This window comes from Microbacterium sp., assembly GCF_029263575.1.
Taxonomy (GTDB): domain Bacteria; phylum Actinomycetota; class Actinomycetes; order Actinomycetales; family Microbacteriaceae; genus Microbacterium.
Genome location: NZ_JAJUFV010000008.1, coordinates 1 through 42,338, shown reverse-complemented (window position 1 = coordinate 42,338; position 42,338 = coordinate 1). Strand labels below are relative to the sequence as shown.

General features: G+C 66.3%; 43 protein-coding genes and 2 pseudogenes. 18 read left to right on the top strand and 27 right to left on the bottom strand.

Annotated features, from left to right (window positions below):
• Positions 1-5: 5 nt before the first annotated feature.
• From Q1J95_RS01820 to Q1J95_RS01795, 6 genes are all read right to left on the bottom strand, one after another.
• A complete protein-coding gene (locus tag Q1J95_RS01820; RefSeq protein WP_300265561.1) occupies positions 6-1,064 on the bottom strand; it encodes a DUF998 domain-containing protein in 1,059 nt (352 codons plus the stop codon).
• A gap of 139 nt (positions 1,065-1,203) precedes the next feature.
• Positions 1,204-2,154 carry a siderophore-interacting protein gene (locus tag Q1J95_RS01815; protein WP_300265560.1) on the bottom strand — a complete coding sequence of 317 codons (951 nt, stop codon included), beginning with the start codon at positions 2,152-2,154 and terminating at the stop codon, positions 1,204-1,206.
• On the bottom strand, positions 2,144-2,944 hold the full coding sequence (locus tag Q1J95_RS01810) for an ABC transporter ATP-binding protein (RefSeq protein ID WP_300265559.1): 801 nt from the start codon (positions 2,942-2,944) through the stop codon (positions 2,144-2,146). Before Q1J95_RS01810 ends, Q1J95_RS01815 begins: the two co-directional genes overlap by 11 nt.
• On the bottom strand, positions 2,941-3,966 hold the full coding sequence (locus Q1J95_RS01805) for an iron chelate uptake ABC transporter family permease subunit (protein WP_300265558.1): 1,026 nt from the start codon (positions 3,964-3,966) through the stop codon (positions 2,941-2,943). Before Q1J95_RS01805 ends, Q1J95_RS01810 begins: the two co-directional genes overlap by 4 nt.
• Positions 3,963-5,006 carry an iron ABC transporter permease gene (locus Q1J95_RS01800; RefSeq protein WP_300265557.1) on the bottom strand — a complete coding sequence of 348 codons (1,044 nt, stop codon included), beginning with the start codon at positions 5,004-5,006 and terminating at the stop codon, positions 3,963-3,965. Before Q1J95_RS01800 ends, Q1J95_RS01805 begins: the two co-directional genes overlap by 4 nt.
• The gene (locus Q1J95_RS01795) at positions 5,003-6,037 is read right to left on the bottom strand and encodes an ABC transporter substrate-binding protein (RefSeq protein ID WP_300265556.1); all 1,035 of its coding nucleotides are present in this window, start codon (positions 6,035-6,037) and stop codon (positions 5,003-5,005) included. The genes Q1J95_RS01800 and Q1J95_RS01795 overlap by 4 nt, the downstream gene beginning before the upstream one ends.
• A 145-nt stretch (positions 6,038-6,182) precedes the next feature.
• Between Q1J95_RS01795 and Q1J95_RS01790 the strand changes: the two genes are divergently transcribed.
• The 3 genes from Q1J95_RS01790 to Q1J95_RS01780 are packed head-to-tail and all read left to right on the top strand — an operon-like array spanning position 6,183 to position 11,029.
• Positions 6,183-7,217: an FUSC family protein gene (locus tag Q1J95_RS01790; RefSeq protein WP_300265555.1), complete on the top strand. Its 1,035-nt coding sequence runs from the start codon at positions 6,183-6,185 to the stop codon at positions 7,215-7,217.
• A gap of 34 nt (positions 7,218-7,251) precedes the next feature.
• Positions 7,252-8,460, top strand: a complete 1,209-nt coding sequence (locus Q1J95_RS01785) for an MFS transporter (protein WP_300265554.1) — start codon at positions 7,252-7,254, stop codon at positions 8,458-8,460.
• Positions 8,461-8,482: 22 nt separating this feature from the next.
• Positions 8,483-11,029: an RNA helicase gene (locus Q1J95_RS01780; RefSeq protein ID WP_300265553.1), complete on the top strand. Its 2,547-nt coding sequence runs from the start codon at positions 8,483-8,485 to the stop codon at positions 11,027-11,029.
• A 9-nt stretch (positions 11,030-11,038) separates the two neighbouring features.
• On the opposite strand, the gene Q1J95_RS01775 is transcribed toward Q1J95_RS01780, so the two are convergent.
• The 14 genes from Q1J95_RS01775 to Q1J95_RS01710 all read right to left on the bottom strand — a co-directional run bounded on the left by Q1J95_RS01775 (position 11,039) and on the right by Q1J95_RS01710 (position 23,277).
• Positions 11,039-11,437 carry a nuclear transport factor 2 family protein gene (locus tag Q1J95_RS01775; protein WP_300265552.1) on the bottom strand — a complete coding sequence of 133 codons (399 nt, stop codon included), beginning with the start codon at positions 11,435-11,437 and terminating at the stop codon, positions 11,039-11,041.
• A gap of 49 nt (positions 11,438-11,486) precedes the next feature.
• Positions 11,487-12,164 carry a metalloregulator ArsR/SmtB family transcription factor gene (locus tag Q1J95_RS01770; RefSeq protein WP_300265551.1) on the bottom strand — a complete coding sequence of 226 codons (678 nt, stop codon included), beginning with the start codon at positions 12,162-12,164 and terminating at the stop codon, positions 11,487-11,489.
• Positions 12,161-12,520 (bottom strand): hypothetical protein, encoded by a 360-nt coding sequence (locus Q1J95_RS01765; protein WP_300265550.1) that lies wholly within the window; start codon positions 12,518-12,520, stop codon positions 12,161-12,163. The genes Q1J95_RS01770 and Q1J95_RS01765 overlap by 4 nt, the downstream gene beginning before the upstream one ends.
• The gene (locus Q1J95_RS01760; protein WP_300265549.1) at positions 12,517-12,969 is read right to left on the bottom strand and encodes an OsmC family protein; all 453 of its coding nucleotides are present in this window, start codon (positions 12,967-12,969) and stop codon (positions 12,517-12,519) included. The genes Q1J95_RS01765 and Q1J95_RS01760 overlap by 4 nt, the downstream gene beginning before the upstream one ends.
• A gap of 141 nt (positions 12,970-13,110) precedes the next feature.
• Positions 13,111-14,520: an FGGY-family carbohydrate kinase gene (locus Q1J95_RS01755; protein WP_300265548.1), complete on the bottom strand. Its 1,410-nt coding sequence runs from the start codon at positions 14,518-14,520 to the stop codon at positions 13,111-13,113.
• Positions 14,517-15,980 carry an FAD-binding oxidoreductase gene (locus Q1J95_RS01750; RefSeq protein ID WP_300265547.1) on the bottom strand — a complete coding sequence of 488 codons (1,464 nt, stop codon included), beginning with the start codon at positions 15,978-15,980 and terminating at the stop codon, positions 14,517-14,519. The genes Q1J95_RS01755 and Q1J95_RS01750 overlap by 4 nt, the downstream gene beginning before the upstream one ends.
• 61 nt (positions 15,981-16,041) lie before the next feature.
• The gene (locus Q1J95_RS01745; protein WP_300265546.1) at positions 16,042-16,818 is read right to left on the bottom strand and encodes an SDR family oxidoreductase; all 777 of its coding nucleotides are present in this window, start codon (positions 16,816-16,818) and stop codon (positions 16,042-16,044) included.
• A 4-nt stretch (positions 16,819-16,822) separates the two neighbouring features.
• The gene (locus Q1J95_RS01740; protein ID WP_300265545.1) at positions 16,823-18,322 is read right to left on the bottom strand and encodes an NAD-dependent succinate-semialdehyde dehydrogenase; all 1,500 of its coding nucleotides are present in this window, start codon (positions 18,320-18,322) and stop codon (positions 16,823-16,825) included.
• Positions 18,319-19,263 (bottom strand): NAD(P)-dependent oxidoreductase, encoded by a 945-nt coding sequence (locus tag Q1J95_RS01735; protein ID WP_300265544.1) that lies wholly within the window; start codon positions 19,261-19,263, stop codon positions 18,319-18,321. The genes Q1J95_RS01740 and Q1J95_RS01735 overlap by 4 nt, the downstream gene beginning before the upstream one ends.
• Positions 19,264-19,283: 20 nt before the next feature.
• Positions 19,284-19,796: a formaldehyde-activating enzyme gene (gene fae, locus Q1J95_RS01730; protein ID WP_300265543.1), complete on the bottom strand. Its 513-nt coding sequence runs from the start codon at positions 19,794-19,796 to the stop codon at positions 19,284-19,286.
• On the bottom strand, positions 19,796-20,725 hold the full coding sequence (locus Q1J95_RS01725) for a glycine betaine ABC transporter substrate-binding protein (protein WP_300265542.1): 930 nt from the start codon (positions 20,723-20,725) through the stop codon (positions 19,796-19,798). The genes fae and Q1J95_RS01725 overlap by 1 nt, the downstream gene beginning before the upstream one ends.
• A 57-nt stretch (positions 20,726-20,782) precedes the next feature.
• Complete coding sequence (locus tag Q1J95_RS01720) at positions 20,783-21,559, bottom strand: ABC transporter permease (RefSeq protein WP_300265541.1); 777 nt, start codon at positions 21,557-21,559, stop codon at positions 20,783-20,785.
• A 1-nt stretch (position 21,560) separates the two neighbouring features.
• Positions 21,561-22,568 carry an ABC transporter ATP-binding protein gene (locus Q1J95_RS01715; protein ID WP_300265562.1) on the bottom strand — a complete coding sequence of 336 codons (1,008 nt, stop codon included), beginning with the start codon at positions 22,566-22,568 and terminating at the stop codon, positions 21,561-21,563.
• Between the two features lie 43 nt (positions 22,569-22,611).
• Entirely contained in the window at positions 22,612-23,277 is a 666-nt protein-coding gene (locus tag Q1J95_RS01710; protein WP_300265540.1) for an ABC transporter permease, read from the bottom strand.
• A 123-nt stretch (positions 23,278-23,400) separates the two neighbouring features.
• On the opposite strand from Q1J95_RS01710, the gene Q1J95_RS01705 reads away from it, so the two are divergent.
• Positions 23,401-24,261, top strand: a complete 861-nt coding sequence (locus Q1J95_RS01705) for an IclR family transcriptional regulator (RefSeq protein ID WP_300265539.1) — start codon at positions 23,401-23,403, stop codon at positions 24,259-24,261.
• Here Q1J95_RS01705 and Q1J95_RS01700 read toward each other — a convergent pair whose 3' ends face one another.
• Complete coding sequence (locus Q1J95_RS01700; RefSeq protein WP_300265538.1) at positions 24,262-24,903, bottom strand: M15 family metallopeptidase; 642 nt, start codon at positions 24,901-24,903, stop codon at positions 24,262-24,264.
• 86 nt (positions 24,904-24,989) lie between these two features.
• Between Q1J95_RS01700 and Q1J95_RS01695 the strand changes: the two are divergent.
• Together Q1J95_RS01695 and Q1J95_RS01690 are read left to right on the top strand one after the other, a co-directional pair.
• Positions 24,990-25,452 (top strand): annotated as a pseudogene (locus Q1J95_RS01695) (DNA-binding response regulator).
• A complete protein-coding gene (locus Q1J95_RS01690; protein WP_300265537.1) occupies positions 25,445-26,518 on the top strand; it encodes a HAMP domain-containing sensor histidine kinase in 1,074 nt (357 codons plus the stop codon). Before Q1J95_RS01695 ends, Q1J95_RS01690 begins: the two are co-directional and overlap by 8 nt.
• Positions 26,519-26,669: 151 nt before the next feature.
• Here Q1J95_RS01690 and Q1J95_RS01685 read toward each other — a convergent pair whose 3' ends face one another.
• The gene (locus Q1J95_RS01685) at positions 26,670-28,184 is read right to left on the bottom strand and encodes an SDR family oxidoreductase (RefSeq protein WP_300265536.1); all 1,515 of its coding nucleotides are present in this window, start codon (positions 28,182-28,184) and stop codon (positions 26,670-26,672) included.
• 87 nt (positions 28,185-28,271) lie between these two features.
• Here Q1J95_RS01685 and Q1J95_RS01680 point away from each other — a divergent pair, with 87 nt between their 5' ends.
• Together Q1J95_RS01680 and Q1J95_RS01675 are read left to right on the top strand one after the other, a co-directional pair.
• Entirely contained in the window at positions 28,272-29,330 is a 1,059-nt protein-coding gene (locus Q1J95_RS01680) for a M4 family metallopeptidase (RefSeq protein WP_300265535.1), read from the top strand.
• Positions 29,305-29,628: a protealysin inhibitor emfourin gene (locus tag Q1J95_RS01675; protein WP_300265534.1), complete on the top strand. Its 324-nt coding sequence runs from the start codon at positions 29,305-29,307 to the stop codon at positions 29,626-29,628. Before Q1J95_RS01680 ends, Q1J95_RS01675 begins: the two co-directional genes overlap by 26 nt.
• Here Q1J95_RS01675 and Q1J95_RS01670 read toward each other — a convergent pair.
• Positions 29,619-30,719, bottom strand: coding sequence for a mechanosensitive ion channel domain-containing protein (locus tag Q1J95_RS01670; RefSeq protein ID WP_300265533.1), 1,101 nt, complete (start codon positions 30,717-30,719; stop codon positions 29,619-29,621). The two genes, Q1J95_RS01675 and Q1J95_RS01670, sit on opposite strands and share 10 nt — an antisense overlap.
• Positions 30,720-30,800: 81 nt before the next feature.
• On the opposite strand from Q1J95_RS01670, the gene Q1J95_RS01665 reads away from it, so the two are divergent.
• Genes Q1J95_RS01665 through Q1J95_RS01630 form a run of 8 tightly spaced genes read left to right on the top strand, consistent with a single transcriptional unit; the run spans position 30,801 to position 36,968 of the window.
• Positions 30,801-31,508: a VOC family protein gene (locus tag Q1J95_RS01665; protein WP_300265532.1), complete on the top strand. Its 708-nt coding sequence runs from the start codon at positions 30,801-30,803 to the stop codon at positions 31,506-31,508.
• A 14-nt stretch (positions 31,509-31,522) separates the two neighbouring features.
• Positions 31,523-31,747 carry a hypothetical protein gene (locus Q1J95_RS01660; protein ID WP_300265531.1) on the top strand — a complete coding sequence of 75 codons (225 nt, stop codon included), beginning with the start codon at positions 31,523-31,525 and terminating at the stop codon, positions 31,745-31,747.
• Entirely contained in the window at positions 31,747-32,073 is a 327-nt protein-coding gene (locus tag Q1J95_RS01655) for a hypothetical protein (protein ID WP_300265530.1), read from the top strand. Before Q1J95_RS01660 ends, Q1J95_RS01655 begins: the two co-directional genes overlap by 1 nt.
• 37 nt (positions 32,074-32,110) lie before the next feature.
• Entirely contained in the window at positions 32,111-32,779 is a 669-nt protein-coding gene (locus Q1J95_RS01650; protein WP_300265529.1) for a ribonuclease H, read from the top strand.
• Positions 32,780-32,837: 58 nt separating this feature from the next.
• Positions 32,838-33,944 (top strand): iron ABC transporter permease, encoded by a 1,107-nt coding sequence (locus tag Q1J95_RS01645; RefSeq protein WP_300265528.1) that lies wholly within the window; start codon positions 32,838-32,840, stop codon positions 33,942-33,944.
• The gene (locus Q1J95_RS01640; RefSeq protein WP_300265527.1) at positions 33,941-34,771 is read left to right on the top strand and encodes an ABC transporter ATP-binding protein; all 831 of its coding nucleotides are present in this window, start codon (positions 33,941-33,943) and stop codon (positions 34,769-34,771) included. Before Q1J95_RS01645 ends, Q1J95_RS01640 begins: the two co-directional genes overlap by 4 nt.
• Positions 34,768-35,787 carry an ABC transporter substrate-binding protein gene (locus Q1J95_RS01635; protein ID WP_300265526.1) on the top strand — a complete coding sequence of 340 codons (1,020 nt, stop codon included), beginning with the start codon at positions 34,768-34,770 and terminating at the stop codon, positions 35,785-35,787. Before Q1J95_RS01640 ends, Q1J95_RS01635 begins: the two co-directional genes overlap by 4 nt.
• Before the next feature lie 2 nt (positions 35,788-35,789).
• On the top strand, positions 35,790-36,968 hold the full coding sequence (locus Q1J95_RS01630; protein WP_300265525.1) for an MFS transporter: 1,179 nt from the start codon (positions 35,790-35,792) through the stop codon (positions 36,966-36,968).
• 29 nt (positions 36,969-36,997) lie between these two features.
• On the opposite strand, the gene Q1J95_RS01625 is transcribed toward Q1J95_RS01630, so the two are convergent.
• Complete coding sequence (locus Q1J95_RS01625; RefSeq protein WP_300265524.1) at positions 36,998-37,984, bottom strand: SRPBCC family protein; 987 nt, start codon at positions 37,982-37,984, stop codon at positions 36,998-37,000.
• A gap of 1 nt (position 37,985) precedes the next feature.
• A complete protein-coding gene (locus Q1J95_RS01620) occupies positions 37,986-38,354 on the bottom strand; it encodes a helix-turn-helix domain-containing protein (protein WP_300265523.1) in 369 nt (122 codons plus the stop codon).
• A 279-nt stretch (positions 38,355-38,633) separates the two neighbouring features.
• Between Q1J95_RS01620 and Q1J95_RS01615 the strand changes: the two genes are divergently transcribed.
• Complete coding sequence (locus tag Q1J95_RS01615; protein ID WP_300265522.1) at positions 38,634-38,990, top strand: hypothetical protein; 357 nt, start codon at positions 38,634-38,636, stop codon at positions 38,988-38,990.
• Between the two features lie 49 nt (positions 38,991-39,039).
• Here the strand turns inward: Q1J95_RS01615 and Q1J95_RS01610 are convergent, their stop codons facing one another.
• Positions 39,040-40,995, bottom strand: a complete 1,956-nt coding sequence (locus tag Q1J95_RS01610; RefSeq protein ID WP_300265521.1) for a BCCT family transporter — start codon at positions 40,993-40,995, stop codon at positions 39,040-39,042.
• 113 nt (positions 40,996-41,108) lie between these two features.
• On the opposite strand from Q1J95_RS01610, the gene Q1J95_RS01605 reads away from it, so the two are divergent.
• Entirely contained in the window at positions 41,109-41,582 is a 474-nt protein-coding gene (locus Q1J95_RS01605) for a DUF4383 domain-containing protein (protein WP_300265520.1), read from the top strand.
• 23 nt (positions 41,583-41,605) lie between these two features.
• Here Q1J95_RS01605 and Q1J95_RS01600 read toward each other — a convergent pair.
• Positions 41,606-42,338, bottom strand: a pseudogene (locus Q1J95_RS01600) (AarF/ABC1/UbiB kinase family protein); the annotation flags it as partial.

Genomic DNA, 42,338 nt, shown 5'->3' with positions numbered 1-42,338 from the left:
TCCCCCTATCGAGCGCCGAGCAACCTGCCGCGCAGCGAAGGCCGACTGCGCTCGGGTGTCAGCACGGCCAGCACCCGCACGAGCGTCGTCAACCAGAGCAGTCCGAGGGCGATCACGACCGCCTCGAGCACGGTGAGCGAGAACAGTTCGAACGCGTCAGCGAGCACGAACGCGACCACGAGCAGAAGGGAGATCACGACCGTCGTGGCCGTCAACGCGGGTGGCGGGCCCGGGATGGTCGCCGTGGTGAGCACGCCCGATGCCGCGAACAGCACGAGCGTTGAGACAGCCACGACGTTGTGAACGACGACAGCGCCCTCCTGCGGGAAGATCCCGACCATCGCCAGGGCCACACCGGTCGCCGCCCACAGCACGACGACCCAGCCGATGCGCCCCAGCCTGGCGTCGCCGAGGATGCGGTGCAGGTCGCGCCCGATGTACATGCCGACGGTGGCGGTGAGGATGCCGGCGACAACGAGCGTTCCGTTGAACGCCCACGATCCGGTGCCGATGCCCAGCTGCGAGAAGTTCATCTCCCACCACCGCGGGTCGGCGGCGGTGAGCATCGCGAACAGGGTTCCGATGACGAGGTAGCTGAACAGCAGCGTGGCCAGATCAGAGGTGGTCAGTCCTATCCCCGCGTCGAACGCGAGTCGTCCGCCGACCGCACTGGCGACGCCGATGACGATGCCACCGCCGAGCGCCGGGAGCTCGAGTCCCTGCAGGCCGACCCCGAGCACCTCGCTCGCCAGCAGCACACCCAGCGCGGTGACGCCGGCGAAGGCGATCGTCAGCGCGATGGCGGATGCGGACGAGATGACGATCTGCCAGCGCGGCATGCCCGAGTGCTCGCCTCGACGATGCACGACGGTGCTGACGACGAAAGATGCCGCAGCGATCGCCGCTGCGGTGAACGCCGCGGGCAGGCCCACCGAGCCGTCTCCGGCGATCGGGCGGGGATTGCCCCAGAGCACGAGTGTTCCCACGCCGGTCCCGAGGAGAAAGCACACGACGGTGGCCCAGATCGCTCGGGTCTCGCGTAGCATCCGCAGCTCCTGGTTCATGCATCCATCGAACCACGCCCCGGCGACATCTTCCCGACGCTGCGGGCTGTCCCGATTCGCCGACCATGTCCCGATCTGCGGACGAATTTCGCAATAACCTCAGCAGATCGGGACAACGTCAGCAGATCGGGCGCGAACCTCAGCCGCGCATCGCGACGCCGCGGCGCCAGTACCCCATGAACGCCACCTGCGAGCGGTCGACGCCCAGGTCTTTCACCAGGTGGCGGCGCAGCGTGGTGACGACGCCGCTCTCGCCCGCGATCCAGAAGTAGCGATCGTCATTCGCCCCGGAAGATGCGGTGACCTCTTCGCCTAAGCCCGAGTACACCGGCGTCTCCCAGACGAGGTCTTCACCATCGGCATCCTGCACCGTGATCTCGTCGTGGCCGGTGTCACCCAGATAGTCGAGCACCGTCGGGATGACGCGCAGGCCGTGCAGGGCATCCCCTCGGGGCAGCCAGTGCACTTCGACGTTCTCGGGCGCATCGATCGCCAGCTGATCGGATGCCTCGGGCACCTCGATGAAAGCGATGCCGCGCGTCTCGCGCGGGGCGTCTTCGAGGATGCGCGCGATCGCCGGCGCTGCCGTCTCATCGCCGACGAGCACGACCGACGATGCCTCGGCCGGCGCGTACTCGATGCCGCTGCGCCCTTCACGCCCGCGCCGCGGACCGACCAGGAGCAGCTCATCGCCGATCGCGGCACGGCTGGCCCACAGCGACGCCGGGCCGGTCAGTCCCGGAGCCAGATGCAGCACGAAGTCGATGACGACCTCGGTTCCGGCATCCGATACGAACAGCTCGCGAATCGAGTACGTGCGCATCGAACCGCGCTCGTCTTCGGGAATCGCAAGGTACGCGGCCCACCAGTCATCGGTGTCGCGATCGATCGAGGGGAGCACGCCGGATGCCGGCGGGAAGACGAGCTTGATACGAGCGTCGAAAACGTCACCCGGGGTGCCGAAGTCGTCGAGCTCAGCACCACCGAGCGTGATGCGCACGAAACTCGGCGAGACGCGCTCGACGGCGCGCACCTCTGCGCGGGCGAGAACGTACGGCGGACGCGTGCGTGTGGTGGTGTCAGCGGACATGATGCCTCCCGATTGGCATGACCATAGGCTTTCCGGAAACCGGGTCTGCGGTGATCTCATTCGCCATGCCGAAGACCTCTTCGACAAGCGTATGGGTGAGAATGTCGCCCGGGGCACCCGTCGCATGCACGGCGCCCCGACACATGGCGACGAGTTCGTCGGAGTAACGAGCAGCGAGATTGAGGTCGTGCAGCACCATGACGATCGTGGTGCCGCGCGAGACCGCGAGGTCGGTGAGCAGGTCGAGCACCTCGACCTGGTGTGCGACATCGAGGAAGGTCGTCGGCTCGTCCAGCAGCAGGATGTCGGTCTCTTGAGCGAGAGCCATCGCGATCCACACGCGCTGGCGCTGGCCGCCGGAGAGCTCGTCGACGCTGCGTTCGGCGAGCTCGATCGCACCGGTCGCCTCGAGCGCATCTGTCACGACCGCGTAGTCGTGCGCGCTCCAGCGGGCGAGCATCTTCTGGTGCGGATGCCGTCCCCGACCGACCAGATCAGCCACCGTGATGCCTTCCGGCGCGATAGGCGATTGCGGCAGCAGACCGAGCACGCGGGCGACCTCTTTCGTCGACCGTGCCTGCAGCGACTTTCCATCGAGGATGACCTGACCGGATGACGGAGCCAGCAGCCGTGCCAAGGCACGAAGCAGGGTTGATTTACCGCATCCGTTCGCGCCGACGATCGAGGTGATCTTTCCCGGGGCGAGGGCGAGGTCGAGCCCGTCGATCACGGTGCGGTCACCGTAGCCGAGGGTGATGCCCTCGGCCGACAGCGTGTGTTCCTCGGTCACAGTGAGCTCCCGGAGCGGTTGGTTCGAATGAGGAGATAGATCAAGTACGGCGCGCCGAGCACGCCGGTGATGACGCCCACAGGGTAACGCTCCCCGAAGGCGAACTGCCCGATGAGGTCGCCGCCGAGGACGAGCAGGGCCCCGACGAAAGCCGACGGCAACAGCAGATTCGCGCCGGGTCCGATAATGCGCGCCGCGATGGGCCCCGACATGAACGCGACGAACGCGATCGGGCCCGCCGCGGCCGTGGCGAATGCGAGCAGGGCTACGCCGCCGAGGATGATCAGCAAGCGTGTGGCCGACACCCGTACACCGAGTGCCGATGCGGTGTCGTCACCGAATCGCAGAAGCCCTGCCGAGCGCTCGGCCAGCACGAGGGCGGGCACGAGAATGAGGCTCGCGATACCGAGCGGGGCGATGCTCGACCAGGTCGCGCCGTTGAGGCTGCCGGTCATCCATTGCATCGCCTGCTGGATGTCCCAGCCGCCCGCTCGCGAGAGCACGTAAGACACCACGCTCTGCAGCATCGCCGCGACGCCGATGCCGATGAGGATCAGACGTGTGCCGGCGAAGCCGCCCTTGTTCGACAGCAGATAGATCGCCAGAGCCGTCACGAGCGCGCCGACCAATGCGACCAGAGACACGGCACTGTCATCGAGCGAGAACACGATGATGCCGGTCACGGCAGCGGCGCTCGCTCCGGAGGAGATCCCGATGATGTCGGGAGAGGCCAACGGGTTTCGCAACAGCGTCTGGAACGAGACGCCTGCGATGCCGAAGGCGAAGCCGGCGAGGATGCCGAGTACCGCCCGTGGCAGGCGGTACTCCCCGACTGTGAAGCTTGCGCCCGGCACGGTCTCGCCGAGAATCACACGCAGCACATCGCCCACGGGATAGAACGTGTTGCCGAGCATGAGCATCGCTGAGAAGCCCGCGAGCACGAGAGCGGCGAGCACGAGCGTGATGAGCGTGCGACGCCTGCGGCGCAGCATCCGCCCGCGGATGATCGTGTCGACGCTCATAGCTCACGCACCCGCTGTCTGCGCACGATCCAGATGAAGAAGGGGGCGCCGACCACCGCCGTGACGATACCGACTTGCAGCTCTTCGGCGTGCAGGACGAGACGCCCGATGACATCGGATGCCGTGAGCAGCAGCGCGCCGGCGACCGCTGAGAACGGCAGCAGCCACCGGTAATCGGTGCCGATCAGCAGGCGACAGATGTGCGGGATCACGAGGCCGACGAAACCGATCGGACCGGCGATCGCCGTGGCTGCACCGGCGAGCACTACGGCGCCGATGGCCGAGACGATGCGGGTGCGCATCACGTGCTCGCCCAATCCTGCGGCGAGGTCGTCTCCCAGTGCGAGCGAGTTCATGCCTCGGGCGCTGAGCAGGCAGAGAGCGGCGCCGACCCCGACCACGGGCACGAGGACCGCGATACGGCTCCATTCGGCACCGCCGACGCCGCCGATCTGCCACGACTGGATGCTGGTGAGCATGTTCACGCGCGGCAACATGATGGCGCTGATCAGCGAGCTGAACGCCGCCGAGGTCGCCGCGCCCGCCAGCGCGAGCTTCAGTGGGGTCGCACCGCCCCGGCCGAGCGAGCCGACCGTGTACACGAACACAGCCGCGACCATCGCGCCGACGATGGCGAAGGCCATGTACACCCAGGCGTCGTCGATGCCGAAGAACACGAGGCCCAAGACGACGGCGAGCGAGGCCCCCGTCGTCACCCCGAGGATGCCGGGGTCTGCGATCGGGTTGCGTGTGACCGCCTGCATGCTCGCCCCCGACATCGCCAGCGCCGCACCGACGAGGATCGCCAGCACCGTGCGAGGAACGCGCTTGGCGATCGCCGCCTCCCCGACGGTCTCGGTGGCACCGCCGAGAGCGGCGAGGATATCGTCGACCGAGACCGCCCGCACGCCGAAGCTCACCGAGAGCACGCAGGCGCCCAGCAGCGCCACGACCGCGACGAGCAGCCAGGCGGAGCGGACAGCAGCCGAGCGCCTCAGATGGGCGGCGCTCGGCTGAGTCGGGGCGGTCGTGACAGTCACTCTGCGTCAGCGAGCGCCTCATCGATGGCCGCGAAGTACTGCTCGACCGTACCGGGAATCGACAGCGGGGATGGGTTGGATGCCGTCGCCAGCACACCCGTCGCGCCGAGGAACACCACGCGACCCTCAGCGATGGCCGGGATCTTCGACAGCAGCGCGTCGGCCTGCAGCGTGGGAAGAAGGGACTCTTCGGCGTAGGTCACGATGACATCGACGTCTTGGAAGCTCTCGACCTGCTCGGCGCTGACCGTGCTGTAGAACTCATCGCCTTCGTCACCGGCGTCGGAGACGAGCTCCGGGTACGGCATGCCGTACCGCTCGAGGAAGGCGGGGCGGGTGTCATCGCTGGTGTAGAACCCGATCGAGCTGAGATCGCTGGGGTCGAAAGACGCGAACATGGCCGTCTTGCCCTCGATCGCCGGGTGCGCCTCGGCGGCAGCGATCGCCGCGTCATCAAGCGACGCGATAAGCTCATCGCCCTCGCTCTCGAGTCCCAGCGCCGTGGAGCTGAGTTCGATCATGTCTTCGTAGGAGGCGCCCCAGGCGACCTCGGGGTACGCCACGACAGGTGCGATCTTGGAGAGGGTGTCGTAGTCCTCTTGAGTGAGACCGGAGTACGGCGCGAGGATCACATCGGGCTGCGAGTCGCTGACCGCCTCGAAGTCGATGCCATCGGTCGGATCATAGAGGTTGGGGTCGGAGACGCCGAGCTCGTCGAGTTCGTCTGCCACCCAGGGCAGCAGGCCGTCGCCGTCGTCATCGCCCCAGGTCGCCTTCTCGAAGATCACCGGAACGATGCCGAGCGCGAGAGGAACCTCGTGGTTCGCCCACGCGACCGACGCGACGCGCTCGGGCTTGTCATCGATCGTGGTCTCACCGAAGGCGTGCTCGATCGTGACGGGGAAACCAGCATCAGATGCGGGGTTCGTGTCGTCACCGGAGTCGGCGCTGTTGGCGGGGGCGGCGCAAGCGGCGAGGCTGACGGCGAGAACCGCAGCTGCACCGAGGCCGAGTATGCGGGAAATACGCACAGGCTGTTCCTTCGGATCGGGAGATGGTGGGCGGCGTCAGCCGCGATGCTTTGGTAAGCCTCGCCTAATCTATCAGAGCTTAGGGTCGCCTCAGTTCACAAATGTCCGATCGGGAAAGCCAGCCCGAGACAGCTAACGTGGAGCCATGCGCATGACGTCGGCGGTGACAAGCCCGAAGCGCGCCCCTCTGCTGCAGGTCGTCAAGTCGGCCGTGGCGACGATCGGCGCCTGGCTGATCGCCGGGTGGCTGGTGCCCGGTCCGCTGCCGGTGTTCGCCGCGATCGCGGCGCTCCTGGTCGTGCTGCCGAGCGTGAACCAGTCGTTCACGAAGGCGCTCGAGCGCAGCGCCGGAGTGATCGTGGGCGTGCTGATCGCGACGGCGCTCAGCCTCCTTCTCGGGCAGCAGAGCTGGGTCATCCTGCTCGCGATCGTCGTCGCGATGCTCGTCGCCTGGGCGATGCGCGCGACGCCGGGGATGGGAAACCAGGTCGCGATCTCGGCGATGCTCGTGCTGGCGCTCGGATCGACGAGTCCGGAGTACGCGGTGCACCGAATCGTCGAGACCATCATCGGGGTCGTGATCGGCATCGTCGTCAATACCCTGATCGTGCCGCCGGTGCACACCGCGCCGGCCCGTCGTGACCTCGGCCTGCTCGGCGGAGAGCTCGCCGCGACGCTCGATCGGCTGGCGATGGCACTGCCGTCGACGCAGACACCGGCCCAATTGCAGGAGCTCATCCTCGAAGCGCGCCTGCTGCGTCCGATGCAGGCGGCAGCCGAAGCATCCGTCACCGATGCCGAAGAATCGATCACGTTCAACCCTCGCCGCTCGCACCGCGCAGATATTGCCGAGATGCGCGAGCTTCTCACGACGCTGTCGCCGATCGTCACGCAGGTGATCGGCATGACCCGCGCCTACCTCGACCACTACGACGACACCATCAGCGACGAACCCAGCGTCCACGCCATCGCCGAGCAGCTGCGCCGTGCCGGTCACGACGTACGCCTCGCCGTGCAGGTGGCCGAAGTCGCGTCGGCCACTGCGACCGAGACAGAGGCGATCCAGGCGCTGACCACTCCGCTCGAGGTGTTGCCACCGGCATCCGGGCATTGGATCCTCGTCGGATCGCTCATGGAGGATCTGCGGCGCATCCGCGGTGAGCTCGTCGGCGACGGCTGAGGACGTCCATCGCGCTCGGTAGGCTGAGTCGGATATGACTGGCATGGCTGCGACTCCGGGAAGTGTCATCCGCGTCCCCGGAATCGCCGCGCTGATGGCGATGTCGGCGCTCAGCTTCGCCGGCTTCAGCGCACTGGTGTCGACGGTTCCGCTGTGGGCGGTGCGCGGCGGTGCCGATGAGGTCGGGGCGGGTCTGATCAACGCCGTGATGATGGCCGCGACCGTCGCGGTGCAGACGACCGTGCCCGCGGCGCTGCGTCGCTTCGGCTGGCGCATCACGCTCTCGGCGGGCACCATGCTGCTGGGGGCACCGTCTCTCGTGCTGCTGACGACGGACTCCCTGCCCGCGATTCTCGCGCTGTCGGCGGTGCGCGGCGCCGGCTTCGCCGTGGTGACCGTGTGCGGGTCATCGGCCGTGGCGAGGCTCGTGGATGCTCCGCGCCGTGGCCGTGCGATCGGTCTCTACGGGCTGTCGCTGTCTGCCCCGCAGATCCTGCTGGTGCCGACCTCGGTGTGGATCGCGAACAACCTGGGCTTTTGGGCGGTGTTCGCGGTCGGAGCCGCGCCACTGGTCGCGGCGATCCCCGCGCTCCTGCTCGGGCGACGCCTCGACCATGCCGAACGCGCACCCGAGCCCGAGCTGCCGCACGGCAGCACGACGCGTCTGTGGCTGCCGCTGATCGCACCCAGCGCCGTGCTGCTGACGATCACCGCGCCCGGCGGTGCGCTGCTGACCTTCGTGCCGCAGTTCCCCGAGGTCGGCGGCTACGCAGTCGCCGGGCTTTTCGCGCTCACCGTGTGCTCGGCATCCGCTCGCTGGCTCATCGGCGGCCTCGCGGACCGGTTCGGCTATCTGCCGTTCCAACCGCCGTTGCTCGTGCTCGGTGCGACAGGGCTGGCTTCGTGCGTCTGGGCGATGGCCGGTGGTGGCGGCGCGGCGCTCATCGCCGGGATGGCTGTGACCGGCATCGCCTACGGCAGTCTGCAGAACGTCACGCTGGTGGAGTCGTTCGCGGCCGTGGGGCCACGCCATCGCGACACGGCGAGCGCTGTCTGGAACATCGGATTCGACACCGGCACCGGCGTCGGGTCACTGCTGGTGGGGTTCATCGCGGCACAGACGAGCTTCGGCGTCGGGATGTCGATCACCGCGGCGCTGTGCTTGTTCGTCGCGACCGTCGTCCTGGCGCGCATCCTGCTCGCGCGGCGTCGCCGTGGTGCACCGCAAACGATCATCGACTGAGATAGGGGATGATCGAAGGATCATGACTTCTATCCCACGGCTCGACCATGCAATCTTTCTCGGGCCGAGCAGCGGCGGGGACGTCGACCCGGATGCCGTCTATCTGGCGTTCGTCGAATGGGCAGAGGCCACCGGCATCCGCCTCTACCCGGCCCAGGACGAAGCGGTCATCGAGATCGTCTCGGGACAGAATCTGATCCTTTCCACCCCGACAGGAACCGGTAAGTCGCTGGTTGCCGTCGGCGCGCACTTCACCGCGCTTGCCTCAGGTCGCCGCAGTTTCTACACTGCCCCGATCAAAGCGCTCGTGAGCGAAAAGTTCTTCGCACTCGTCGACATCTTCGGCGCAGAGAACGTCGGCATGATTACGGGCGACTCGTCGGTGAACGCGGATGCACCGATCATCTGCTGCACGGCCGAGATCCTCGCCAACCTCGCGCTGCGCGAAGGGCCCTCAGCCGATGTCGGGCAGGTCGTGATGGACGAGTTCCACTTCTACGCCGATCCCGACCGTGGGTGGGCATGGCAGGTGCCGCTGCTGACACTGCCCCAAGCGCAGTTCGTGCTCATGTCGGCGACCCTCGGGGATGTCACAGATCTGGCCGCCGATCTCACCCGTCGGACAGTGCGCGAAACAGCCGTGGTCACCGGCGTCGAGCGCCCCGTGCCGCTGCATTTCTTCTATGAGCTCACGCCGGTCCACGAGACGATCGACGAGCTGCTGTCCACGAACCAGGCGCCGGTGTACGTCGTGCACTTCTCACAGGCGGCGGCCATGGAACGCGCACAGGCGCTGTCGAGCACGAAGATCGCCTCCCGGGAGCAGCGGGATGAAATCGCCGCTCTGATCGGCGAGTTCCGTTTCACGACGGCGTTCGGTAAGACGCTGTCGCGGTTCCTGCGGGCGGGCATCGGGGTGCATCACGCGGGGATGCTGCCGAAGTACCGGCGTCTGGTGGAACAGCTCGCCCAGCGCGGGATGCTGCGCGTCATCTGCGGCACCGACACCCTCGGCGTCGGCATCAACGTCCCGATCCGCACGGTGCTGCTGACGGCGCTGACGAAGTTCGACGGCACCCGGATGCGGCAGCTCAATGCGCGCGAGTTCCATCAGGTCGCCGGTCGCGCCGGGCGAGCCGGGTACGACACGGCCGGCACCGTCGTGTGCCAGGCGCCCGAGCATGAATCCGAAAACGCCGCCGCGATCAAGAAGGCGGGCGACGATCCGAAGAAGAAGCGCAAGCTGATTCGCAAGAAGGCTCCCGACGGGTTCGTTTCATGGGGCGAGCCGTCGTTCCGCAAGCTCGTGGACGCCGAGCCGGAGACGCTGACCTCGCACATGCAGATCACGAGCGCCATGATGCTGAACGTCATCGCCCGCGGCGGAGACGTGTTCGCGAATATGCGCGCGCTGGTATATGACAACCACGAGCCGCGGACCCGGCAGCGGATGCTGGCGCTGCGCGCGTTGGGGATCTACCGGACGCTTCTCGAATCAGGCGTGGTGGAGCAGTCGTCCGCCGGGGAGATCCGCCTCACGGTCGCTCTGCAGCCGAACTTCGCGCTGAATCAGCCGCTTTCACCGTTCGCGCTTGCCGCGTTCGAACTGCTCGACCCGGATGCCGCGACCTTCGCTCTCGACATGATCTCGATCGTCGAATCCACACTCGACGATCCCCGTGCGGTGCTCAGCCAGCAGGAGTTCCTCGCGCGGGGGGATGCGGTCGCCGAGATGAAGCGTGGGGGCATCGAATACGAGGAGCGCATGGAGCTGCTCGAGCAGATCACCTACCCGAAGCCGCTGGAGGAACTGCTCGACCAGGCGTTCGAGACCTACAGCACCGCGCAGCCGTGGATTCGCGACTTCGAGCTGCATCCGAAGTCCGTCGTGCGCGACATGTACGAACGAGCCATGTCGTTCGGGGAATATGTCGCCTTCTACAAGATCGCGCGCTCAGAGGGTGTCGTGCTGCGCTACCTGTCCGATGCGTATCGCGCCGCATCGCAGACGATCCCCGAGGAGCTGAAGAACGAAGACCTGCGCGATCTCATCGAGTGGCTGGGTGAGCTCGTACGGCAGGTCGACTCCTCGCTGCTGGACGAGTGGGAGGAGCTGCGAGCTGGCACCGACAACGCGCTCCTCGTCCTTCGACAGGCTCAGGCGTCGAAGGACGAGGCACCGATCGTCCCGCCCGCCCCGAAGCGCCTCACGTCGAATGTGCGAGCATTCCGGACCCTCGTGCGCAACGAGCTGTTCCGCCGTGTGCAGCTGGCAGCTCTCGAAGATGTCGACGCACTGGCCGAGCTTGATGTCGAGTTCGGCGGCGGGGCCTGGGATACCGCGCTCGACGGGTACTTCGCCGAGCACGACGAGATCCTCACCGGCCCGGATGCGCGCAGTTCCCAGCTGCTTCTACTGACTGAGGGACCGCGCGAGTGGACCGCACGTCAGATCCTGGACGACCCCGCCGGCGACCACGACTGGGGCATCTCGGCGACGATCGATCTCGCAGCATCCGACGAGGCGGGTGAGGCCGTCGTCACCGTCACCGCAGTGGATCGGCTGTGAGCCACGGCGTCACTCGGAGGCTGTCGCAGGGACGGGCGTCTGCTGGTAGATCGCGAGGCGCCAGCGTCCGTCCTCACGTACGTAGGTGCTCGACATCAGCGCGACGAACGGCGGTTCTCCAGAGCGGAAGCCACGGCCCGTGTAGACGACGGATGCCACGTCTTCGGCGATCGGGATGACACGCGCGTTGTCGATCTCGTATCGTTCCCAGGGCGGCGCATCCGCAAGCGATGCGACGACATCCGCGCGCGTCAAGGCGAATCCGTGCGCCAGGATCATGACGCCACCCGCAGTCATGATGTCGCCGTAGAAGTCGCCACCGGTGCCATCGCAAAGCGATCGCCAGCCGCTGTGCTCCCGCTCGATGAGTTCGACGCCGAACCCGCCGTCCGCTGTAAATACTGCCATGCACCCAGCATCCGCCGATGCCCTACGAATGTCGAGGCCCTCCGCATCGTCAGTATGTGAGGTCGAGCGCGGCGAATCGCTCCTGACCGCGATCGGTCACCCTGAGCGCACGGTCGTGGCGCCGCCGGGCGAGCCAGTCCTCTGAAAGCAGCGCCGAAAGGATGGCGGCGCCGAGGCGACCGGCAAGATGCGGCCGACGTGCCGTCCAGTCAGGGCAGCCCCGGACGAGAGGCCGCGATGATTCGGAGATCTGAAGCCGCAACCTGAGCGCCTGCGAGATATTCTCGATCGAGGCTCTGGCGGAGCCCACATCGGAATCGATCCAGCGACGCGCTACGAAGAGATCTGTCAGCGCGATCCCGAGATCGCCCGCGAGGTGGTCGTAGCACGACCGGGCCCTGCGCATCGCCAGTTGCCGGTCGCTCCCCGACCAGGACGAAACCGGATCCTCCGATGTCATGCGCAGCAGCGTCTCAACCGCGTCTGCGACATCCGGGCCGGCTAAACGTGCGTACCGTGTGCGGCCGCGCTGTTCGATGCGCACCAGTCCGGATTCCTGCAACCGCGCCAGGTGGCCGCTCACCGTCGACGGCGCAACGCCGATCCTGGCTGCGAGCGCCCCGGCGGGCAACGGCACGCCACCGAGCAACTCCTGCAGCATCCTCAGCCGCCGCGGTTCGGCGAGCACCTGTCCGAGTGCCTCCACAGACGGCAGCGGCTCGCTCATCTCAGTGCCTCCCGGGCGCGTTCGCGGTCATCGACCACGAAGACCTTGCGGTTCTCATGGTCGCTGTACTGGGCGGTGACGACGATTCCGGCATCCGCCAGCACGGTCATCATACGACCGAGCTCGCCCGAAACATCAGCCTGCAGCGGAACTAACAGCGCCGGCACGGCCCTGGCCCCTCGAATCCCCGCCGTGTCGAGAGCGGTGATCGCAGCATCCCCGTCGACCACCAGGTAGTGCGCCTGACCCGCCCATACCCCGCCGCCTTCCAGCCCGACGCCGGCCGCACCGAGCACGGCGCCGATTCGGGCGATGTCGACCGCGACATCCCTCACCGGAATCGACAGATCGTTCATGGCAGCACTTCCACGGTCGGCGTGACGACGACATCCGCCGATACGGAGTTCGCGATGTAGCAGCCATCATGCGCCTCCCGCACGAGGCGGAGCACGACATCCGGATCCGCGCGCCTGACACCGATTCGGGGAGCGAGGTCGATGCGTGTGATTCTCGTCGGCGTTGAGGCGGCCGGCATGACCGCGGTCGCATCATCCCGGTAGGAGACGACGTCGACTCCGGCCAGAGACGCGACGGCGAGGAAGGACAGAAGCTGGCACGAACTCGCTGCGGCGACGAGAAGCTGCTCGGGGTTGGGCAGCGAGGCATCACCTCGGAACGCCGCGTCCGCGCTGAGCGTGACGACTTCGTCTGACCATTGAACGTCGTGTTCACGGCTGTACGTCGTATAGCCCGATGCGGTCGATCCGGCCCAGGCGACGGTGGCGGCATACTCATGATCGTTCATGACGCCAGGCTAGGTGCACGACGTTTCGGTGACGGCCGAAGTATCGCTCAGGCGGCGGGCCGGTCGACGATCGCGGCGAGCTCTTCGAGGTCTATCACGCACCCACACGCGCGGGCACGTGAGATGTACGGGCTCGAACGGTTAGTCGACTCGCGGCATGATCCGCTGCCAGGCTGCAAGCAGCGGATCCAGATGCCGGGGAATCAGCGCGTACGCCTCGCGCACAGGCCGATAGGCGCTCGCCCGATCTGGATCCGGCTCGAACTCTTCGGCGGCACGCACAGTCGCTTCGACCGCGGTCGCCCACGACGGATGCACACCGGCTCCGACGAACGCGGCGATGGCTGCCCCCAAGCCCGCGGCATCCGTCAGCCGGTTTCGATGTACAGGTCGTTCCACGACAGCCGCGACGATCCGCATCATCAGGTCGGAGCGCGACCCTCCACCGGAGATGATCACGCTCTCGAATCGTCGTCCCAGCGCCGCTTCCATCGCGTCGATATGCGTGCGCATCGTCAGTGCAATGCCCTCAAGGATCGCGCGATGGACATGGAACCGTCCCTGACGACCATCGAAGCCCAACAGTGCCCCGCGACGATACGGCGCGTCGCTCGGGGCAAGCCAGTCGAGAACAGCGAACAAGCCGTCGCTTCCCGGCGCGATGGCCTCGGCTCCGGTATTGAGGCCATCGTCGGTGACCCCACCGTCGAGAAGGTCACGCCACCAACTCACGGTCCACATGCCGCGGCGAATCCCGCCGCTCTCGTAGAGGTATCGCCCAGGCTCCGCGGCAAAGTTCGTCCAATAGCCCTCGTTTGTGGATATCGGCTCATCGCCTACCGTCATTGCTGCGATGTAGGTGCCCAAAGACAGCAGAACCTGCCGCTCGTCGCGCAAGCCGGATCCCAGCGCTTCGACGGCCTTGTCATTCGCGGTGGCGTAGACAGCCAAGCCCGCCGGCAGTCCGGTCGCCTCCGCCGCCTGTACGGTGATCGCACCGAGCTGCGCGCCAGGCTGCACGAGTTCGAAGAGTTGCTCGCGTCGCATGCCGGTCTGCTCATATGCAGTGGGGTCATCCGACCAGCGCCATTTCTGCTGATCTACGGGCCAGACACCCTGCTGGTTGCCTACGCTGTCGCGCATGTGTCCGGTGAGCCGGTGCGTGATATACCCGGACGAGGTCGTGACGTACCGCACCTTCGGATCCTGCTCGTGCGCACGTGACACCCGCTCGTCCATCCAGCTCAGCACCGGTTCGACGAGACGTCCGTGTTCGTCGAGCAGCACCCGGCAGAAGCGGATCGTGCACAGCCCCACTCCGACGATCTGCCCGATGTCACCATCGAAGGCGGCGAGCGCTTCTCGGCAGGCGTCGGCGAGCGTGTCCCAGAGGTCATCGTCGGGATGTACGACTCGGCCCGGCAACGGCGACTCCGTCGGTCGCAGACGTCGCTGCGCTGAGGCGTGAACCACCCCCGTATCGTCCACGATGAGAACCTTCGTCGACTGAGAACCGCCGTCGATCGCGACGACGTATCGGCGTTCGGTCACGGCTCGAGCGGGATGATGGTGCCCGCGTTCATCACGCCGTTCGGGTCGAACGTTCGCTTGAGCCGTTCGAGGAGCGGGTAGGCCGATCCGTGCTCTTCGCGCGTCCAGGGTGTGCGGTACTTGCCGATGCCGTGGTGGTGGACCATGGAACCTCCCAATCGGAGTGCTTCTTCCACGATGATCGCATTGAGCGGCACGTGGTAGAGGTCGATCTCCTCCCGCGGGTCACAGTCGATGTTGTAGTCGTACACGAAATAGAGGTTCGTGCCCGTCTGGTAGCTGTGCGATGAGTGCGCCCCGAGCATGGTGAGGTGATCGGCGCGCGGATACTCGGTACGGATGCGATCGATGACGGCGTGATAGAGCGCTCCGACGCCGGACCAGTTGATCGAGACCTCGGTTGTGTAGCCGAGGTGCGCGTCCCGGAGCATCGCCTCTTTCTCGGCCTCGATCTTGTCCTGTCCCCAGTTAAGACCCTGGAACCAGCTCTCGATGTGCGCGGAGTCCACGCGCTGATGCGGTCGCGCGCCGAACGCCTCTTCGATGCCGGTCGCGATCGCCGCGGCGAGTGGCTCCGGTCCTTCAGCGGTAAGGATGACGACGTTCTTGCCCTCGTAGAAGTGGGCGAAATGCTGCTTCGCGTCCTCCGGCGAGTAGACACGGCACACCGAAGGGCGGTACCCGGCGGTGACGAGCTCACGCAGCGCTGCAACACCGTCTTCGAAGTCATCGACGAGGAATCCGAAGAAGCGCGTGTTCTCCGGGTGATAAGGGAAGATCTTCACTGTGACCTCGGTGATCACACACAGCGCACCCTCGTTGCCGATGACGATGTGGCGGATGTCAGGACCGGCCGCACGGCGCGGCACGTTCTTGATGCGGGTCACAGTGCCGTCGGGGAAGACCGCCTCCAGCCCAACAACCATGTCCTCGATCGCGCCGTACAAGGTGGAGAACTGTCCGATAGAGCGCGTCGCGACCAGCCCGCCGTATTGCGCGAGCGGCTTCGACTGCGGTGAGTGACCGGTCGTCAGGCCGCGTTCGCGCAGTTCATCCTCGAGCAGCTGCAACGGAACTCCGCACTGCACGGTGACGGTCATATCGGTTTCGTTGACGTCGAGGATGCTGTTCATCCGTGATCCATCGAGAACGATGGTGTCTTCGATGACCGTCTCCAGTCCGCCCTCCGTCGCGGTGCGTCCGGTGCGCGGCACGACGTTGACCAGGTTCTCGTTCGCAAACCGCAGGAGCGCGGCGACCTCGTCGGTGCTGCGCGGATAGGCGATGACTGCCGGGATCGGTCCGTCGAAGATGCCATGCACCGATTGATACTTCTTGAACCGATCGACGCTCGCGAGCTCAAGCTCACGCGGATCGGTGTCGACGGCGTCCGGGCCGAGGAGGGACGTGACGCCTGTGACGATCTCGTCGCGTGAGAGGGCGGATCGTGATGCCGACATGGGAAGGGCCTTCGCTTTCAGATTTGGTTGAGCAGGGATGTAGGGATGCGGTGCGGGGAGGTCAGCGGATCAGATAGCCGCCGTCGACGACGAGCACGTGGCCGTTGACGTAATCGGATGCGCGACTGGCGAGGAACACGGTCGCCCCCATCAGATCGGCAGGGTCGCCCCACCGCTCGGCGGGGATGTGCTCGAGGATCCGTCGGCTCGCCTCAGGATCCGAGCGAGTCGCAGCAGTGATGGCCGTCGCGAAATACCCGGGCGCGATGGCGTTGACCTGGATGCCGTCCGCGGCCAGTTCGTCGCAGTATGCCTTGGTGAAGCCGACGATTCCGGCCTTGGTGGCTGCATACGCCGGAGACTGCTGACCGCCGAGAAAGGCGAACAGGGACGCGATGTTGATGATCTTGCCGTGCCCCTGTTGCCGCATGATGCGACTCGCCTGGTGCGCGAGTTCGAAGGGTGCGGTGAGATTCACCGCGATCATCGGATCCCACTTGTCACGATCGAATGCCTCGACATCGTCGAGCAGGGCGATGCCGGCTGAATTGACGAGCACATCCAGCGAACCGAATCGCTGCACGCAGGCGTCGACCACGTCAGCGGGAACACCCCGTTGCGAGATATCGGCTTCGAGGAACGCGTACTCCCTCCCCTCCGACTCGATCAGGTGCCTGGTCGTTCCGTCATCGTCGGCCAGACCAGCGACGAACACGTTCGCACCGGCCTTCGCAAGCGCCAGACTGAAGGCTCTGCCGAGGCCGGTGTTACCGCCAGTGACCACGGCAGTTCGACCATCGATCGAGAACAGGTCCAGCGAGAAATCGGTGATGTCCATGTCGCTACTCTTCCGGTCCGAACGGATCGGCGATGTTCACATAGCGGGTCTCGAGATACTCCTCGATTCCCTCGAACCCGCCTTCACGGCCCAGTCCCGACTGTTTGACGCCGCCGAAGGGCGCTGCCGGGTTCGACACCACCCCGGCGTTCAGACCGAACATGCCGGTGTCCAGCCGTTCAGCCAGCCGGAGGCCCCGGTTGAGATCCGAGGTGAACGCGAACGAGACCAGCCCGAACGGTGTGCTGTTGGCGATCTCGATCGCCTCCTCCTCCGTGTCGAACACCACGATGGGTGCGACCGGGCCGAAGATCTCCTCGCCGAGAATGGTCGCGTCCGCAGGGACGTCGGCGAGCACCGTCGGCTCGTAGAAGTAGCCGGCGCCGTCCACGCGGCGACCGCCGAGCGCGAGCCGTGCACCGTCGGCCACCGCTCCATCCACGAGCTGTGCCACCTTGTCTCGTGTGGCGCCGTCCACGAGCGGGCCCATGGTGGTGCCGTCCTCGGTGCCACGACCGATGCGGAATCGGCCGATGCGCTCGGTGAACCGGCGGGTGAATTCTGCTGCGATGCCCCGCTGCACGAGGAAGCGGTTCGCGGCGACGCAGGCCTCCCCGCCATTGCGCATCTTCGCGAGCACCGCGCCGTCGACGGCCTTCGCCAGGTTCGCGTCGTCGAAGACGAGGAACGGCGCGTTGCCGCCGAGTTCCATCGAGACGCGCAGCACCTGTTCAGCCGAGTCCGCGATGAGGCGACGACCGACCTCGGTGGAGCCCGTGAACGAGAGTTTGCGCAGCCGCGGGTCGCGGATGAGCGGACCTGTCACCGCACCGGCCCTCGTCGTGGGGATGACCGTCAGCACGCCATCGGGCAACCCCGCCTCACGCAGCACGTCGGCGAACAGCAGAGCCGTGAGCGGTGTGAGAGCGGCGGGCTTGAGCACCATCGTGCAGCCGGCCGCGATCGCCGGTGCGACCTTTCGGGTGGCCATGGCCAGGGGGAAGTTCCACGGGGTGATGAACAGCGACGGCCCCACCGGGGCCTTCAGCACGACCAGACGGCTCTTGCCGTCCGGGGCAGTCGCGAACCGACCGGAGATGCGCGGCGCCTCCTCCGAGAACCAGCGCAGGAACTCGGCTCCGTAGGCGACCTCCCCACGGGATTCCGCCAGCGGCTTGCCCATCTCCAACGTCATCAGCAGCGCGAACTCTTCGGCGCGCGCGGTGACGAGCTCGAACGCACGACGCAGGATCTCACCGCGTTCCCGCGGCGGGGTGGCGGCCCAGCTTGCCTGCGCAGCATCCGCAGCGGCGAGAGCGCGCTCACCGTCCTCCGGCTGCGCATCGGCCACTTCGGCGAGCACGGCACCGGTCGCCGGGTCGGTCACGGCGAAGCGGGCTCCGCCCGCGGCATCCGTCCATCCGTCGCCCAGCAGCAGCTGGGTCGGAACCCGGTCCAGCAGTTCGCGTTCACCGGGGTCGGTGATCTCCGCTTCCACGGTCATTCCTGCCCCTCCGCTCCGGCGAGCGCGAGTTCCGGCGTGAGCCGGAGCTCCGAATGAATGAGGTCCTCGTAGAGTCGGAACGGCGTCATCTCCCCCGCCCGGTCGCCGTACGACGCCCGCGCCCGGCGATACACCTGCTCGACGAGGGACGAGAGCTCGACCGGCACACCGACCGAGCGCGCCAGGTCGATCGAGAGCCCGAGGTCCTTGCAGGCGAGCGCGATCGCGAAGCCCTCGTCGTAGTCGCTGTTCTCGAGAATGGAGAGCACATCGTGCTCGACGAAGGCGCTGTTCGCCGGGCTCGCGATGAGCGAGTCGCGCAGCACTCCCAGGTCGACCCCGGCGCGCACCCCGACCGCGAGCACCTCGGCTGTCGCGACGAGGTGCGAGAACCACAACTGGTTGATCATGAGCTTCACGGCGTACCCCGCACCGTGTCGGCCGACGTGCAGGATCCTCTCGGGATCCCCCATGGCCTCCAGCACAGGTCGCACGCGCTCGACGTCTTCGGTTTCCCCGCCGACGAAGATCTGCAGCTTGCCGGCCGCAGCGCCCTTGGCCATACCGCTGACCGGGGCATCCAGGATGCGCAGACCGCGCGACGCCTCCTCCGTGCGAACACGATCGGCCACCTCCGGTATGGACGTGGACATGTCGATCCATGTCCCGCCATCGGCGATCCCCTCGAGGATGCCGCCCGGGCCGGTGACGACGTCGGTCACATGGCGGGGGGTCGGCAGCATGGTGATGACGATGTCGCTGGCGGCGGCGACCTCGGCGGCTGTGGCCGCCCAGGTCGCGCCGCCGGCGAGGAGTGCGGTCGCCGCCTCCGGGCGAACATCCGTCACGACGAGTCGGTAGCCCGCCTTCTGCAGGTTCGAGGACATGCCCGAACCCATGCTGCCGAGGCCGATGAACCCGACCGTCGGGGTGGTGACCATGCTTATCAGTTCTCCAGTGCTCAGTCGGCCGGGGCCGCGTAGAAAGGGTTGTGCGGTGTGGAGCGTGCGGTGAGCACGTCGTCGGTGGACGGAAGCCCGTCGGCACCGTTGCGCAGCGCCGTACGGGTCGCCTCGCGGTTGTTGCGGTAGACAGCATCTGCGTCATCGGCCCCGGGATTGACCCAGACCGCGGTTATCACGACGTTGTCGTCGACGGCGTCGGCCGGGATCGTTCCTTCTGCGACTGCATCCGCGACACCGGCGGCGACACCGGCCTGCGCTGGGCCCCAGATGTGGTTGCCGTGCTCGTCTCCGGCGGGCGCGGCCTTGGTGACGAACAGCGTCAGCGGCTTGACCGGAAGCGAGGGGCGGAGCACCGCCACGAAGGGTACGTGACCCGGGCTGGGCGTGGCGAGAGCCGTCGCCCATGCCGTGCCGGCAGGGCCGGAGCGGGGGCCGTACACACTGTTGATGTGTGCGGCGTTCACCCCTTCGCCGATGAAGCTCTCACCGAGCTGAAGTGCATCCGTCATCAGATCAGCTCCTGCTCTTCGAGCCAGTCGATCGCGACGTCTTCGGGGTCTTCACCGTCGACGTCGACGAGGGCATTGAGCTTCTGCATCTCCTCGGTGGTCAGCAGCGGCGAGATCTCGGCGATGACGTCGGCGATCTCGGGATAATCGTCGAGGACGTCCTGACGGATCGTGAAGCCGCCCTGGTAGGAGGGGAAGAACTCCTCGTCGTCTTCCATCACGACCAGGTCGAGCGCGGGGATGCGACCATCGGTCTGGAAGACCTCGCCGAAATTGCAGTCGTCGCCCTTCTGCGTCGCCGTGTAGATGACGCCGGTGTCGAGCATCGTGACATGGGAGTCGGGGACGTCGATGCTGTACGCCTCCTTGAGACCGGGCCAGCCATCATCGCGTGTGGAGAATTCGCTCTCGATGCAGAAGGTCTGCTCTTCGGCCGGCAGCGCCGCGACATCACTCATCGTCTTCACACCGAGTTCTTCGGCCTTGTCGGCGCGAACGGCGAACGCATAGGTGTTGTTGAGGGGTGCCGGGTCCAGCCAGGCGATGCCCTTGGCGGCATCCGCTTCCCTGACGGCGTCGAACTGGGCTTCTGCACCCTTCACCGGCGTGGTGTTGCCGTTGTAGGTGATCCAGGAGGTGCCGGTGTACTCCCAGTACCCGATGAAGTCGTCGTTCTCCAGTGCCTGTCGCACGTTCGCGGAGCCGACCAGCTTCACGTTGGCTTCAAGGTCAGCCCCGTGCGCGTTGAGGAGCTCGGTGGTGATGTACGTGAGGATGTACTGCTCCGAGAAGTCCTTCGACCCGACCTGTCCGGTCAGTCCGTCGAGTTCATCGCTGACACTCGCGGAACCGCCGGAGCCGGAGCATCCGGTGAGAATGACGGCCCCGGTGGCGAGCACCGCGAGCCCAGTGGTGAGTTTCTTGTTCATGACTGCTCCTTGATGTGTGGAAGGGAGATGCCTGTGATTCGGGAGGGAAGTTCGAGTTCAGAGTCCGCGCGGGCGGACGGCTTCTTCGACGAGGCCGGCGACCCAGTCGATGAGCACGGCGATAGCGGCCACGAGGACGGCGCCGACCAGCAGTACGGGGAAGCGCTGCAGCTTCAGCCCGTTGACGATCATGTCGCCCAGGCCCCCGGCATTGATGAAGGTCGCGATGGTCGCGACGCCCACGCAGAAGACGAGAGCGGTACGCAGTCCAGCGAGGATCACCGGCGACGCCAGCGGAAGCTCGATGCGACGCAGCACCTGACCGGACGTCATGCCCATGCCGCGCGCGGCCTCCTTGACGCCAGCATCCACCTGCTCGAGTCCGACGAGCGTGTTGCGCAGCACAGGAAGGAACGAATAGGCGACGAGTGCCACCAGCGCGGTCGCGAATCCGGTCTGCCACACGATCGCGAGCAGGATGACCACGCCGACCGCGGGCGTCGCCTGCCCGATGTTCGCCAGGCCCAGGGCGATGGCGTGCACGATCTTCGAACGGCTGCGGTACACGCCGATGCCTGCCGGGATCGCGAGAACGGCCACCAGCGCTGAGGCCACGGCAGTCAGGAGCAGGTGCTCGCCGACGCGCGAGAGGATGTAGTCCGGATTGAGCGTGCGCTGCTCGATCGAGTCCAGCGGGATCGTCGCCACCCACACGAGGGTGAGCACGAGCACGGCACCGACGATGAGCGGCGCGGCGGACACTCGTGCGAACGAACCGCCGAACCGGCGTCGAGTGGCGACCGGCGTCGCCTGGGTCGCTGAGATGACGCTCATCTCAGCGACTTCCCTCGATGGCGGATACCTCCGGCGCGTCGGCGAGTACAGCCGAGATCGCGGCGTTGTCCAGTGCCCCCTTCACGCGCTCGTCTGAACCGACGACGTTGACCGCTGCTGCTCCGGTGAGCACGAGCAGATCGAGCGCGTCGCGCAGCGACTCATCGGCGCCGATCCGCGGGGCTCCGTCCGATGCTGGCCGAAGCCGTGCATCCGCGATAGGAATGAGAGCCAGTCGCTTCAGGGCCGCACCCTGGCCGATGAAAGACGAGACGTAGTCGTTCGCCGGGTTCGCAAGGATGCGTGCGGGTGTGTCGAACTGTTCGATGTGAGAGCGCTCGCTGAGCACGGCGATCCGATCGCCGAGCCTGATCGCCTCATCGAAGTCGTGGGTGACGAAGATGATCGTCTTTCCGATCTCAGCCTGAAGTCGCAGGAACTCGGCCTGCAGCTTCTCTCGAGTGATCGGGTCGGTCGCACCGAACGGTTCGTCCATGAGCATGACCGGCGGGTCGGCGGCGAGGGCACGCGCGACACCGGCACGCTGCTGCTGGCCGCCCGAGAGCTGCTTCGGATAGCGCGCCGCGAACTGACCGGGATCCAGCTGAACGGTCTGCAGCAGCTCGTCGACGCGCTCGGCGATCTTCGCCTTCGACCACCCGAGCAGTCGCGGTACGACGCCGATGTTCTCGGCGATCGTCAGATGCGGGAAGAGTCCGATCTGCTGGATGACGTAGCCGATGTGGCGACGCAGCTGGTTCGGATCCATCGAGAGGATGTCGGTGCCGTCGATGCGAATGGAACCGCTCGTCGGCTCGATGATCCGATTGACCATCTTCATCGTCGTGGTCTTGCCGCAACCGCTCGGACCGACGAACATCACGAGCTCGCCGGGCTCGATCCGCATCGAGAAGTGCTCGACCGCAGGAGTCTCCTGTCCGGGATAGACCTTGGTGACACCGCTCAGCTCGATCGAGACGCCGCGTTGCTTCTTCGAGATCGCGGACAGGAACCCGGTGTCGGTGGTGACGCTGCCGGTGGCGGTGGTGAGATCAGGCACGGAGCCCCCTCGAGGTCGTGTAGCGGGAGATGAGGACGAACGCTCCGTCAACGAGGAGCGCGAGGATGATGACTCCCACCGTTCCGGCGAGCGCATAGTTCAGTGCGTTCTTCGAACCGAGCGAGGAGAGTCCCTTGAAGATGTACTGTCCGAGGCCGGGACCGGCGACGTATGCGGCGATAGCAGCGATGCCGAGGGAGAGCTGAGCTGCAACCCGGGTTCCCGTGAGGATCACCGGCCAGGCGAGCGGCAGCTGGGTGGTGAGCAGCACCCGCGGACGACTCATCCCCATCGCGGTGGCGGACTCGAGGATGTGCGCGGGAACCTCACGGAGTCCGACGACGGTGTTGCGGATGATCGGCAGCAGCGAATAGAAGACGAGGGCGACGATGGTCGGGCCCCAGCCGAGTCCAAGAACCGGGCTGAGCAGTGCGAGCAGGGCCAAGGACGGAATGGTGATCGCGACAGATGCCGATGTGATCGCGATTGCGCGCGGAGTGGCACGGTTCCAGACGAGGAGCCCGAGGACCACCCCGATGACGAGCGCGATGCCCAGCGAGAGCGCGACGACGAGCAGATGCTCGACTGCCAGCTCGAGGATGTCTTCCCATCGGCGTTCGAGGACCGTCGTGACGTTGTCGAGGTCGAATCCTGACACGGACAGTGGCTCCTTTCTCACCGTTGAGTGAACCGTCCAGATGACGATGAGTTCAGAGTAGAACACCTGATGCCATTCTCACAACGCATGTTGCACATATGGCAACGATGCTATGCTGAGCCGATGACACCTACCGAAGGGGCCGCCCGCCGGAACTCATCAGGGCTGGGGCGGGACATCGAGATTCTTGAGTGGCTGGGCAGCGACGAGGCCGTCGCTGGTGATGGCCTCGGAGTCATGCGCATCGCGCAACTCACCGGTCGCGACAAAGCAGTGATCTCGCGGACGATGGCGACGCTGTCCGATGCGGAGCTTGTGGAGCGGGATGCGACGACGATGAACTACCGGCTGGGCAGCCGCCTGTTCGCCATCGCGGCGAGAACCACAGAAGCAACGCTGGCGAGCAAGGCGCGCGCACACCTGCGCAACATCGCGCAGTCGACTCGTGAGACGACTCACCTGTGCGTGCTGCGCGGCGGCAATGTACTGACGGTGCTCAGCGAGCTCAGCCCGCACGAGTTTCGCACCACGGGCTGGGAGGGCGTGACGACGGCCGCATGGCGCACGCCGTCGGGCCGAGTGCTCATCAGCGACTGGGATCGCTCATCGCTGACCCGCTGGTATGAGGAGCATGGCCGGGATGAACCTCTCGTCGGGCCACTGAACCCGGCGATGACGGCCGCCGGCTTCGCCGTGCTCGAGACTCCACCGGAGAGCAAAGCGGTGGTCAGCGACTTCGACTCTCTCCTTGCCGAACTGCACAGGATTCGCGAGCGTGGTTACGCCACTCTCGATGAAGAACTCGAGGCCGGCGTCGTCGGGGCATCCGCTCCCATAACCGACTTCACCGGCCATATCGTCGCCGCCATCAACGTGAGCGCACCGAAGTCTCGCATCGGCGGCCAGCTCGATCGTCTGGGCGCCTATGTCGCCCAGGCTGCGCAAGAGCTCTCCCGGTCGCTCGGGGCGCCGACCCGCAATTGATCATCCACCCGTGCGCGGATCCTCCGTCGGATCGCGGTACATCGGCGGGCAGCCCTCGGAGACGGCATCCGGTCGCAGCTCATAATGCCAGGGTTCGTTGCCATAGATCTGGCAGAGGCCGTATCGGGAGCCGTGTTGGACGAGCCAGTCCAGACCGCTCCACGGACCCAGGTCGACGGCATCGCCGCTCACATGCGCCGAGGTCTCCGGCGTCGCGACCCAGCGCGCAGCCTCCTCCGTCGAGCCGTAGTCGTCGACGGCTTCGTCGAGCGTGTGCTGCTGCAGCTCGGGTGACCGCCAGCCGCTGTTCAGCCGGAATTCGACACCGTCGTCGGCGGCATCCGTCGCGGCGCGCTGCAGAGCATCCAGCAGCGCAGGATCGAGGTTCTTCACCGCCGCCCTGTCCACGTCGAAGACGGTGGGCTCGTCTCCGTCGATGATCACGCCGTCGGCCTCGCTCGGAGCGAAGACGGACCCGGCCGGCGCTGTCTCGGCTCCTGATTCGGGAACGGAACGATCTATGGCGGATGCCGCGGCCAATGACTGCTGCACGGCGATGACAACGATCAGCACGAACGCGATCAGGACGAGTGCGACGGCGACGCGTCGCCAGGCGGTGCGAGTGGGAGTTGCGGTGCTCATACCCCCAGAGAACTCGCGCGGGTGTTGCCCGGCCGTATGCAGAAATTCATACGTTTCCGACATGCGTCCATGCGTAGGATTCAGCCATGCGTGTGCTAATCGTCGAGGACGAACCATACCTCGCCGAGGCCGTGCGCGACGGTCTTCGCCTCGAGGCGATCGCGGCAGACATCGCGGACGACGGGGACACGGCGCTTGAGCTGCTGAGCATCAACGCGTACGACATCGCCGTGCTCGACCGGGATGTGCCGGGGCCGTCCGGCGACGAGCCGGCTGGATCCGTTCCGCCGCGAGGTCTTCCGCGACGGACGCTACGTCGCGCTCACTCGCAAGCAGTTCGCGGTGCTGGAGGTGCTGATGGACGCCGCCGGCGGCGTCGTCAGCGCAGAGGAGCTGCTCGAGCGCGCCTGGGATGAGAACGCCGACCCGTTCACGAACGCCGTCCGCATCACGGTCTCGGCCCTGCGCAAGCGCCTCGGCGAGCCGTGGGTGATCGCGACGGTTCCCGGCGTCGGATACCGGATCGACGCGGATGCTGCCGATGCGTAGGCGACGCGGTATCAGCGCGCGGTGGCGGCTCACACTCAGCTACGCCGGCTTCCTCGTGGTGGCCGGGGTTCTGCTGCTGGCGGTCGTGAATCTGTTCCTGCTGCGTTACGTGCCGGACGAGAATATCCGGACGATCGCGGGTTTCGTGCCGAACCGCGGCGACCTGATGCGCGCGTTCATGCCGCGGGCGATCTGGGCGCTGATCTTCCTGCTCGCTCTCGGCCTCGTCGGCGGATGGTTCCTGGCCGGACGGATGCTGGCGCCTCTGAACCGCATCAATGAGGCGGCGAGGCTCGCATCCGAGGGCTCGCTATCGCACCGCATCCGACTGAACGGTCCCCGCGACGAGTTCCGGGACCTCGCCGACGTCTTCGACACCATGCTCGAGCGCCTCGAACGGCACATCGATGAGCAGCGACGGTTCGCAGCGAACGCCTCGCACGAGCTGCGCACACCGCTCGCGGTGTCTCAGGCGATGCTCGAGGTCGCGCGCGACGACCCGGACCGCGATGTCGATGTGCTTGTCGACCGCCTGCAGTCCGTGAACTCGCGGGCGATCGCACTCACCGAGGCGCTGCTGCTGCTCTCTCGCGCCGACCGTGGAGAGTTCGAGCGGGAGCCGGTCGACCTCTCGCTCCTCGCCGAAGAGGCCGCCGAGACGCTGCACCCGCTCGCCGAACGACGCGGGGTCTCGATCGCGCTCGACGGCGCGATGTCGGTCGTTCCGGGGTCGCCCGCGCTGCTCCAGCAGCTGGTCGTGAACCTCGTTCACAACGCGATCGTCCACAACCTGCCCGGCGGCGAGGTGACCGTTAGCACCGAGGCCGTCGCGGACGCCGGCATCCTGACGGTGCAGAACACCGGCGACGTGCTCGCGCCGGATCTCGTGGCCACGCTCGCCGAGCCGTTCCAGCGCGGCGCCGGACGATCACGGGGTGCGGATCACGTCGGCAACGGACTGGGGCTCGCGATCGGCGAGGCGATCGTGCGAGCGCACGGCGGAGTGCTGGAGCTTACCCCGCGCGACGGCGGCGGGCTGATCGTCGCCGTGCGACTGCCGGGCTGAGCCTGCCCGATCTGCGGACCCCGTAACGATCTGCCGAGGTTTCTGCCGAATTCATCGGCAGATCGGGACATCGTCCGCAGATCGGGGCGGGCGGGACGAGCACGGGGCGGGCGGGACGAGCACGGGGCGGGCGGGGCAGGCGGCTGCGAGCTCACCACGGGTTCGGCTTGTAATCCTTCAGGAACACCCCGTACTGGTCGACGCCGAGCTCACCCTGCACGATCGGGTCGTACACGCGGGCGGCCCCGTCGACCAGGTCGAGCGGTGCGTGAAAGCCCTCCTCGGCCAGGCGCACCTTGGTGTGATGCGGACGCTCGTCGGTGATCCAGCCGGTGTCGACGGCGGTCATGAGAATGCCGTCGGCCTCGAGCATCTCACCGGCGCTGGTGCGGGTGAGCATGTTGAGCGCGGCCTTGGCCATGTTGGTGTGCGGATGCCCCGGCCCCTTGTATCGGCGCGAAAACTGCCCCTCCATGGCCGAGACGTTCACGATGTACTTGCGGCGAGCATCCGACGCGCGCATCGACGCCCGCAATCTGCTGATCAGCAAGAACGGCGCCGTGGTGTTCGCCAGCTGCACTTCGAGCATCTCGAGCGGGTCGACCTGATCGACCGACTGCACCCAGCTGTTGACATGGTCGATGTCGGGCACGAGCCCACCCGCGTCGATCGCCGACCCGTCAGCGTGCTTCGCGAGCGACGAGGATCCCGGAGCCATCGCGAGACGAGCGAGATCTTCGGCTGTGAGCGCCTGCCCGCCCTGCTCGGCGACGGTGCCGCCGAGGGAAGCCACCGACAGGAGCGGATTCGAATCGACAGAGGCCTGCAGCGCCTGCGGATGCGGATCGACCGTGTGCCCGAACGTCTCCATCTCGGGCAGCGGCCCTTCGGGCAGGGGCTGCATCTCGGCATCCGCCAGCAGCGAGTACGCACCCGGCGAGCGCCGGACGGTCTGGGCTGCGTTGTTGATGAGGATGTCGAGCGGGCCCTGCCCCGCGACCGAGTCGGCGAGGCCGATCACCTGCGCCGGGTCACGCAGGTCGATGCCGACGACGCGCAGGCGGTGCAGCCAGTCGGCAGAATCGGGCAGTGACGAGAAGCGGCGTACGGCGTCCCGCGGGAAGCGCGTGGTGATCGTCAGGTGCGCGCCGTCTCGAAGCAGCCGCAGGGCGATGTGCATGCCGATCTTCGCGCGTCCGCCCGTGAGCAGGGCTCGGCGCCCGGTCAGGTCGGTGCGGGCGTTGCGTTTGCCGTGACTGTAGCGCGCGCAGTCCGGACACAGCTGGTGGTAGAAGGCATCGACCTGGGTGTACGGCTGCTTGCAGATGTAGCAGTTCCGCGGTTTGAGGAGGGTTCCGGCGGTCGGAGCATCCGTCTGTGTCTGCAGGTCGGCACCGCGGGTCTCATCGTCGATGCGATCGGCCGCGCCGGTGGCGGTATTGGCGACGACCGCCCTGTCGGCTGCGGCGATCGCATCGCGGATCTCACGCCTGCGCACGCGCTTGACAGCCTTGAACATCGCGGCAGTCGCCCGGCGCACAGCGATGTAGTCCGGATGCTGCTCGCTGATCTGGTCCATCGACGCGAGCACCCGCAGCGTCGTGGCGAGGTCGTCGGGGTCGAGGCCGTCGCCGAGGTCGGGGCTGTCGGCGGGCGCATCGGTCATTGGGCTGATTTTACGCGAGTGGGATGAGAGCGCTGTTCAACAACAGTTCCCGTGACAGTGTCGGCTCCCCCGCGTATCGTCGGCGGCATGGACCACAGCGCAGCAGCACACAGCATCATTCCCGCGTATCTGCTCGCCCGCATTGCTCAGTCGGGTCGATTCACGCGGGCTGCGGATGCCGCCCGTCAGACGCTGCTCGCAGGTCGCCCGCAGTTCCGCGCCCGCATCAACCTGTCGATCGATGAACACGGCGATCTCGTCGCCGAGCTGACGGATGCGCCGAACCGCACGATCAGCGATGCGGAGAACAGCGAGACGCTGCCCGGCGTCGTCGTTCGCGCCGAGGGCGAGCCCGCGGTCGACGACGCGGCCGTCAACGAGGCTTTCGACGGGCTGGGCGCAACGTTCGAGATGATGCTGTCAGCGTTCGAACGCAACTCTCTCGACGGCGCGGGCGCTCAGCTCGACGCGACCGTGCACTACGGCGTCGACTACGACAACGCCTTCTGGGACGGCGAGCGCATGGTCTTCGGCGACGGCGACGGCGAGGTGTTCCGCGGTTTCACCGGATCGATCAGCGTGATCGGCCATGAGCTCGCGCACGGGGTCATCCAGCACACCGCGAACCTCGAATATCAGGGGCAGCCGGGCGCGCTGAACGAATCGATCGCCGACGTCTTCGGCGCGCTCACCGAGCAGTACGCCGCAGGGCAGAGCGCAGACGAGGCGACCTGGCTGATCGGCGCCGGCATCTTCACCGACGAGGTGCAGGGCACAGCCCTTCGTTCCATGCTCGAGCCCGGCACGGCCTATGACGACGACGAGCTCGGCCGTGACCCGCAGCCCGCGCACATGGATGACTTCGTGCAGACGACAGAAGACAACGGTGGAGTGCACATCAACTCCGGCATCCCGAACCGTGCGTTCGCGCTCACAGCGACGGCTCTGGGCGGCAACGCGTGGGAGCGGGCCGGCCTCACCTGGTACCGCGCACTCACCGGTGGCCTGCCAAGCACCGCGACGTTCACCGATTTCGCGGATGCGACGGTCGCCGCCGCTGTCGATGACGAGACCGCGACAGCCACTCGAAAAGCGTGGGCGAGCGTGGGAGTGTATGACCATGAACGATCCCGCCCGACCGAATAGCTCCTCCGGCTACGCCCCACAGGTCGTGGTCGTCATCGTCCGCACCGGTGGTGTCGGCGGCATCCGTCGCCAATGGCAGGTCGCACCGCCCTACGATGAGGCAGCGCGCTGGGTGGCGCTGATCGAGCAGTGCCCGTGGGATGCCCCGGGCGAGCAGACCTCAGGCGCAGACCGCTATGTGTGGAGCATCCGTGCCCACACGCCGGCCGACCGGCGAGAACGCGAGGTTCCCGACCACGAACTGGCCGGACCGTGGCGTGACCTCGTCGAGGCGGTGCGCGACGCCGCTCAGGACTGAGCGGCCGCCTCGTCGCCCTGTCGTGCAGTCTGCGCGGACTGTTCCATCGCCACGCGCGTGACCGGCAGCGCCTCGGGGTGTTCCTGCTGCAGCCAGGTGATGATCTTCTCGCGCACGAGACACCGCAGATCCCACTGGTCGTCGGAGTTCTTCGCCGAGATCTTGAAGCGCACGGTGACATAGCCGCCCTCGGATCCGGTGACGAGGACGTTCGCGGAGCGGCCGTCCCAGGCATCCGACGCTTCGATGATCTCCATGAACTTCTGGCGCACCTCGTCGATCGGCACGCGCCAGTCGAGATCCATGAAGACGGTGCCGAGAATCTTCTCCGACCGACGTGTCCACGTCTCGACGGGGTTCGCGGTGAAGTACGTGCAGGGGATGATGAGACGCCGCTCGTCCCAGATGTAGACGACGACATAGGAGAGGTTGATCTCGCCGATCGTCCCCCACTCGCCCTCGATCACGACGACATCGCCGACACGGATCGAGTCGGTGAAAGCCACCTGGATCCCGGCGATGAGGTTGCCGAGGGTCGACTGTGCGGCAAGACCGGCGATGATGCTGACGACACCGGCGGATGCCAGGATGCTCGTTCCGATCGCGCGCACCTCAGGGAAGCTGAACAGCACCGCACCGACCGCGAGAACAGCGATGATCACCACAGCCAGACGGTTCAGCACGGTCAACTGCGTGCGCCGACGCCGGGCCTCGGTACTGGTCGCATCGATCCGCGCGTCGTACTTCATCAGGCGCTCGAACCCGAACGTCACGAGGACCGACAGCAGCCAGGCGCACACCAGCACCATCGCGATCAGGAAGATGCGCTCCAATATCGGCCACCACGACAGTGCCCGCGGCGCTGTCGAAGCGCAGACGATCCACGCCGCAATGATGAACGCCAGGGTCATACCGGGCATGCGGATGCGGCGTTCAAGATCGGCTATCCAGGCTGATCGCCCGTGCGCGCGCCCGGCGATCAGACGCACGACGAACACGATCGCCACGGCGATGACCACTGCCACGACCGCGGCGATGAGCGTGCCGAGCCAGGAACTCCACAAGATTCCGAAGATTGTGAGCGAAGCCATCGCCCCAGACTACGACTTTTGCGCTCTGCGTTCGATGAGCGCACGCTGGATGAACAGACGCCGACGTTTGCGGAGCGAGCAATGACGAACACTCAGCAGAAGATCATCCCGAACCTCTGGTTCGACAGGAACGCGGAGGAAGCCGGTGAGTACTACACATCCGTCTTCCAGGGAGCGACGAGCATCGTCGGCGCACACTATCCGGCCGAGCTGCCAACGTGGCAGAGCGACTTCGCCGGCAAGGTGCTCACTGTCGATCTCGTCATCGACGGGTACCTCATGACGCTGATCAACGCCGGGGACGAGTTCCGGCCGAACCCGTCGATCTCGTTCATGCTGAACTTCGATCCGCTCTTCTTCGGCGGTGACGTCGACGCCGCCCGCGCGCGGCTGAACGAGGTGTGGGCCGGATTAACCGACGGCGGACAGGTGCTGATGGCGCTCGTCGAGTACCCGTTCAGCCCCCGCTACGGCTGGGTTCAGGATCGCTACGGGGTGAACTGGCAGCTGATGCTCACCGACCCCGAGGGCGATCCGCGCCCGTTCGTCATCCCGCAGCTGATGTTCGCCGGGCCCGCCGATGCCGGCAGCGTGATGTTCGGGGAGTTCCAGCTGGCCGGTCAGTGGTTCTCGATGATGGACTCGGCCGCCGAACAGTGCGGGTGGCTCGCCGATCGGTACGGTGTCAGCTGGCAGATCGTCCCGGAGAACATGGGCGAGTTGATGGCCCGCCCCGGTGCTTACGATCGGATGCTGGAGATGAAGAAGCTCGTCATTGCAGACTTCTGAGAGAGACTGGTCATATGGGATTGTTTCAGCAGGGACCCAAGCATGACCAGCAGGATTGGGCAGGTCTGCCGTCTGAGCCGCGAGACGACGATGGCGTCGAGACCCTCGATCATAGGCCAACTGTTGACCCGCTCTCGGTGGGCCTGGGCGGACCGGTGAGCTCGATTGTGTTCCCCGTCGCTCCGCCCGCACCGGATGCTGTGAGCATCGAGAACCGCGAACCGGAGGACGACGAATAATGCCCACCGCAGAGGAAGCATCGAGACTGCTGCAGGTCGCCCAGGGAGCGCACGAGCGTGGCGACGCGCTGCTGCACATCCAGCTCGATGTCAGCATGCTCACGGGCGAGCAGTCGTCGTGGGGTTCGGCCGGAAACACCGTCTCGAACGATGAGAGCGTGGGTTATTTTCTCAGCGAGATCGAGAAGCACGGCTGGCGGCTGGAGCACACCGGCTACACGTTCGTCGAAAGCGGTGCGACCACATCATCACGCATCTTCGGTACGGGCGAAGGTGTCGTCAATCACGGTGCCGTGATCGGGTACTACACCTTCCGTCGGGCGTGAGCGCTGCGTCATGCCGTGACCGCATTACGGTTGAAACATGACCATCACCGCCGCCGCAGACGGCTCTGCCCTCGGAAACCCCGGACCGAACGGGTGGGCCTGGTACATCGACGACGACAACTGGGCTGCTGGCGGATCGTCGCACGGCACCAACAACCAGGGTGAGCTGCGAGCCGTGCTCGAGTTGCTGCTCGCGACCGCCGGTACCAACGAATCGCTTCTGATCATGTGCGACAGCAAATACGTGATCGACTCGATCACCAAATGGATGCCCGGTTGGAAGCGCCGCGGCTGGCGCAAAGCCGACGGTTCCCCGGTGCTGAACCGCGATCTCATGGAGTCGCTGGATGCCGCGATGCAGGACCGCGACGTGAAGTTCGCCTGGGTCAAGGGGCATGCCGGCCACGACCTGAACGAGGCCGCCGACGCACGGGCGAACGCGGCGGCGAAGGCGTACCAGCAGAAGGTGGAGCCCCGGCGCGGGCCGGGGTTCCGGCGTGGTGGCGTCCCGGACGCTTCGACAGGCTCAGCGACCGAGCCGCTGTGGGCCGAGGCATCCGATCTTCTCGACGGTCTGGGCACACCCCCTGCCGCGGCTCCGATCGCGTTGCACCTCGCGCTCACGCCCGACGAGCATGCCCGGCTGCGCGACCGTGCCGACGCGCAGGGCATCTCGCTGGAAGACGCCCTGCGGCGACTGATCTGACACCGCCGGCGAGCGCGTCGATTTGATTTCGCACCTTTTATTGAGAATGATTATCGTTATGCTTAGAAGCCTCCGCGACGCGCGGGACGATCCCGCACGCGCCACGGCCGCTGCTGGGCACGTCGTTCGCCGAGGCCGAAGAGCAGCAGCGCTGGTCACAGCTCTCGCTGTGGTGCTCATCGCGTCGATCCTCGTCGCCATCGGACTCGGCTCGGCGGTCGTACCACCGGCGGACACCGTCCGGTACCTGTGGACTTCTGCCACAGCAGGCACGATCAGCGCCGACGACGTCACCCGGTATCAGATCATCTGGCAGATCCGCACACCGCGTGTGCTGCTGGCGGCCATCGTCGGCGCAGGACTGGCCGGGATCGGCGTCGCGATCCAGGCGCTGGTGCGCAACGCACTCGCTGACCCCTACATTCTCGGAGTCTCATCCGGAGCATCCGTCGGCGCTGTCGCCGTCTCTCTCTTCGGCGCGTTGTCGGCACTGGGCATCTACGCCGTCTCGGTCGGCGCTTTCCTCGGCGCGCTTGGCGCCACGGCACTGGTGTATCTGATCGCCGCCGGCCGGCTCGGCGTCAGCCCCCTGCGCCTTGTGCTCACCGGTGTCGCGCTCTCCTTCGGCTTCCAGGCGGTGATGAGCGTCATGATCTACTTCGCTCCGACGAGTGAGGCGACCGGCACCGTTCTGTTCTGGACGATGGGCTCCTTCGGCGCGGCCACGTGGGGATCCCTGCCGGTCGTCGTCATCTTCATCGTCGCCGGGCTGCTCGTGCTCGGACGGCGCAGCCGCATCCTCGACGTGCTCGCACTGGGCGATGAGAGCGCCGCGAGCCTGGGAATCGACGCCACGCGAGCTCGCAAGTCGCTCTTCGTCGTGACGGCGTTGATGACCGGCGCGATGGTCGCCGTCAGCGGAACCATCGGATTCGTCGGGCTCGTGATCCCGCACATCACCCGCATGATCATCGGCGCAACGCACGCCCGGCTGCTGCTGATCGCTCCGTTCCTCGGTGCGATCCTGATGGTCTGGGTCGATCTGCTCGCCCGCACGATGGTCGCGCCGCGCGAGCTTCCGCTCGGTGTGCTCACCGCCATCATCGGCGTGCCGGTGTTCATCTACCTGATGCGCCGGCGCGGATACGTCTTCGGAGGACGATGATGGAGCTTCACATCGACGACCTGACGGTCGGCGTCGACGGTCGCGATCTCGTCCATCGGCTCAACCTCACTGCTGCCGACGGCGAGGTGATCGGGCTCGTCGGGCCGAACGGCTCAGGAAAATCCACCGCCCTGCGGTGTGTCTACCGCGCATTGCAACCCACAGGCGGCGCGGTGCGGATCGACGGCGATGACATCTGGCACATGCCCCTGCGAGCAAGCGCGCAGCGCGTGGCCGCACTCACACAGGAGAGCAGTGCGGATTTCGACTTCACGGTGGAGGAGGTCGTCGCCCTCGGTCGCACGCCGCATAAACGGGGCAACCAGCCGCTGACATCCGCCGAGCGCGATCTGTGCGCGCGAGCCCTGGAGCAGATGGATGTCGCCCACCTCGCACGCCGTGGAATCCTGGAGCTCTCCGGCGGCGAGAAGCAGCGCGTTCTGGTGGCGCGTGCGATCGTTCAGCAAACCAGCATCCTGGTGCTCGACGAGCCGACGAACCACCTGGACATCCGCCACCAGATAGAGCTGCTGCGGTATCTGCGCGGCAGCGGCCTGACGATCGTCGTCGTCCTGCACGATCTCAATCTCGCCGCCGCCACCTGCGACCGGCTCGGCGTGCTGAGCGAAGGACGCCTCATCGCTGCGGGATCGCCCGATGAAGTGCTGACCACCACCCTGATCTCCGAGGTCTTCGGCGTCGACGTGACCGTCGTGCAGCATCCGATCACAGGCGATCCGCAGATCCTCTTCGAACTCGACAGCCGTCGGCCGCACCGGCGAGAACAAACGGCCGCTCCGCGGCCTGTGAAAGGGAAGACACCATGACGAAGACCACACCGGGCGTGTTTCGCCGGGCGGCGCTGCCGGCGACGATCATCGGAGCGCTACTGCTGAGCGGTTGCGGAACCGTTCAGGTCGACGCATCCGATTCACCCGTGAATGCCTCGACGACGACGGTGGATCGCTGCGGCGAGCCGGTCGAGTACACGACGCCGCAGCGCGCAGTCGTGTACGAGGGAGGCAGCGCCGACAAGATGTTCGCCCTCGGTCTGACCGACCACGTTCTGGGATATGTGATGCCACCGGCGAACCCTCCGGTGAGCGAGTCCCCGTGGGCGGCGGACTACGAAAAGGTGGAGCTCCTCTCAGACGACCTGCTCAACCGCGAGCTCGTCGTCGACGCCAATGCCGACTTCGTCGTGGCCGGATGGAACTCGGGCTTCTCCGATTCCCGCGGGATCACACCCGAGATACTCGACACTCTCGGCATTCAGAGCTTCATGCACTCGGAGTCGTGCTTCAACTATCCGGGCTTCCCCGAGCAGCACACCCCGTTCGAGGGACTGTACTCCGACCTCGAGCGGCTGGGTCAGATCTTCGGCGTCGAGGAGCGCGCCGCTGAGCTGATCGCGGAGTACAAGGCGCGGGTTGCAACCGTGCAGGAGGAAGCACCCGAAGGCGACCCGATCAAGGTGTTCCTCTACGATTTCGGCACCGACAAGCCGTTCACCGCCGCAAGCCAGGTGCCACCGACAGACATCATCCGCTATGCGGGTGGTGAGAACATCTTCGGCGACGTCGAAGCACGATGGACCGAAGCCAGCTGGGAAGCCGTGGTCGACGCTGAGCCCGAGGTGATCATCATCCTCGAGTACCAGGATCAGCCCGCCGAGGAGAAGATCGCGTTCCTGAAGAGCAACCCCGTGACCGCCACTCTGCCCGCCGTGATGAACGACGACTTCTACGTGCTCGACTACAACGAGGCCATCTCCAGCCCGCGCAACATCGACGGTCTCGAGAGCTTCGCCGAGTACCTGCGCGAGTTCGCAGCCACCCGCTGACCGTGCCGGGTACCCCGGACCGACGGATCGTTCGCACGATCTGGCCCATGATCGTCGCGGCGATCATCAGCCTGCTGCCCTTCACGATCTACTCCACGTTCCTCATCCCCATCGCGGATGACACGCGGACGGGTCCGGCGCTCGTCGGCACGCTTCGCGGACTCGGCGGCGTCGCCGCCCTGGCAGTCGGAGTCGTACTGGCCCCGCTGGTCGCTCAATGGTCGGCGTCGCGCGTGACAGCATCCGGTCTCGGCATCCTCGCTGTCAGCAGTCTTGTCGGCACGCTCGACGCCGTCTGGTCGATCGTCGCGTTCTGCGTGGGCGTCGGCGCAGCGACAGCAATGCTCACCCCGGCGCTGCTGAGGATCGCGACCACCGCTTACTCCGACCCGGGCGACGCCGGTCGAGCGGCAACCCTGGTCACGGCCACGCAGTCTCTCGCGGCGGTGCTCGCCGCGCCGGTGATCGGCGTCATCGGTCTGTGGCAGGGGTGGCACGGTGCGCTGTGGATCACGTCCGCACTTGCGGCGACCGCCGGCATCCTGTTTCTGCGCAAGGGCAGGGCAGACGTTTCTGTCCCGCGACCCCTCCGCTATGGAGAGGCATTCCGCCGACTTCGCGGCCGACGCGATCTGCTGGCGCTCATCGGAATCGCTTCCCTTCGCACGACGTCGTTCATGGGTTACCTCGCGTTTCTCGCGGCACAGTTCCATGAGCGGCACGGGCTGGATGCTGTGCTCTTCACTCTCGTCTGGACGCTGAGCGGCGCATCGTTCTTCACCGGAAACTTCCTCGCCGGGCGGTGGGCGCGCGTTTCACATGCGCACGGTGCTCTCCTGGTCGGCGGGCTCACGGCGGCCGCCGCAGCGGTTCTCGGCGTGTTCCTGACCGACTCGCTCGCTGTGGCGCTCATCGCCACGGTCGTGATGGGTTTCGGTCACGCCGTCGTGGCCGCACAGGTGACGACGCTCATCGCGCACAGCGGCGGCGAGCTGACGACCCCCGCCTACAGCATCAACGCCGCAGGAATGAGCCTCGGGGTGTTCGCGGGGGCGTTCCTGGGCGGCCTTGGACTGAGTGTTGCGGGCAACGTCGGCCTCGCCATCGCCCTCGCAGTACCGACTCTGGTCGCCATCGCGCTGATCCGACCAGCACTCATTCGTGCGCAGCAGCACGCATAACTCAGCAAGAACGCGCATCCGTTGCGGAGTTATGAACGCGCGGCGTCCAGCACCTCGCGCTCAAGTCGCGCGAACGACTCCTCCATTCCGTCGGCCATGCCGGTGGCGAGGATCATGTCGCGCGTCTCCTTGTCGGGGTACTCGATCAGCACCGTGACCAGGGTCGCGCCGTCTTCCTCGTAGAGGTTCAGGTCGTTGACGGTCTCGACGGGCTGACCCTGCATCCGCTCGGTGGTGACGGCACGGCGGGGCTCATCAATGAGCAGCACTTCGCCCTCGAAGCCGAACGGCTCACCCTCGGTGTCGCCGACCGGCGCCCACGAGTTTCGGTAGCTCTCGCCGACCGTGGTCGACACGACGCACTCGGTCATCTCCCACCCGTCGGGGCCGAGCATCCACTGCCGGATCAGGTCGGGTTCGTGGTGCGCGCGCCAGACGAGGTCGCGCGGCCCGTTCACCAGGCGTGTGATGCGCACGTGCGTGTCGTCGAGCAGCTCGACGCGGGTACCTTTGCCTTCGGCGTATGCGCGCAGGTCTTGCAGCACGGCATCCAGCTGGTCCATCGCCATCGTCGAGCCGTCAACCGCGCCCATGGCGACAACCTGCTCCAGCGCCTCGGCACTGTCGAAGTAGCTGGTGTTGACCATGCGCGACCCGTCTGCGGTCTCTTCGAACGAGAACGTCATCCGCATCGCGGGGAATCCGTCGAGAGGTGTGCCGGCCTCGTCGACGAACGAGTCGATGACCTCGAAGCCGCGGGGCTCGTCGATCGAGATGAACTCCCACGACCCCGACGACTTCTCGCCGCGCGGGCTCGTCATGAAGTACTGCGCACGCCCGCCGACGGTGAGGTCGAACTCGCGGAAGGTGGACGGCCAGCCGGGAGGGCCCCAGAAGCGCTCGAGCTGGCTGGGCGTGGTGAACGCGTGCCAGACGCGCTCGACCGGGGCGGTGAACTCGGCGGTCAAGGTCATGGTGAGGTTCTGCGGGTCGGTGGTGACATCGGTGACAGGCATGTCAGACTCCTTCGTCGTGCTTGTTGTTGTGCGGCGCATCGGAGGCGAGCAGGTCGTCGAGGCGGGAGATGCGGGCCCGCCAGAGCTCTTCGTAGCGGGCCAAGAGCGCCCGGGCGCGCGCGATCATCTCGGGATTCGCGCGGACCAGCCGCTCGCGTCCCTCAGCGCGTTTGATGATAAGGCCGGCGGCCTCGAGGACGGCGACGTGCTTCTGCACCGCGGCGAAGGACATCTCGTAGTCGCCCGCAAGGATCGACACCGACTGCTCTTCGCCGATCGTGCGGCGCAGGATGTCACGCCGTGTCGCCGTCGCCAGTGCGTGGAAGACACGGTCGATCTCCATCTCACTCAGTTCAGATTGTGCAACCATTTGGTTGTACGTTACGACGGGGCGGATGCCGTGTCAAGAGTTCATGCCAGAAATCCACGAAGCCTCCGGGACGATGCGGCGGGTGACCGCATCGTCCCGGAGGCTTCGTTACCGCTCTCCTTCCCTACTGTTCGTTGAACACGAACTGCGAGCCCGGCTCTTTGTGGACATCGCCGTCTCGGGAACCGCTGATCGTGACATCCGTGAGAATCGCGTTGCCCCGGGCGCCGCTCATCGCGAGGATGCCGGCGCGCGGGTGGTCACTTCTGGGGCGAGCAGGTGTTCCCGGCGGTGTGGATGTTCTCGGCGTCGAAGTCGTTCACGAACATCCGCGTGAGCAACCTCGACATCATCGACCCGACGTATTCGGGGATCATGTTCCAGACGAACTATGTCGGCTCGCAGCCGCAGAACGCGTTCGAGAACACGGTCTTCACCGACGTGTCGATCACGGGAGCGACCAAGAGCGGTGACCAGTTCGACGACAGGTCCGGTTACGGTATCTGGGCCAACCCCATGCCGGAGCCGGGTCAGGGACCCGCGGTCGGCTCGGTGACCTTCCACAACCTGACGATGTCGGGAAACCACAAGGACATCGAGAACACGACCTCGACGTTCACCATCGAGATCGACTAATCACACGGCGAGGGGCCGGGCTCGCGCTCCGGCCCCTCGCCGCCGATACTCACTTCTCGACAGGACCGTCCGCCGTTTCCACGCCGGGCGTCTGCTCGGCATCCGCATTCGCATCCGGAATAATGTCGATCGCTTCGGTGGCGGCCTGATAGACCTCGACGAGGCTGTCATCGACCTCGTCTTCGTCGACCCAGGCGATCTCGTCGGCTGAGTGATCGTACTCGACGGGAACGAGCGCGAAGTCGTCGCCGTACTCCTCCAGCCCGGTGCGCACACTGTGCCGAACGGCCAGACGCGCGTAGCGATCGCGGAGGATCAAGGGGTCTCGTCGCAGATCCTTCATGAGCGAGATCATCATGAATGCCATGATGACCGCGAACGGCAGAGCCGCGACGATCGTGACATTCTGCAGCGATTGCAGACCGCTTCCCTCTTCGCCCGAGACGAGCAGCACCGCGGCGATGATGCCGACGAGCGTTCCCCACGTGGCGGCCACCCATCGGGCCGGCTCTGGCCTTCCCTGCTGCGAAAGCGTACCCATCACGAGCGACGAGGAATCCGCGCCGGTGATGAAGAAGATCGCGATGAGCGCAATGAGCCCGATGCTGGTGATCGTCGTCAACGGCAGGTTGTCGAGCACGCCGAACAGAACCTCCTCGGGCGGATCGACGATGAGGCCCGCGCCGTTCATCTGCTGGTCGATCGCCGTCGTGCCGAAGATCGCGAACCAGATCAACGAGATCACCGACGGCACGAGGATCACGACCGAGACGAACTGGCGCAACGTGCGTCCGCGCGAGATCTTGGCGATGAACATGCCGACGAAGGGCGACCACGAGATCCACCACGCCCAGTAGAAGATTGTCCAGCCGGCGAGGAAGTTCTCGGCATCGATGCCCTGCGAGGCGGAGCGTCCGATCATCATCGGCAGGTCGCCGATGAACTGCACTGCCACCGAGGGCAGCACGTTCAGGATCAGCATGGTCGGGCCGACGAAGAACACGAAGAGCGCCAGCACGATCGCGGCGATCCCGTTGATGTTCGACAGCGCGCGGATGCCCTTGGAGACACCCGACACGGCCGAGGCGATGAAGCACGCGGTCAGCACGGCGATGACGGCGATGAGGATGCCGTTGCCCAACTCGCCGATTCCGGCGATGATCTCGATGCCGTGCCCGATCTGCAGCGCCCCGAGTCCGAGAGAGGCCGCGGTGCCGAACAGGGTGACGATGATGGAGAAGATGTCGATCGTGCGACCGATCGGCCCGGTGGTGCGGTTCTCTCCGAGCAGCGGCGCGAAGATGGACGAGATCAGCGGTGTGCGTCCGCGCCGATAGGCGCCGTAGGCGATCGCCCCGCCGACGAGCGCGTAGAACGACCAGGCCTGGGGGCCCCAGTGATAGAGCACCTGCACCTGGGCCGTGTGCATCGCCTCGAGCGTGTTCGCCTCGACGGTGCCAGGCGGGGGCGCTTCGAACATCGTCAGCGGTTCGGCGGCGCCCCAGAAGACGAGGCCGATACCCATACCGGCGGCGAACAGCATCGAAATCCACGAGAACATCGAGTACTCGGGGGCTTCGTCATCGCGGCCGAGCGGGATGCGCCCGTATCGGCTGAAGCCGACGTACAGCATGAAGAAGAGCACGATCGTGGCGATGACGGTGAAGAACACGCCGAAGTACTCGAGCACCCAATCGAGCACGGCCTTGGTCGTGCCGGAGAGGTTGTCACCGGCGAAGACGCCCCAGCCGATGAAGGCGAGCATGAGCGTGATCGCGACGCCGAAGACGAGCACGTCGGTGCGGTAGACGCGCCGCGTCGATTCGACGGACACACCGGGGATCAGCGCCGGATGCAGTCCGCGCGGTGGCGCTACCGCGAGATCGTGAACGATCTTTCGCGCCACCTCTCCGGTCTTCTCAGCGGCCCGAGGAATGCTTCCGGTTCGTGGACCATCCGCGTGATGCGTCTGGGGACGTTTCGCCCCGTCGTCAGGAGTATCCATGCCAGCCATACTGGCATGGAGTGCCCGACCCGCCCGCGTCAACCCCCTGCTGAACGCGATGCCGCCGCACTAGCGTCGAGGTCCGCGACGACATCTCGAGCAGGAGGCGCACCATGACCGGCGACATCGTCCGCAGCTACGCGGCAAGTGCGATTCAGAAGACATCCGTGGCTATGGGAGTCGTCTTCATCCTTGTCAGTGTGGCTGGATTCATTCCGGGGCTGACGCACTCGGCCGAGCACCTTCAGGCGGCGGGTCCGGGCTCCGAAGCACTGCTGCTGGGCGTGTTCCAGGTCTCGGTGCTGCACAACATCGTGCACTTCGCCTACGGCGTCTGGGGGCTCGTCGCAGCGGTGAACGCTTCCGCATCTCGGCTGTTTCTCGTCTTGGGCGGTCTCGTCTATCTGGTGCTCTGGGTCTACGGTCTCATCGCCGTCGGCAACGACCAGCTGAATTTCATTCCGCTCAACGATGCCGACAATTGGCTGCACCTCGGACTCGCGATCGTCATGGTCGCGCTGGGAATCATCATGCGCAGCGAGCCGCGAATGCGACCGCGGACGACCGGGACGCATCCGGTGGTCTAGTCGGATGCGTCAGGGTTGACCTCTCACCGCGAATCGCGCCGACCGAATACTCCAGCGAGCACGGCATGGGCGAGCGGGATCACCGACGCCGAGAGCAGCACGAGCCCGAGCACGACATTCGGCACGATCAGCACCGCGCCGCCGATCGCGAATCCGGCGAACAGAACCGCAGAGACCACCCGCACCCCGATGCGCTCCAGGCGACCGAGACGGCGCTCCAACCGCGACGTGTCGAAGGTGATCGTGCCCTCTTCGATCTCGGTGATGACGGCGTCGATGCGACCGGGCAGCCGCGCGGCGACGCCGACGCTCGACCAGGCTTCCTGCGCGAAGCTCTTCACGGTGTTGCCGGTCTCATCGCGCAGCAGCTGCGCAGCATAGGGCTCGACGGCATCCCAGACGTTGAATGCCGGATTGAGCCCACTGCACATGCCCGACGTCAGCGAGACAGCGCGGAAGAGCAGGAGCATCCCCTCGGGAAGCTGGAACGGCAGTGATCGGATCGTGTCGCCGAACTCGCGCGAGAAATCACGGAATTCGTGCGGGTCGACAGCGCTCAGCTCGGCGAACCCCATGCCGCCGAAGCGGGAGAACAACGCCGTGACGGCGCGTTCGAACTCTTTCGTATCAGCCGACGGCAACAGCATGCCGATCTGTTGCACGGCCGCGACGAGCTTTCGCCCATCGCGCGCAGCCACCGCGATCACAAGCGAGCGCAGCCCTGTTCGCAGCTCGTCTGGAACCCCGCCCATCATC

Coding starts and splice junctions, on each gene's coding strand:
- Q1J95_RS01760 (WP_300265549.1), bottom strand. CDS start 12,969: ATGAACGATCATGAGTATGCCGCCACCGTCGCCTGGGCCGGATCGACC.
- Q1J95_RS01650 (WP_300265529.1), top strand. CDS start 32,111: ATGACCATCACCGCCGCCGCAGACGGCTCTGCCCTCGGAAACCCCGGA.
- Q1J95_RS01700 (WP_300265538.1), bottom strand. CDS start 24,903: ATGAGCACCGCAACTCCCACTCGCACCGCCTGGCGACGCGTCGCCGTC.
- Q1J95_RS01775 (WP_300265552.1), bottom strand. CDS start 11,437: ATGGCAGTATTTACAGCGGACGGCGGGTTCGGCGTCGAACTCATCGAG.
- Q1J95_RS01690 (WP_300265537.1), top strand. CDS start 25,445: ATGCGTAGGCGACGCGGTATCAGCGCGCGGTGGCGGCTCACACTCAGC.
- Q1J95_RS01765 (WP_300265550.1), bottom strand. CDS start 12,520: ATGAACGATCTGTCGATTCCGGTGAGGGATGTCGCGGTCGACATCGCC.
- Q1J95_RS01685 (WP_300265536.1), bottom strand. CDS start 28,184: ATGACCGATGCGCCCGCCGACAGCCCCGACCTCGGCGACGGCCTCGAC.
- Q1J95_RS01670 (WP_300265533.1), bottom strand. CDS start 30,719: ATGGCTTCGCTCACAATCTTCGGAATCTTGTGGAGTTCCTGGCTCGGC.
- Q1J95_RS01820 (WP_300265561.1), bottom strand. CDS start 1,064: ATGAACCAGGAGCTGCGGATGCTACGCGAGACCCGAGCGATCTGGGCC.
- Q1J95_RS01780 (WP_300265553.1), top strand. CDS start 8,483: ATGACTTCTATCCCACGGCTCGACCATGCAATCTTTCTCGGGCCGAGC.
- Q1J95_RS01770 (WP_300265551.1), bottom strand. CDS start 12,164: ATGAGCGAGCCGCTGCCGTCTGTGGAGGCACTCGGACAGGTGCTCGCC.
- Q1J95_RS01645 (WP_300265528.1), top strand. CDS start 32,838: ATGCTTAGAAGCCTCCGCGACGCGCGGGACGATCCCGCACGCGCCACG.
- Q1J95_RS01745 (WP_300265546.1), bottom strand. CDS start 16,818: ATGGACATCACCGATTTCTCGCTGGACCTGTTCTCGATCGATGGTCGA.
- Q1J95_RS01675 (WP_300265534.1), top strand. CDS start 29,305: ATGAACGATCCCGCCCGACCGAATAGCTCCTCCGGCTACGCCCCACAG.
- Q1J95_RS01815 (WP_300265560.1), bottom strand. CDS start 2,154: ATGTCCGCTGACACCACCACACGCACGCGTCCGCCGTACGTTCTCGCC.
- Q1J95_RS01805 (WP_300265558.1), bottom strand. CDS start 3,966: ATGAGCGTCGACACGATCATCCGCGGGCGGATGCTGCGCCGCAGGCGT.
- Q1J95_RS01640 (WP_300265527.1), top strand. CDS start 33,941: ATGATGGAGCTTCACATCGACGACCTGACGGTCGGCGTCGACGGTCGC.
- Q1J95_RS01635 (WP_300265526.1), top strand. CDS start 34,768: ATGACGAAGACCACACCGGGCGTGTTTCGCCGGGCGGCGCTGCCGGCG.
- Q1J95_RS01655 (WP_300265530.1), top strand. CDS start 31,747: ATGCCCACCGCAGAGGAAGCATCGAGACTGCTGCAGGTCGCCCAGGGA.
- Q1J95_RS01725 (WP_300265542.1), bottom strand. CDS start 20,725: ATGAACAAGAAACTCACCACTGGGCTCGCGGTGCTCGCCACCGGGGCC.
- Q1J95_RS01660 (WP_300265531.1), top strand. CDS start 31,523: ATGGGATTGTTTCAGCAGGGACCCAAGCATGACCAGCAGGATTGGGCA.
- Q1J95_RS01620 (WP_300265523.1), bottom strand. CDS start 38,354: ATGGTTGCACAATCTGAACTGAGTGAGATGGAGATCGACCGTGTCTTC.
- Q1J95_RS01790 (WP_300265555.1), top strand. CDS start 6,183: ATGCGCATGACGTCGGCGGTGACAAGCCCGAAGCGCGCCCCTCTGCTG.
- Q1J95_RS01750 (WP_300265547.1), bottom strand. CDS start 15,980: ATGTCGGCATCACGATCCGCCCTCTCACGCGACGAGATCGTCACAGGC.
- Q1J95_RS01680 (WP_300265535.1), top strand. CDS start 28,272: ATGGACCACAGCGCAGCAGCACACAGCATCATTCCCGCGTATCTGCTC.
- Q1J95_RS01785 (WP_300265554.1), top strand. CDS start 7,252: ATGACTGGCATGGCTGCGACTCCGGGAAGTGTCATCCGCGTCCCCGGA.
- Q1J95_RS01665 (WP_300265532.1), top strand. CDS start 30,801: ATGACGAACACTCAGCAGAAGATCATCCCGAACCTCTGGTTCGACAGG.
- Q1J95_RS01740 (WP_300265545.1), bottom strand. CDS start 18,322: ATGACCGTGGAAGCGGAGATCACCGACCCCGGTGAACGCGAACTGCTG.
- fae (WP_300265543.1), bottom strand. CDS start 19,796: ATGACGGATGCACTTCAGCTCGGTGAGAGCTTCATCGGCGAAGGGGTG.
- Q1J95_RS01705 (WP_300265539.1), top strand. CDS start 23,401: ATGACACCTACCGAAGGGGCCGCCCGCCGGAACTCATCAGGGCTGGGG.
- Q1J95_RS01605 (WP_300265520.1), top strand. CDS start 41,109: ATGACCGGCGACATCGTCCGCAGCTACGCGGCAAGTGCGATTCAGAAG.
- Q1J95_RS01720 (WP_300265541.1), bottom strand. CDS start 21,559: ATGAGCGTCATCTCAGCGACCCAGGCGACGCCGGTCGCCACTCGACGC.
- Q1J95_RS01735 (WP_300265544.1), bottom strand. CDS start 19,263: ATGGTCACCACCCCGACGGTCGGGTTCATCGGCCTCGGCAGCATGGGT.
- Q1J95_RS01610 (WP_300265521.1), bottom strand. CDS start 40,995: ATGGATACTCCTGACGACGGGGCGAAACGTCCCCAGACGCATCACGCG.
- Q1J95_RS01625 (WP_300265524.1), bottom strand. CDS start 37,984: ATGCCTGTCACCGATGTCACCACCGACCCGCAGAACCTCACCATGACC.